This window comes from Chryseobacterium sp. Leaf405 (assembly GCF_001425355.1).
Taxonomy (GTDB): domain Bacteria; phylum Bacteroidota; class Bacteroidia; order Flavobacteriales; family Weeksellaceae; genus Chryseobacterium.
Window position 1 is genome coordinate 57,672 of record NZ_LMQN01000003.1, and the last position, 53,386, is coordinate 111,057.

54 protein-coding genes and 1 riboswitch (1 of these 55 running past the window's edge) are annotated in these 53,386 nt (G+C 33.9%); of the genes, 23 read left to right on the top strand and 31 right to left on the bottom strand.

What is annotated here, in order from left to right; genetic code table 11:
- Both ASG22_RS03530 and ASG22_RS03535 read right to left on the bottom strand, forming a co-directional pair.
- A protein-coding gene (locus tag ASG22_RS03530; RefSeq protein ID WP_055980686.1) for a TetR/AcrR family transcriptional regulator crosses the window boundary here: on the bottom strand, positions 1–320 show its 5' portion. It extends 307 nt beyond the left edge of the window; only the first 320 of its 627 coding nucleotides appear in the window; it begins with the start codon at positions 318–320; its stop codon lies off the left edge, out of view.
- 264 nt (positions 321–584) lie between these two features.
- Positions 585–1,703 carry an ATP-binding protein gene (locus ASG22_RS03535; RefSeq protein ID WP_055980689.1) on the bottom strand — a complete coding sequence of 373 codons (1,119 nt, stop codon included), beginning with the start codon at positions 1,701–1,703 and terminating at the stop codon, positions 585–587.
- Positions 1,704–1,957: 254 nt separating this feature from the next.
- Between ASG22_RS03535 and ASG22_RS03540 the strand changes: the two genes are divergently transcribed.
- The 3 genes from ASG22_RS03540 to ASG22_RS03550 are packed head-to-tail and all read left to right on the top strand — an operon-like array spanning position 1,958 to position 4,917.
- Complete coding sequence (locus ASG22_RS03540; protein ID WP_055980694.1) at positions 1,958–3,274, top strand: hypothetical protein; 1,317 nt, start codon at positions 1,958–1,960, stop codon at positions 3,272–3,274.
- Between the two features lies 1 nt (position 3,275).
- Positions 3,276–3,869, top strand: a complete 594-nt coding sequence (locus tag ASG22_RS03545) for an LPS export ABC transporter periplasmic protein LptC (protein WP_055980697.1) — start codon at positions 3,276–3,278, stop codon at positions 3,867–3,869.
- Between the two features lie 4 nt (positions 3,870–3,873).
- Positions 3,874–4,917, top strand: coding sequence for an anhydro-N-acetylmuramic acid kinase (locus tag ASG22_RS03550; RefSeq protein ID WP_055980834.1), 1,044 nt, complete (start codon positions 3,874–3,876; stop codon positions 4,915–4,917).
- 29 nt (positions 4,918–4,946) lie between these two features.
- Here the strand turns inward: ASG22_RS03550 and ASG22_RS03555 are convergent, their stop codons facing one another.
- Complete coding sequence (locus ASG22_RS03555) at positions 4,947–5,336, bottom strand: hypothetical protein (RefSeq protein ID WP_055980700.1); 390 nt, start codon at positions 5,334–5,336, stop codon at positions 4,947–4,949.
- 36 nt (positions 5,337–5,372) lie between these two features.
- Here ASG22_RS03555 and ASG22_RS03560 point away from each other — a divergent pair, with 36 nt between their 5' ends.
- The gene (locus ASG22_RS03560; protein ID WP_055980703.1) at positions 5,373–5,987 is read left to right on the top strand and encodes an NUDIX hydrolase; all 615 of its coding nucleotides are present in this window, start codon (positions 5,373–5,375) and stop codon (positions 5,985–5,987) included.
- On the opposite strand, the gene murF is transcribed toward ASG22_RS03560, so the two are convergent.
- Both murF and gldJ read right to left on the bottom strand, forming a co-directional pair.
- Positions 5,980–7,251 (bottom strand): UDP-N-acetylmuramoyl-tripeptide--D-alanyl-D-alanine ligase, encoded by a 1,272-nt coding sequence (gene murF, locus ASG22_RS03565; protein ID WP_055980706.1) that lies wholly within the window; start codon positions 7,249–7,251, stop codon positions 5,980–5,982. The two genes, ASG22_RS03560 and murF, sit on opposite strands and share 8 nt — an antisense overlap.
- Before the next feature lie 63 nt (positions 7,252–7,314).
- Positions 7,315–8,916, bottom strand: a complete 1,602-nt coding sequence (gene gldJ / locus ASG22_RS03570) for a gliding motility lipoprotein GldJ (RefSeq protein WP_055980837.1) — start codon at positions 8,914–8,916, stop codon at positions 7,315–7,317.
- Between the two features lie 163 nt (positions 8,917–9,079).
- Between gldJ and porU the strand changes: the two genes are divergently transcribed.
- From porU to ASG22_RS03585, 3 genes are all read left to right on the top strand, one after another.
- Positions 9,080–12,973 (top strand): type IX secretion system sortase PorU, encoded by a 3,894-nt coding sequence (porU, locus tag ASG22_RS03575; protein ID WP_055980709.1) that lies wholly within the window; start codon positions 9,080–9,082, stop codon positions 12,971–12,973.
- Between the two features lie 60 nt (positions 12,974–13,033).
- Positions 13,034–14,197, top strand: coding sequence for a type IX secretion system outer membrane channel protein PorV (porV, locus tag ASG22_RS03580; protein WP_055980712.1), 1,164 nt, complete (start codon positions 13,034–13,036; stop codon positions 14,195–14,197).
- A 354-nt stretch (positions 14,198–14,551) separates the two neighbouring features.
- A complete protein-coding gene (locus tag ASG22_RS03585) occupies positions 14,552–16,834 on the top strand; it encodes an FUSC family protein (RefSeq protein ID WP_055980715.1) in 2,283 nt (760 codons plus the stop codon).
- On the opposite strand, the gene ASG22_RS03590 is transcribed toward ASG22_RS03585, so the two are convergent.
- The 4 genes from ASG22_RS03590 to ASG22_RS03605 form a co-directional block, all read right to left on the bottom strand.
- The gene (locus tag ASG22_RS03590) at positions 16,815–17,429 is read right to left on the bottom strand and encodes a 4'-phosphopantetheinyl transferase superfamily protein (RefSeq protein WP_055980718.1); all 615 of its coding nucleotides are present in this window, start codon (positions 17,427–17,429) and stop codon (positions 16,815–16,817) included. The genes ASG22_RS03585 and ASG22_RS03590 overlap by 20 nt on opposite strands.
- A gap of 174 nt (positions 17,430–17,603) precedes the next feature.
- Entirely contained in the window at positions 17,604–18,659 is a 1,056-nt protein-coding gene (locus tag ASG22_RS03595; protein WP_055980721.1) for an agmatine/peptidylarginine deiminase, read from the bottom strand.
- Entirely contained in the window at positions 18,659–19,534 is an 876-nt protein-coding gene (locus ASG22_RS03600) for a carbon-nitrogen hydrolase (protein WP_055980724.1), read from the bottom strand. Before ASG22_RS03600 ends, ASG22_RS03595 begins: the two co-directional genes overlap by 1 nt.
- Before the next feature lie 184 nt (positions 19,535–19,718).
- Entirely contained in the window at positions 19,719–20,243 is a 525-nt protein-coding gene (locus ASG22_RS03605; RefSeq protein ID WP_055980726.1) for a HugZ family protein, read from the bottom strand.
- A gap of 164 nt (positions 20,244–20,407) precedes the next feature.
- On the opposite strand from ASG22_RS03605, the gene ahcY reads away from it, so the two are divergent.
- Both ahcY and yiaA read left to right on the top strand, forming a co-directional pair.
- Complete coding sequence (ahcY, locus tag ASG22_RS03610) at positions 20,408–21,724, top strand: adenosylhomocysteinase (RefSeq protein WP_055980729.1); 1,317 nt, start codon at positions 20,408–20,410, stop codon at positions 21,722–21,724.
- A 160-nt stretch (positions 21,725–21,884) separates the two neighbouring features.
- Complete coding sequence (gene yiaA, locus ASG22_RS03615; protein ID WP_055980732.1) at positions 21,885–22,277, top strand: inner membrane protein YiaA; 393 nt, start codon at positions 21,885–21,887, stop codon at positions 22,275–22,277.
- Between the two features lie 100 nt (positions 22,278–22,377).
- On the opposite strand, the gene purE is transcribed toward yiaA, so the two are convergent.
- A complete protein-coding gene (gene purE, locus ASG22_RS03620) occupies positions 22,378–22,881 on the bottom strand; it encodes a 5-(carboxyamino)imidazole ribonucleotide mutase (RefSeq protein WP_055980735.1) in 504 nt (167 codons plus the stop codon).
- Between the two features lie 149 nt (positions 22,882–23,030).
- On the opposite strand from purE, the gene ASG22_RS03625 reads away from it, so the two are divergent.
- Positions 23,031–23,936 (top strand): DMT family transporter, encoded by a 906-nt coding sequence (locus ASG22_RS03625; RefSeq protein ID WP_055980737.1) that lies wholly within the window; start codon positions 23,031–23,033, stop codon positions 23,934–23,936.
- A 195-nt stretch (positions 23,937–24,131) separates the two neighbouring features.
- Here ASG22_RS03625 and ASG22_RS03630 read toward each other — a convergent pair whose 3' ends face one another.
- Together ASG22_RS03630 and ASG22_RS03635 are read right to left on the bottom strand one after the other, a co-directional pair.
- Positions 24,132–25,244: a 5-(carboxyamino)imidazole ribonucleotide synthase gene (locus ASG22_RS03630; RefSeq protein WP_055980739.1), complete on the bottom strand. Its 1,113-nt coding sequence runs from the start codon at positions 25,242–25,244 to the stop codon at positions 24,132–24,134.
- A gap of 32 nt (positions 25,245–25,276) precedes the next feature.
- On the bottom strand, positions 25,277–25,828 hold the full coding sequence (locus tag ASG22_RS03635; RefSeq protein ID WP_055980742.1) for a DUF1543 domain-containing protein: 552 nt from the start codon (positions 25,826–25,828) through the stop codon (positions 25,277–25,279).
- Positions 25,829–25,913: 85 nt separating this feature from the next.
- On the opposite strand from ASG22_RS03635, the gene ASG22_RS03640 reads away from it, so the two are divergent.
- The gene (locus tag ASG22_RS03640; protein ID WP_055980744.1) at positions 25,914–26,744 is read left to right on the top strand and encodes a sulfite exporter TauE/SafE family protein; all 831 of its coding nucleotides are present in this window, start codon (positions 25,914–25,916) and stop codon (positions 26,742–26,744) included.
- Complete coding sequence (locus ASG22_RS03645; RefSeq protein WP_055980747.1) at positions 26,741–27,124, top strand: DUF1634 domain-containing protein; 384 nt, start codon at positions 26,741–26,743, stop codon at positions 27,122–27,124. The genes ASG22_RS03640 and ASG22_RS03645 overlap by 4 nt, the downstream gene beginning before the upstream one ends.
- Positions 27,125–27,135: 11 nt before the next feature.
- Here ASG22_RS03645 and bla read toward each other — a convergent pair whose 3' ends face one another.
- The 4 genes from bla to ASG22_RS03665 are packed head-to-tail and all read right to left on the bottom strand — an operon-like array spanning position 27,136 to position 29,772.
- Complete coding sequence (gene bla, locus ASG22_RS03650) at positions 27,136–27,996, bottom strand: subclass B3 metallo-beta-lactamase (protein ID WP_055980750.1); 861 nt, start codon at positions 27,994–27,996, stop codon at positions 27,136–27,138.
- Positions 27,997–28,016: 20 nt separating this feature from the next.
- Positions 28,017–28,394: a VOC family protein gene (locus tag ASG22_RS03655; protein ID WP_055980753.1), complete on the bottom strand. Its 378-nt coding sequence runs from the start codon at positions 28,392–28,394 to the stop codon at positions 28,017–28,019.
- Positions 28,395–28,396: 2 nt separating this feature from the next.
- Positions 28,397–29,329, bottom strand: coding sequence for a hypothetical protein (locus ASG22_RS03660; RefSeq protein ID WP_055980756.1), 933 nt, complete (start codon positions 29,327–29,329; stop codon positions 28,397–28,399).
- Positions 29,329–29,772 carry a nuclear transport factor 2 family protein gene (locus tag ASG22_RS03665; RefSeq protein WP_055980758.1) on the bottom strand — a complete coding sequence of 148 codons (444 nt, stop codon included), beginning with the start codon at positions 29,770–29,772 and terminating at the stop codon, positions 29,329–29,331. Before ASG22_RS03665 ends, ASG22_RS03660 begins: the two co-directional genes overlap by 1 nt.
- 340 nt (positions 29,773–30,112) lie before the next feature.
- On the opposite strand from ASG22_RS03665, the gene ASG22_RS03670 reads away from it, so the two are divergent.
- Positions 30,113–30,994 (top strand): endonuclease/exonuclease/phosphatase family protein, encoded by an 882-nt coding sequence (locus tag ASG22_RS03670; RefSeq protein ID WP_238586848.1) that lies wholly within the window; start codon positions 30,113–30,115, stop codon positions 30,992–30,994.
- 96 nt (positions 30,995–31,090) lie between these two features.
- Here the strand turns inward: ASG22_RS03670 and ASG22_RS03675 are convergent, their stop codons facing one another.
- The 11 genes from ASG22_RS03675 to ASG22_RS03725 all read right to left on the bottom strand — a co-directional run bounded on the left by ASG22_RS03675 (position 31,091) and on the right by ASG22_RS03725 (position 41,179).
- Positions 31,091–32,149, bottom strand: coding sequence for a diphosphomevalonate/mevalonate 3,5-bisphosphate decarboxylase family protein (locus tag ASG22_RS03675; RefSeq protein ID WP_055980765.1), 1,059 nt, complete (start codon positions 32,147–32,149; stop codon positions 31,091–31,093).
- A 48-nt stretch (positions 32,150–32,197) separates the two neighbouring features.
- Positions 32,198–33,967: an AMP-dependent synthetase/ligase gene (locus ASG22_RS03680; RefSeq protein ID WP_055980768.1), complete on the bottom strand. Its 1,770-nt coding sequence runs from the start codon at positions 33,965–33,967 to the stop codon at positions 32,198–32,200.
- Positions 33,964–34,977, bottom strand: a complete 1,014-nt coding sequence (locus ASG22_RS03685) for an NAD-dependent epimerase/dehydratase family protein (protein WP_055980772.1) — start codon at positions 34,975–34,977, stop codon at positions 33,964–33,966. Before ASG22_RS03685 ends, ASG22_RS03680 begins: the two co-directional genes overlap by 4 nt.
- Before the next feature lie 230 nt (positions 34,978–35,207).
- The gene (locus tag ASG22_RS03690) at positions 35,208–36,212 is read right to left on the bottom strand and encodes an MvdD family ATP-grasp ribosomal peptide maturase (RefSeq protein ID WP_055980774.1); all 1,005 of its coding nucleotides are present in this window, start codon (positions 36,210–36,212) and stop codon (positions 35,208–35,210) included.
- Entirely contained in the window at positions 36,205–37,161 is a 957-nt protein-coding gene (locus ASG22_RS03695) for an MvdC/MvdD family ATP grasp protein (RefSeq protein ID WP_055980777.1), read from the bottom strand. The genes ASG22_RS03690 and ASG22_RS03695 overlap by 8 nt, the downstream gene beginning before the upstream one ends.
- Before the next feature lie 84 nt (positions 37,162–37,245).
- Positions 37,246–37,467, bottom strand: a complete 222-nt coding sequence (locus ASG22_RS03700) for a microviridin/marinostatin family tricyclic proteinase inhibitor (protein ID WP_055980780.1) — start codon at positions 37,465–37,467, stop codon at positions 37,246–37,248.
- Between the two features lie 27 nt (positions 37,468–37,494).
- Positions 37,495–37,767, bottom strand: a complete 273-nt coding sequence (locus ASG22_RS03705) for a microviridin/marinostatin family tricyclic proteinase inhibitor (protein WP_055980784.1) — start codon at positions 37,765–37,767, stop codon at positions 37,495–37,497.
- Positions 37,768–37,805: 38 nt separating this feature from the next.
- Positions 37,806–38,036: a microviridin/marinostatin family tricyclic proteinase inhibitor gene (locus tag ASG22_RS03710; RefSeq protein ID WP_055980787.1), complete on the bottom strand. Its 231-nt coding sequence runs from the start codon at positions 38,034–38,036 to the stop codon at positions 37,806–37,808.
- Between the two features lie 114 nt (positions 38,037–38,150).
- Positions 38,151–38,930, bottom strand: a complete 780-nt coding sequence (locus tag ASG22_RS03715) for an alpha/beta fold hydrolase (protein ID WP_055980789.1) — start codon at positions 38,928–38,930, stop codon at positions 38,151–38,153.
- A 108-nt stretch (positions 38,931–39,038) separates the two neighbouring features.
- Complete coding sequence (locus tag ASG22_RS03720; protein WP_055980792.1) at positions 39,039–39,758, bottom strand: pyridoxine 5'-phosphate synthase; 720 nt, start codon at positions 39,756–39,758, stop codon at positions 39,039–39,041.
- A gap of 152 nt (positions 39,759–39,910) precedes the next feature.
- Positions 39,911–41,179 carry a mechanosensitive ion channel family protein gene (locus tag ASG22_RS03725; RefSeq protein ID WP_055980840.1) on the bottom strand — a complete coding sequence of 423 codons (1,269 nt, stop codon included), beginning with the start codon at positions 41,177–41,179 and terminating at the stop codon, positions 39,911–39,913.
- Positions 41,180–41,451: 272 nt separating this feature from the next.
- Here ASG22_RS03725 and ASG22_RS03730 point away from each other — a divergent pair, with 272 nt between their 5' ends.
- The 3 genes from ASG22_RS03730 (at position 41,452) to ASG22_RS03740 (ending at position 43,711) form a co-directional block, all read left to right on the top strand.
- Positions 41,452–42,636 (top strand): carboxypeptidase regulatory-like domain-containing protein, encoded by a 1,185-nt coding sequence (locus ASG22_RS03730; RefSeq protein WP_055980794.1) that lies wholly within the window; start codon positions 41,452–41,454, stop codon positions 42,634–42,636.
- Positions 42,637–42,715: 79 nt separating this feature from the next.
- Positions 42,716–43,207 (top strand): DUF456 domain-containing protein, encoded by a 492-nt coding sequence (locus ASG22_RS03735; RefSeq protein WP_055980842.1) that lies wholly within the window; start codon positions 42,716–42,718, stop codon positions 43,205–43,207.
- Positions 43,208–43,216: 9 nt separating this feature from the next.
- Positions 43,217–43,711 (top strand): hypothetical protein, encoded by a 495-nt coding sequence (locus tag ASG22_RS03740; protein ID WP_238586849.1) that lies wholly within the window; start codon positions 43,217–43,219, stop codon positions 43,709–43,711.
- On the opposite strand, the gene ASG22_RS03745 is transcribed toward ASG22_RS03740, so the two are convergent.
- Entirely contained in the window at positions 43,698–44,339 is a 642-nt protein-coding gene (locus ASG22_RS03745) for a uracil-DNA glycosylase (RefSeq protein WP_055980800.1), read from the bottom strand. The two genes, ASG22_RS03740 and ASG22_RS03745, sit on opposite strands and share 14 nt — an antisense overlap.
- 455 nt (positions 44,340–44,794) lie before the next feature.
- Here ASG22_RS03745 and ASG22_RS03750 point away from each other — a divergent pair, with 455 nt between their 5' ends.
- The 3 genes from ASG22_RS03750 to ASG22_RS03760 all read left to right on the top strand — a co-directional run bounded on the left by ASG22_RS03750 (position 44,795) and on the right by ASG22_RS03760 (position 47,284).
- On the top strand, positions 44,795–45,331 hold the full coding sequence (locus ASG22_RS03750; RefSeq protein ID WP_055980802.1) for a YceI family protein: 537 nt from the start codon (positions 44,795–44,797) through the stop codon (positions 45,329–45,331).
- A gap of 31 nt (positions 45,332–45,362) precedes the next feature.
- Positions 45,363–46,634, top strand: coding sequence for a hypothetical protein (locus tag ASG22_RS03755; protein ID WP_055980805.1), 1,272 nt, complete (start codon positions 45,363–45,365; stop codon positions 46,632–46,634).
- A gap of 149 nt (positions 46,635–46,783) precedes the next feature.
- The gene (locus ASG22_RS03760; protein ID WP_055980808.1) at positions 46,784–47,284 is read left to right on the top strand and encodes a YceI family protein; all 501 of its coding nucleotides are present in this window, start codon (positions 46,784–46,786) and stop codon (positions 47,282–47,284) included.
- A gap of 110 nt (positions 47,285–47,394) precedes the next feature.
- Here ASG22_RS03760 and ASG22_RS03765 read toward each other — a convergent pair whose 3' ends face one another.
- Genes ASG22_RS03765 through ASG22_RS03775 form a run of 3 tightly spaced genes read right to left on the bottom strand, consistent with a single transcriptional unit; the run spans position 47,395 to position 48,876 of the window.
- Positions 47,395–48,027: a hypothetical protein gene (locus tag ASG22_RS03765; protein ID WP_055980809.1), complete on the bottom strand. Its 633-nt coding sequence runs from the start codon at positions 48,025–48,027 to the stop codon at positions 47,395–47,397.
- Between the two features lie 30 nt (positions 48,028–48,057).
- Positions 48,058–48,360, bottom strand: coding sequence for a hypothetical protein (locus tag ASG22_RS03770; protein WP_055980812.1), 303 nt, complete (start codon positions 48,358–48,360; stop codon positions 48,058–48,060).
- 21 nt (positions 48,361–48,381) lie between these two features.
- Complete coding sequence (locus tag ASG22_RS03775) at positions 48,382–48,876, bottom strand: GNAT family N-acetyltransferase (RefSeq protein WP_055980815.1); 495 nt, start codon at positions 48,874–48,876, stop codon at positions 48,382–48,384.
- Between the two features lie 98 nt (positions 48,877–48,974).
- On the opposite strand from ASG22_RS03775, the gene ASG22_RS03780 reads away from it, so the two are divergent.
- The 4 genes from ASG22_RS03780 (at position 48,975) to ASG22_RS03800 (ending at position 53,309) form a co-directional block, all read left to right on the top strand.
- Entirely contained in the window at positions 48,975–51,122 is a 2,148-nt protein-coding gene (locus ASG22_RS03780) for an endonuclease MutS2 (protein ID WP_055980817.1), read from the top strand.
- A gap of 8 nt (positions 51,123–51,130) precedes the next feature.
- Positions 51,131–51,619 (top strand): YcxB family protein, encoded by a 489-nt coding sequence (locus ASG22_RS03785; RefSeq protein WP_055980821.1) that lies wholly within the window; start codon positions 51,131–51,133, stop codon positions 51,617–51,619.
- A 138-nt stretch (positions 51,620–51,757) separates the two neighbouring features.
- Entirely contained in the window at positions 51,758–52,558 is an 801-nt protein-coding gene (locus tag ASG22_RS03790) for a hypothetical protein (protein WP_055980824.1), read from the top strand.
- A 65-nt stretch (positions 52,559–52,623) separates the two neighbouring features.
- Positions 52,624–52,813, top strand: a riboswitch (cobalamin riboswitch).
- Between the two features lie 112 nt (positions 52,814–52,925).
- Positions 52,926–53,309, top strand: coding sequence for an acyl-CoA thioesterase (locus tag ASG22_RS03800; protein ID WP_055980831.1), 384 nt, complete (start codon positions 52,926–52,928; stop codon positions 53,307–53,309).
- Positions 53,310–53,386 lie beyond the last annotated feature (77 nt).

The window sequence follows — 53,386 nt, forward strand, 5'->3', positions numbered from 1 at the left end:
AGCTGTTCTCTCTGCATGATTCTGTAAAAACACTTATGATTTCTTACTTTACCTGCAAATTCATCTACAATTCTTTCAATTTTTTCCCATTCATTAATATCCGTTCTTTCTACAACATCTTTTGAAAAAAACTGTCCTGCATTCATTCTGTACTCTACCAACTTCTCGTACAATTTTTCCTTTGATCCGAAGTAGTAAGAGATCATAGAAATATTCACATTTGCAGCTTTGGCAATCTCCCGGGTGGAAGTTCCCTCGAATCCTTTTTCAGCGAAAAGAATTTCGGCGGCAAACAATATATTTTCTTCTTTTGAAATCATTTTTGTATTATCATTTTTTCAAGGGGCAAATTTACATCAGATTTTTGACAAATCAAACGATTGATTGATTTTTAATTAAATTTTAATTTATTTTTAATATTGACCTATGTAAACCTCTGATTATATACGAGCTAAAGATGATATAAGTTTTAAATACGTATAGAAAATTCAGACCAAAATAATGCTGAAATTGATTTTTTTCAGATATTTTCTTTCCAGATGTTTGTTAAAAACAGAAAACTCCGACAGATGTCGAAGTTTTATTTATGAATTCTTGTGAATATATCTCGATAATTTTATTCCTAAATCTGTCCAGACTATTTTAGGATTTCCGTTTCTGGTAAGATGCAGATCTGCTGTGCTTATTTCCTCCAGAATACTTTCAATATTGGCACCACTGATGAATTTTGAAAAACCAATCCAATTAAAGCCGTTGGCATCAATTTTTTTATACACTAAACTCTCCGACTGATAATTCTGAAGCAAAGCCAATCTGAAAATTTCTGAACAGTAATTTAAAAAGTTCTTTTGCTTTTCTCTGTTCCAGCCGGCAATTTCCCTTGCCCAAAGAATAATATTTTTCAAAAAAGCTGGTTTCTTTTTCACCATAAAAGCATCACGAACCCATTGTATAAAAAAGGTTTCAAACTCATCGCTTTTATTTCCGGACTGTAACAATTTAATCGCAATATTTAAATCTCCCTGAGCCTGATGGATAACCTCTCCTATTTTGTCATTGGAAATATTGAAATTTGTCTTAAGGTAAATTTCTAAATCTTCGTCAATAATTCTCGGAACTTCCACGATTTGTGTTCTGGAAAGAATTGTAGGAAGCATATCCTCTGCAGATTCTGCCGTCAGCAGGATAATTGTTTTGGCAGGTGGTTCTTCCAGAAATTTCAGAAATTTATTGGATGCAGAGATATTCATTTTATCGGCTCTCCAAACAATAAGAATCTTGGTTCCACCCTCGAAACTTTTCAATGAAAATTTTTGATTCTGATCGTCTATTTCGTCTGCAGAAATAAATAACTGCTTGTTTTCAGATTCTAAGAATGCCGTCCAATCATCATAACTTGAATAAGGAGATTTAATGATCATTTCACGGAACTCTTCAAATTTATTTTTGCTTAATGAGTTTCTGTTATCCGTAAAAACCGGAAAGCTGAAATGTAAATCTAAGTGATTCAAATGCTCAACTTTTGAAGCCGCATGTGCATTTTCTCCCTGAAGAACTTCTTTTGCATACGCTAAAACCATCGGCAAGGTTCCATAACCTTCTTTTCCTACGAAAAGTTGGGCATGGCTTACTCTGTTTTCGGCGATACTTTCTTTTAGAAGTTTTTTCAGGTTTTCCTGTCCGGCGATGTTCTCCCAATTCATGTTTCAAAGATATGAAAATTGTAAATTGATAGAATGTGAATTTTACTTTGTAAATGAATTTCGCTCTGTAAGTGAATGATAAATTTCAACATTATAGTTTAATTATGATAGTAAAATTCACCAGTAAAGCGAATTGTCAGTTTATCTTTCACTATAATTATCGCTATTCATCGTCCTTAACAAACTTTAACCTCATATAATTTTTACAATTCATTAATATTTAAGATATTTGCGCATTATTTTAAAAATAAAGAATGAAAAAAATCTTTGTACTATCATTCATATCAGTTGGATATTTCTTAAATGCGCAAAACCTGAGTAACTCACCTTACGCAACTTACGGAATTGGAGATGTAAAATATGATAATACGATTGAAACTGCCTCTATGGGAGGTATATCAACTGCATTCATTAGTGATTTCACTAGTAATTTTAATTTTGCAAACCCAGCAAATAACGCAAATTTCGAGCTTACAAGTATAAAGCTGGAAGCTACCAACGAAAACAATTATTTCAAAACTGATTATAATAATACGAAGGCTACAAAACATTCTACGTATTTATCTAATATTTCATTGGCTTTTCCTTTGTCTCAAAAGCTGAAAATGGGACTTTCTTATCAACCTTATAGTTCAAAAAGTTATGATATCCTAAGCCCGATAACGACTACTACAGAAGGAACTGTAACCACTATAGGAGCCAACAGATTTAAAGGAAGCGGAACTTTGAATACCGCTCAGATTGCTTTAGGATATAAAGTAAACGATAAATTTGCAGTGGGAGTAAGAGCTAATTATTATTTTGGAAACCTTTACGATCTTAATGAATTAGCATATGCTGATGCAGAATTGATTAACGGTTATGAAACAAAGAATAATATCAAAAACTTCAACTTTACATTAGGAGCGAGCTATCAAAATTTAAATACAAGTACTGACAGAAAATTTACATTGGGAGCTACGACTACTTTTGGAAACACAAGTAAAATGAGCGCTGATTATAGAAACACTACTTATTTCTATGACGCCACAGGAACTGTAAAAAATAATGAGACAGTAATAGAAGAAAAAAATACAAGCACTAAAAATCTTCTCCCTTTACAAGCATCCATTGGTGCGGGATACGGAGAAGAAAACAAATGGTTTGTATCTTTGCAGGGAGATTATAAAAAAGGAGAATCTATTAATAATTTTGGAACGACAATAGATCTACAGGATACGTACAGAATTTCTGCCGGAGGTTGGTATCTACCTAATTACAACAATTTCAGAAGCTATTTTTCAAGAATCGTTTACAGATATGGTGCTTTCTATGAGAGAGGAAATCTTTCTATCAACGATGCTGGTAAGCTTGATCCAAACGGAACAAGTATTAACAAAGTCGGTATTTCTGCCGGTGTTCTTCTTCCATTCAAAACCAGCAGTATCACAAGAATGAGCGGTCTTGAGTTGGGTATAGAATTAGGAAAAAGAGGAACCACCAAAAATAATCTGATCAATCAAAACTACGTTAACGTAAGAGTTGGTTTCAATTTTGCTGATAAATGGTTCAGAAAGACTTTATATAACTAAAATGAAGTTGTTCAAAAACATATCATATAAAAAAAATATAGCATACCTTTTTAGTTGTGCTATATTTTTTATAATAACATCCTGTGAAGAGGATCTTACCAAATCGAAAGGTAATGAGAATAAAAATTTCCCTTCTGAGGTAATTAAAAATGCAAATATTATTCAAAGAGATTCGGGATTTATAACATTGAAAGCGAAAGCTCCACTTATTGAAAAATATCAATTAATTGACAGTCCATATACCGTTGCTAAAAAAGGAATTGATATTCAGTTTTTTGATAAGAAAAATCCAAAAGTTCCCGGAACGATTAAAGCAGATTATGCCAGAATTTTTGAATATAAAAAGTTCTACGAAGCAAAAGGTAATGTGAAAATTACAACCAATGAAGGTCAAAAATTTGCCATGCAAAGCGTTTATTGGGATCAGAGAAAAAACCGCATCTACACTCACGACACGGTTTACGTAACAACAGAAGATGGTTCTACACTAATCGGAACCCACGGAATGACGGCTAAAGATGATTTCTCAGAATACGTTTTTTATCAAAATTCGGGAGACTTCAGCACCAGCAAATTATCAGAATCTAAAAAATAAATCTATGATTTTCCAGGCTATTGGCTTAATGTCCGGAACGAGTTTAGATGGCTTGGATATTTGCTTTGTCAAGTTTGAAAAAACAACATCTTGGAATTTTGAAATTGTAAAAGCTGAAACAGTTCCCTATCCTTCATATTGGGAAGATCAACTCAAAAATTCTATCCATTTTTCTGCTGAAAAACTATTGGAACTCAATTCAGAATATGGCTTTTATTTAGGGGAAACGGTTAAAAATTTTATTCAAAAACATCAGCTTGAAGATATAGATTTAATTGCTTCTCATGGTCATACCGTATTTCATCAGCCTCATAAAAAATTCACTCTGCAAATTGGCGACGGAAGAGCCATTAAAATAGAAACAGGCTTACCTGTAATTTATGATTTCCGAAGTCAGGATGTTTTAATGGGCGGAAACGGTGCTCCCCTTGTCCCAATCGGTGACGAATTATTATTTTTTCAATATGATGCCTGTCTCAATTTAGGTGGATTTTCCAACATATCCTTAAAAGTTAACAATCAAAGAATAGCTTTCGATATTGCTCCAGTCAATATTGTCTTGAATCTTTTTGCTCAAAAATTCAACAAAAATTTTGATGAAAATGGTGATTTAGCACGAAAAGGGACAATTAATAAAGATTTGTTGGCAAAATTAAATTCATTAGAATTTTACAATCAATCTTATCCAAAATCATTAGGAATTGAATGGTGCAATGAAAATATTTTTCCGTTATTTGAAAGTATTGAAGCAATAGATATTCTGGCAACCTTTACTGAACATATTGCTCAGCAGATTTCAAACGTTTTTAATGAATATCAACTAAAAAATGTTCTTTTTACGGGTGGTGGAACTTTTAACCACTATTTAATTGAAAAAATTAAGTCTAAAACCAACACCGAAATTATCATTCCTGAAAAACAGATCATTGAATATAAAGAAGCTTTAATCTTCGCATTGATGGGTATTTTAAGATTGAATAATGAAATAAACATACTTTCATCTTCAACGGGAAGTTCGCAGGATCACAGTTCGGGAATTATCGCATAAAAAAACCTCCATTTCTGAAGGTTCCTATTTTATTTATAAGCTTCGATCTTATCTGTCAAAGTATTGATAAAATTCTGCAGTGGTTTTTCCACCATCATTTTGATAAACGGATTAAATTTTCCTTCAAACAACATCTGAACTTCTGTCTGATTTTCATTAAGAGGATTCAAAGTTGCAGTGAGAGAAAAGTCTAAACTTGAACTTGCAGACTTCAAAACTGCCTTTTGATCATTCACTTCATCAATTTTCAAAGCAATTTCAGGCATTCCCTGAAGACCAAATTTGAAGCCATCTTCTCTTGTTTCAAACTTCTGAAGCCCGTCCGGCATAAAATCTTTATAATTTTCAGGAGATTTTAGTACTTCAACCAACTCTTTAGATGATTTATTGACAATAATTTTTCGTCCTTCTAAATTCATTTCTTTATTTTTGTATTTAATTCTTAATTATTACAAATGTATAAAGTTTTTGTCAACGAAAAAAAATTATTGCTGTCTGCACAATCAGAAAATCTGGAAAAGACGCTTGAATACGAAAACTTCACAAGCCTGGAGATCGCTTTGGATCTTTTAGAGAATACATCTGTAAAGGAATTGAACGTTTTCGGTGAAAATATTGACGAAATCTGGTCTGAATTCCAAAAGCTTTTTAGAATTGTTGAAGCTGCTGGAGGACTTGTTAATAATCCTGACGGCGAAATTCTTTTCATTAAAAGATTAGGAAAATGGGATCTTCCGAAGGGGAAAATGGAGAAAGGTGAATCCCGCGAGGAATCTGCTGTGAGAGAAATTGAAGAAGAAACCGGACTAAAAGATGTTGAATTGATACAATTTATCAATACTACTTATCATATTTATGTCGAAAGAAATGGTAAAAAAATCTTGAAGTGTACGCATTGGTTTGAGATGAATTTCGATGGTGAAGACACTTCAAAACCACAGATTGAAGAAGGAATTACTGAAGTTGCCTGGAAAAATGCCGATCAAATTGAGCATGAAGTTTTTCCAAGCACTTTCAAGAATATCAAACTGATTGTAAAAGAATTCAGAAGTACACAAAGCCCTAAATAAAATCTAAGGATTTTTCTAACGCAATTCCTCTTGAACCTTTTAATAAAATATTTTCCGACTGGATTTTGTTCAGTTTTAGATATTCTATTAATTCGGCCGTACTTTCAAAAGCTTTTTGAGAGGAATTTACAGTTTTAAAGTTTTTCCCGACGGTAATAATTTCGTTAAAACCCAGTTCTAGAGCCAGCTTCAGAATATTTTCGTGCTCTTGTTCGCTTTCTTCACCAAGTTCAAGCATATCACCAATAATGATTGTTTTTGATCCTTCAAAAGTTATAAAATTAAGCAAAGAAGCATTCATGGAACTTGGATTTGCGTTGTAAGTATCCAAAACTAAAGTTCTCCCTTCTTTTTTCACTACCTGAGAACGCATATTTGTCGGAACATAATTTTCAATAGCGTGTTTTATCTTTTTAAAATCAATTCCGAAATGAAGTCCTAAACTCGCAGCAGCGCAAAGATTGGTGAAATTATACTCTCCGGTAAGTTTTGAAACAGCTTTTGTACTTCCATACATCAAACCAACAAAAAGCTCTTCCGAAAATAATTCAAACTGATAATCTGAAATTTCTTTTCCGAAGGTAATTTTTGGCGTATAATTTTCAGTTTTTTCAACCTGAATAGGATCATTTTCATTCACAACAATTGTCTGCTGATGATTTTTAAGATAATCATACAACTCAGATTTACCTTTAATTACACCTTCAAATCCTCCAAAACCTTCCAAATGTGCCTTACCGAAATTGGTAATATAACCAAAATCAGGCTGACAAATAGAACATAGAAGTTCGATTTCCTTTTGATGATTGGCACCCATTTCAATAACAGCTATTTCATGTTTCGGTTTAATGGAAAGGATTGTTAAAGGAACTCCTATATGATTATTCAAATTTCCGAGCGTATACTGAACAGTGAATCTCTCTGAAAGAACCGCATGAATAATTTCTTTCGTAGTCGTTTTACCATTGCTTCCTGTAAGTCCAATAACAGGAATATTCAACTGCTTCCTATGATGAACCGCCAATTCCTGTAAAAATTCCAGTGTTGAACAAGCATAGAATATATTTTTAGCTTTATTTTCAAAATCCTGCTGTTCAACAATTACTGCTAAAGCACCTTTTTCGATAGCCTGATCAGCAAAGGTCGCTGCATTGAAATTTTCACCGGAAAAAGCAAAGAAAATATCATTCTTACCAATTCTTCTGCTATCGATAGTTACGTGTTCAGACTGTAAAAATAAAGGATAAAACTGTTCTATATTCATAGTTCAAAAATAAAAAAACCTTCCATAATTATGGAAGGTTTTTGAAAATTATTTTGATAAATATTATCTTCTCGTTCTACTCTTATCGTTTACACTAGCATCCTGAGCAACACGGAATCCAATCCATCCGTAAGCTCTATCCTGGCTCTTGTATCTTCTCTGACCTGGGTCTAACCAATAAGCTGTATCTTGCCAAGAACCACCTTTAATTACTCTAATATCATTAGAAATTCCTGATGTTCTTTCTTTTTTATCTTTCTGTAATACTACTTTTCCGCCAGCATCTACAATAAATCTCGCTTGAGGAGCATTGTACATATTGAATCCTGTAGCAGAGTCTGAAGCAGTTCTATAATCTAAAGATGATTGTTTATCACCATCTCTGTAGTTTCTATAGTCAGCAATAGTTTCTCTTTCAAACTGACCCGGTAAAGTTTTGTAAACTAATCTACCATCAGCTAAAGTATCATACTTAATATTGCTCTCGTCTACCATTTTGTAAGTTCCATCTCCGTTTCTTACGATAGCCTGAGGCATACTCCCTCTATAATAATTGAAATCACTGAAATCTTCGTCAATAATTGGTCTGTATACATCGGCAGTCCATTCTGAAACGTTACCATACATACCATATATTCCTAGGTCATTTGATGGATATTTTCTAACGTCAGAAGTTCTTGCTGAACCGTCATTTTTCCAACCTGCGATACCAGAATAGTCACCACTTCCCATTTTGAAGTTTTCCATGAACATTCCTCTATCTCTTCCTTTAGTACCTCTAAGTAATTCAATTTCAGGTTTTTTACCTTTATATTGATTGTACTCTCTATTTTTAGCCATACCAAGAGCTGCATATTCCCATTCTACTTCTGTTGGAAGTCTGAATTTTGATACCATTGCAGCGTTTGGAGCTCTGTTAGCAGCTAATAATCTTTGGTTTGTAGTTTTCAAACCAGTTTTTTGCTGCATTCTTTTCTCATTGATATATCCTTGCATTTCAGGATCATTCGATTTGAATTTATCCATGTTGAATGCAGTTCCACCTTGATTATTCGATTCGTTGATATACAAATCTTTGGCAATGATTCCGGCTTGCATTAAAGCTTTTTCGTTAGCTCTATCTGACAACCATTCGCAGTATCTATTTGCCTGAGTCCAAGAAACACCTACTACCGGATAATAATCAAATTCAGGAGAACGGAAATACGTCTCATTATAATCATTTCTGGATAGTTTGTTATCCCATAATAAGGTATCTGGCAACGCACCGTTGTAGATCTCCTTAAAACTAGGATCACTTGGAGGGAATACATACTTCAACCATGTCAGGTATTCGCGGTATTCGTAGTTAGTAATTTCTGTTTCTCCGATAAAGAATGAACTTACCTGCATTCTGCGCGGTGAGTTATTCCAATCATGCATAACATCATCTTTCACTAATCCCATAGTAAAAGTTCCACCTTCTACATATACCATTCCTGGCCAACCTTTCTGCTTTTGTTGCTTTCCTGCAAAAAACCAACCTTGTTTTTCGTTTGGTTTCCAACCTGTTTTGCTGACAAATTTTTTAGTACCGCCACCTTTGCTAGTACCTGATCCACCACAACTGGTTAATGCAAGTGTAGAACTTACTGCTATTAATGAAAACAACTTTAGTTTTTTCATAGTCGATATAAATATTTTCAAAGTACAAAGAAAAAATAAATTATTCAATAAATCAAGTAATAGTTTGATTTTTTTGAAAAACGTTAACAAATTAATTTTATTGTATCGCAATTTAATTATAAAATTTTCATTTATTTTGTAATTCAGAAATTTTAATAATAACATGAGACAAAAAATCACGATTTTATTTCTATTAAGCTTTGTATCAACACTCTGGGCTCAAAGAATAAACATCGACTGGGATGGTTCTAAAATCCGAGACTTTGGTGTTGCAAAACTAAATCTTCCAAATTTCAAAAATGAAGGACTTTCTTTCAGCCAAAATAACATATTTATAAGCAAAAAACAACAAGTTGGCGAAAACCAGTTAAAAATTTCTAATCAAGTTTGGGAAAATGTTTCTAATAAAGACTTATTTGATTTAAGTAAAGATCTTTTGTTTGACAAAGAAGTGAAGGATGTCGATTATTATTACTTAGATGGGCAGCGATATGCAAGCATCAATGTTTCTTTGTTTAAAAATGTGAAAGGAAAAGTTCAGAGATTATCTTCTTTTGAAATTGTAGAAACCAACGTTTCCAATCTTTCCGGAAATGCTTTAAAAGTAGGAACTGCAAATAATCCTTTATCTACTGGGGCTTTTTATAAAATTAAAGTTGACAAATCAGGTATTTTTAAAATTACTGCACAATTTTTAAGAGATAACGGAATTAATCCGGCTTCTGTTAACCCGAAAAACTTCAGAATCTACGGAAATGGAGGAGTTATGCTTCCGGAATTCAATCAGGATGTTAAATACAGCGCTCTTCAGGAAAATGCCATTCAGGTTGTAGGTGAAGATGACGGAACATGGAATGACAATGATTATGCGCTTTTTTATGCTCAGGGTCCTGATGGTTATAATCTTTATAATAAATCAAATGGTAACGGTTATAAAAGAAGAGAAACCCGATTTTCTTCAAGTGAAAACGTGAAAAATATTTATGAAGATGTTTCCTATTATTTTATCAATTTTGATAAAGGTCCGGGAAAAAGAGTTCAGCCAGTTGATATTAACTTACCTGCCACCCCACTTATCACAAGATTCGATAATTATCAGGTGATTAATAACGATCAGAAAAACTTGATGAAAGTCGGAAGAACCTGGGTAGAAGATGCTCCTTTTGTAACCGACAAAACGGTGAGTTTTACTACAGCTTCTGCAATACAGCCCGGAGATGTCATAAGATATACAGCGCAGGCGATAGGATTCAGGTCTCAAAAAAACACTCTTTCTATCGATATAAATAATCAGAGTCCTACTGTAACAATAGTTCCACAACCTGACCTATCTGCTTCCTACGAATTTTTTCCTATAAAATATGCCGGTACTACTACAGGTTTAACAGGAACGCAACTTACATTTAATCTGAAACCGAATATTACCGCAAACCCTAACGGAACTTTCTATCCTGATTATTTTGAGGTTCAGTATAAAGATAACCTTACTTTTAATGGAACTCAAATCAATTTCAGAGATTATTCTTTGGTTAGTGGGAGTAATACAACTTATGGTTTCAGCTTATCAAATGCAGGATCGGCAGAACAAATCTGGGATGTTACTGATATTACCAATGCTAACAGAAGGGTAAATAAAGCATCAGGAAATACCACATTTAACTTCGCTTATACAGCATCTGATCAGAATTTTAATAACGAATTCGTAGCTTTCAGAAATGATGCGGCTTTCAGTCCTCAGTTTGTGGGGAGAATTGGTAATCAGAATCTTTCAGCATTATCCAATGTAGATTATCTCATTATTACAGTTCCTGAAATGATGGCACAGGCTCAAAGATTGGCTAATTATCATCAGACAAAAAACAATTACAATGTACAGATTATCGATACCGATAAAATTTACAATGAATTTGGCAGCGGAAGCAGAGATCTTACCGCAATCAGAGATTTTGTCACAAAACTTAATACTCCGCTAGGAACATTGAAATATGTATTTATTTTAGGAGATGCTTCTTACGATTATAAGAATAGAATATCTAATAATTCCAACATCGTTTCAAGCTATAATAGTGAAAATTCTAATGATGTTATTGCATCCTACGTTACAGACGATTATATCGTAATGACAAAACCACAAACGGTTGAGCATATTGATTCTAATCTTCCCGATTTGCCGGTGGGGCGTATTCCTGCCGCAACTGTAACAGAAGCCGGCAATATGATCGATAAAACATTAGCTTATAACAACAGTTTATCAGGACAATCTTCTCCTTTCGGAGAATGGAGAATGAAACTTGATTTTGTTGTGGATGATGATAATGATACGGGACCTATTTTTCATGATGTAATGAACAGTACCCTATCTTCGGTATTTGAATCAGGAACAGATCTTAAAGAATATAATGTAAGAAAACTATATCTGGATGCTTTCCCGAGACAAAGTACATCTGGCGGATTCAGATATCCTCAGGTAAATCAGGCAATTTTCAACGATGTAGGAAACAGCCTTTATCTTTTCTATTTCGGACATGGAGGTATTAACGGATGGGCGCAGGAAAGAGTTTTTACTTTAGATGAAATTAACAATCTTAATAATTTTTCTAACGTATACAGCAGATTCCCTTTTGTATCTACCATTACATGTGAATTTACACTTTGGGACGAACCGGCTACAGCTTCCGCCGGAGAACAATTAATGAAATTAAAACAAGGAGGTCCGGCTACGATGATTACTTCCAGCCGTGCTATTGCGGTAGATTACGGAATCGACTTTACTAATCTTTTTACTCAGAATATTTTTAAATTAACAAGTGACGATTTTGAAACATTGGGATATGCACACCTTAATGCAAAAAAACAATATGGCGGACAAAACAACCATTTAAAAGTAAACTATCTTGGTGATCCAGCTATGAAATTAAGTAGACCTAAGAGATTATTGGTTATCGATAATATTGAAACGCCGGTTCCGGGATTAATCAGAGGATTAGATTTTGTAAAGGTTAAAGGGCATATCAACAATCCTAACGGATCTGTAAACACATCTTTTAACGGAAAAGTTATCATTAATATTTTCGATAAAAGATTAAATAAAACAACTTTAAATAACAGTGGAGCACTATCTCCAGTTCTTCAATATACAGAAGAAGGAAGTGCGATCGTGAAAGCTGCAGGGATAGCAGTAAATGGTGTGTTTACCGCAGAATTCTATGTTCCTAAAGATATTAACTATGCCATTGGTACAGGAAGAATCTTAGCTTACGCCGATAACAAAGCAAGTGATGTTTTCAACAACCAGCCAGTACAGGTAGGAGATATTAATCCCAATGGAATTAATGATAACGAACCACCAAAAGTGAAGTTATATATGAATAACACCAACTTTGCAGAAGGGGGTATTACAGACCAAAACCCAATGTTGCTGGCTTGTGTAACAGATGATACGGGAATTAATTCTACAGGTTCTGGTATCGGTCACGATATTACAGTATATTTGGACGGACAAATTATCAACACCGTTGTATTGAATGATTTTTATTCACCGGGTGAAGGAAACGGATGTGTCAGCCCGAGTTTAGCAGATTACCAAAAAGGAAATGTAACCTACCCTTTCAGAAATCTTGCCGTAGGACAACATCAATTAACATTTAAAGTTTGGGACATCAACAATAATTCCACAACTTCTACGTTGAATTTTGAAGTTAAGGATGAAGCCGATCAACATTTGATCATTAACAGACCATTGAACTGGCCAAATCCGTTTACCAATAAAACATACGTTCAGTTTGAGCATAACTGTGATGATATTCTTGATGTAAATGTCCAGATTTATACAATTACAGGAAAATTGGTAAGAACTTTATCACAGCCAGTCGTTGCAGAACCTTTCCTACAGGGCTTTAGAACGCCACGTCAGGCAATAGAATGGGACGGAAGAGATGATTTTGGTGCCACAGTAGCAAAAGGTACGTATATTTTTAAGATATTTGCAAAAAGTCAGAATCAAGAAAAATGCAAAGGAAGTGCTACAGCTGTAGAAAAAATGGTACTTTTGAAATAAATTAAAATAATTATAGTTAATAATATTAATAAAAAACTGATAATATATAAAAGACAACATATGAATTTAACAACTAAACTGCTTTTAGGAATTGGGTTAGGTGCTGGTTTTTTAGGCTATTCTCAAGATTTAAGTCTAGTAAGACCTGTATTAACAGGAGCTCCGTTTTTAAGAATTGCCCCTGATGCAAGAGCCGGAGGTATGGGAGACCAAGGGGTTGTAACCTCTCCTGATGCATTTTCTCAGTTCTGGAATGCTGCAAAATATCCTTTTAGCAGAACCAGTTCTTCCGTAGGGATAAACTATACACCGTACATGGGTAAACTTACCAATGATGTGTTTTTGCTGTATGGAGCATTCCATAAATTCTTAGGGCAGGAAGAAAGATCTACCATCTCTGCAAGTATCTATTACTTCAATATGGGTGAAGTAGACTTAACTTCTTTGGTTGGTAACGACGTTGTTTCAAACGGTACTTCCAAACCAAACGAATTCTCTATTGATGTTGCTTATGGTCTTAAACTTTCAGATTCATACTCAATGGCAGTTACGGGTAGATTTATCCGTTCAGATTTAGCCGGAGGATTCAACACTGACACTACCCTTAAACCGGCAAACTCTTTCGCAGTAGACGTTTCAGGATACTATACATCTCCTAAATTTTCAAGTTTCGGAAATATGGATGGTAAACTGAATGCAGGTTTCACTATTCAGAACTTAGGTCCGAAATTAGACTATACAGGAAACGAAGAATCAAGATCTTATCTTCCTACCATGGCAAGATTGGGTATTGGTTATGATACGTATCTAGATGACATGAACAAACTTGGAATCAGCTTTGAAGGTTCTAAAATCTTAGTTCCTGGTTCAGAATTTACAGGTAGATATGACAGCAGCAGAAATCCTATTTATGAAATTCCAAACGTAGGACCTATCGCTGGTATCGGAAAATCTTTCAAAAACAAAAACTCAGTTATGATGAGTGGTGCTTTGGAATATTCTTATGACAATGCATTTGCTGTAAGAGGAGGATATTTCCACGAAAGTGAAGAGCAGGGAGCAAGACAGTTTGCAACTGCTGGTATCGGATTAAAGTACCGTTCTTTCGGTCTTGATATTTCTTACCTTATCAATATGTCTAAAATTAATACTGCTTTGGATAACACGCTTCGTTTCGGTCTTACATGGAACATTGGTGAAGAAACTTCAAACGTAGATTATTAAGAAATACAACATACAAGTTTAAAAAGTCTCATATTTTATGGGACTTTTTTATTTGAAGCAATTTTGGCAATATTGATTTTTTTTAAGAGCAATTCCAGCTTTTCGCACTCGCTATTTTTATTTTCAGGCTGTGGCGGCTTCGCCACCACAGCCTGAAAATAAAAATGAGTTCAAACAAATGCTTCAATCTGGGCTAGGAATTTTGTGTTTCCTATCAACATTTCGAAGAACCATAACCCCTTTATCGTTCCGTTATCCATTAGAAAATCAACCTAAAAAAAATATTTCAGAAAAATTCACAATTCATCTGCATAGCAAAACTCACAATTCATATTTAACTCTTATTTTTGTAGTATGAACTATTCTGCGGAACTCAAAAAATTTGTCACCAGCCAATATGTATACTCTGCCATCAGAATTACATTGGCAACCGTTCTGCCATGCCTCGTTCTCGCCCATTTCGGGATCTTAAAAGAATATTTCCTTTTTCCTCTCGGAACCAGCTTTGTTGCCCTCACCGATCAGCCAGGACCATTTATCCGCAGAAGAAATGCCTTAACATTCGCCATTATTTGCTTTGTTTTTGTCGCCCTTATTGCAAGTTTGGTAATGCATATTAAAATTTTGGTTCTCTCAGAAATTATTGTCTTCGGAATATTTTTTTCGTTGATCGGAGTTTACGGACAAAGATTAGCCGCCGTTGGTTCTTTATCATTAGTAGTTCTTGCCATCTTTATCGACGGACATTTAACCGGAGCCAATATTTTTAAAAGCTTATTAATTTTCGCTTCGGGCTGTGCCTGGTTCTTATTGATATTTTTAATTGTAACGACCATTCAGCCTTATAAATTGGCAAGTCAGATGATTGGAGAAAATTATCTTCAGTTAGCAGAATTTTTAAAAATTAAAGCCAATTATTATCAGAAAAATCCTGATTTCAATAAACTAACCACACAGGTTATCGCCAAACAGATTGAAATAAAAAACCTTCAGGAAGAAACCAGAGAAACCGTTTTCAAAACAAGGGTTATCGTAAATGAATCGACGACAACAAGCCGTTTGTTGATGTTGATGTTACTGAATTCAATGGATCTTCATGAGAAACTGATGACTTCAGAAAGCGATTACGAAAAACTTCAGAAAAGTTTCGACGACAGCATGATCTTGGTAAACATCCATGATTATCTGAATTTATTGGCAGAAGAAATTACCAACATCGGAATCTCGCTTCAAATCGGAACAAGGGCAAAACCTATGTTTAATCTGGATGCTGAGCTAAAAAATCTTAATCATCACTATTTTGAACTGAGAAATAAAGAACTGACTCCGGACAGTCTTGAAGACTTTATGGTTCTTCGTCAGATCCTGATGCGCATCAACGAGATTACAAAAGAAATCAACGAAATCTATAAAGTCTTTTCACAAAATATAAAACTCGCAAAAAGTCTTTCTACAGGTTTAGATTTAAAAAAATTCATGCCCAATGAAGAAAAGCTTAATATTAAAGTTTTAAAAAACAATATCTCACTTTCCTCTTCACATTTTCGTCATGCGTTGAGAATTACAATTGCTTTATTATTAGGGTATTCATTTTCGTTATTTCAATTATTGGGAATTGGTCATACGTATTGGATTTTAATTACAATAGTTGCCATTTTAAAACCAGCCTACTCTATCACCAAAAAAAGAAATCTGCTACGTCTCTACGGAACAATTGCCGGAGCCGTTATTGCGTATGGAATACTGCATTTTATTCATATCAACCAACTTTTATTCAGTATTCTTTTGCTAAGCATGATTATGTGTTTCAGCTTTTTGAAAGGACGGTATTTCTGGGCAGTTTTGTTTATGACGATCTACGTTTTCCTGAGTTTTAATTTTTTGAGTCCGGGAAATGTCGACATTATTTTCAGAGACAGAATTGTGGATACCATTATTGCCGGAATTATTACCTCGATTGTCGCTTACATCGTATTGCCGGTTTGGGAGCATACTCAGAATTTAGAATTAATGAAAAAATCTGCGGAATGCAATTTAATTTATTTCCAAAGCGTGATTTCTAAGTTCATCGGAGAAGACTTTGATATTGAAGATTATAAAGTGAAGCGAAAAAACGCTATCATTTCATTGGCAAACCTTTCGGATAATTTTCAGAGAATGATTTCTGAACCGAAAAATCAACAGAAAAAACTGGAAGTGGTACATCAGTTTGTTGCAACTTCACATTTAATTACTGCTTACACTGCTTCTCTTTCGCAATATGTGAAAGATGATGAAAAATTTCCTGAAATTGATGCTGAAGGCTGGAGCAAAAAAATAGAATCTGAAATGCAGCAGATTTCAAATTTGTTGAATGGCGACAAAATCAGTGAAGCTTTAAAAATGGAAAGCCGTATCGAACCGGAAGATTCTTCACTAGAAGATTTAATTTTAAAACGAAAAACAGAACTTACCGAAACTGAATCTTTCGACAGAAGAGATCCTGATAAAATCTCACATTTAACAGAGCTGAAAAATGTACATGATATTCTTGAACTGATTTATGACGTGGCAAAAGAACAGCGAAAAGTAATTGAAAAGTATAAAAGCGAGTCTGCCGACACAGAAATAAGTAAACCTATTCCTCAACAATCGTAAAACAATATTCGTCGAAAAACTCTACTCTGGCTTTAAATTCATCGGAAATCTGTTCGTCGTGAACTCTGCATTTAATATCGTGAATATGTTTTAATTCAAAAGGTTTTACTTCGTAATGTTTTTTCAGTGACCAGTGTTTAGAATGATGAATTTTGTACATACTTTCCTTTACGCTCCAGATGATTGTAAAATAAGTAACTTCATTATCAAAAGGAATAAAACCACGCTCGTTTTCATACGTGAATTTATCGATTACCCTTAAAATTTTTGGATTAAATTTTTCAAGATCAATCCCGATTTTATTTTTAGAAATAGCAATCGCTGCAAATGGAAAAGAATGGGTGATGGATATTTCGGCATCTTTCGGCGACAGAAAAGGTTCCCTTTCCTTATATAAAATTTTCGAATTCGGTTTTAAGCCTTTTAATAACTTACGAACCATCAAAACCTCCAATAATTTCTTTGGATGATAATCCTTTACTTTCTCTGCGTTTTCAGGTTCCAACAATTTCTGAATATCCAAATCTTCAGTTTCATCGTACTTCCACACGAGAATTGTTGCGTTATCATCAGAAAAATCACGGTAAAGAGGCATTGAATAATTTTATGTCGTAAAAATAATAAAAATTAGAACAATGTAAAGATTTCTGTATCCGCAATAATCCACAAGATTGATTACATTGGTTAAAATTCTACCAAATAAAAATTCCATTATAACAAAAACGGTCATTCTTATTATAATGGAATTTATTTTTTGAAGAAAATTATTTTAAACCAAAGGTTCCTGCTGGCTTAAGCAATGAAAGCTTCCCAATCCCCAAATAATATCCGTAGAATCTATTCCTACAACTTTTCTTTCAGGGAAACATTTCTGGATAATTTCCAAAGCAACCTCATCTTTATCGCATCTGTAAGTTGGCACGATGACCGATTTATTAGCAATATAAAAGTTAGCGTAAGAAGCCGGCAAGCGTTGATCTTCCCAAATTACAGGATCCGGCATAGGAAGTTCTATGATATTTAACGAACTTCCATCCAATAAACGCATTTCCTTTAGCTGCTTCAAATTGGTTTGAAGAATTTCATAATTGTCATCTTCTACATTATCTTCTACCACAGTAAGAACTGTATTTTCATTCACAAATCGAATGGTATCGTCTACATGCCCGTCGGTATCGTCGCCAATGATACCGTCTTCTACCCAAAGAATCTGTTCCACACAATAGAAATCTTTCAGATATTGCTCTACCTCTTCTTGTGACAAATGCGGATTTCTGTTTTTATTAAGCAAACAAGATTTAGATGTAAGAATCGTTCCTTTTCCATTAAACTCTACAGATCCGCCTTCCATAATAATTCCGGGATAAATCACTGGAATATCAAATTCTTTCCCAATTTTTGTAGGAATAACATCGTCCAATTCAAACGGAGGATATTTTCCGCCCCATGCATTAAATCCCCAATCTAAAATAATTTTCTGAGGTTCTTCTCCATTTTTATTCACTAAGAAAGCCGGTCCGTGATCTCTACACCATGCATCATTAGTTTCATTAAAATAAAACTCTACATTTTCTAAATTTGCGCCAGCCTGCATAATACAATCCATTGCAAATTTTCTCATTTCTTCATCTTTTACATTGATTCTCACAAATTCATCCTGAGAAAGAATTTTTATAAATTCTGAATAATAAGGATATATTTCCTGCAGTTTATCCGGCCAGGATTCTTCTTTATGCGGCCATGAAAGCCAGGTTGCTTCATGTTCTTCCCATTCTGCCGGAAAACGGTATCCTAATTCTTTAGGTGTTTTAGTATTATCTATCATTAATCTTCATCAATAAAACGTTTCGTAATCGGCGAATAAGTTTCAATTCTTCTGTCACGAAGGAAAGGCCAGTGCTTTCTCATGTAATCTGTTTGTGATAAATCCACTTCCGTTACAGCAACCTCTTCCTGATCATGAGATGCTAAATACAATAATTTCCCCTGAGCATTGGTTACAAAACTTCCGCCCCAGAATTTCATGGCACCATCTTGCTCAAACCCTACTCTGTTTACAGAAACTACAGGAAGTCCGTTTGCTACAGAATGAGAACGTTGGATCGTTTGCCATGCATTGTATTGATCCTGATTTGTTTCCTCATCCTGAGCGGTATCCCAACCAATTGCGGTAGGATAAAACATAATATCAGCTCCCATTAAAGCTGTAATTCTTGAAGCTTCCGGATACCATTGATCCCAGCAAATCAGAACTCCAACTTTCCCGAATTTTGTAGGGAAAATTTTATATCCTAAATCTCCCGGTGTGAAATAAAATTTTTCATAAAAAGCAGGATCATCCGGAATGTGCATTTTACGATATTTCCCTAAATAAGTTCCGTCTGCATCAATCACAGCGGTAGTATTATGATATAATCCCTGAGCTCTTTTTTCGAAAAGCGAAGCAATAATTACTACGCCCAATTCTCTGGCAACAGGAGAAAGTGCATCTGTTGATGGGCCAGGAATTGCTTCCGCCAAATCAAAGTTATTATAATCTTCTACATCACAAAAATAAAGTGACGTGAATAGTTCCTGTAAACAAACAATTTGTGCGCCTTTTGCAGCAGCTTCTTTTATTTTTTCGATGGCTTTGTTCAAATTTTCCTGCTTGTCTGCAACACAAGACATCTGAACGGTACCTATTTTTACTTTTGACATGTTCTGAATTTTTATAGTACAAAAATAATATTTTTAAAATAGATCGTGAAGGAGTTTTGATCGAAAATATATCTGATAGATTAATTAAATAGAAACTTATTATTAGCTTATTTTTAACACATGAAAAAGCCTCACAGATTTTAAAAATCTGTGAGGCTTCCATGTACATTAATATATGTATTTCTTATTTAGTTTGGTGATTGATATCGTTTCTGTGCTCCATAATCTCAAGATTTTCGTCCACAAAATATGCACTTCCGAATCCATTTACGTAAGAACCTTTCGTTGGGTGAAGCCCGATCAAGATGAAATCTTTCATTTCAGCGATAACGTCTACTACTTTTCCGTGAGTTTCTTTTAATAATGATACCACAGTATTCCACGTTTCAGAATCTCTTTCAACCTGAGAAGTTGAAGCCTCGATTGTTAATCTTTCACGAGCATAAATTTGTTTTGTAGCAGACTCATCTTCGATGAACATAACAGAAGTTTTTCTACCGTCAGCAAGATTTTTAGTATGTTTTGCCATGAAAGACACCAAAATATAAAACGTATTGTCGACCTGTACAAATGGCGCATAACTAGAATTAGGCGTGCCTTCTGCGTCTACCGTTGCCAAAATAATACTTTTTGTTCTTCCAATTAGCTCTTTCACTTTAGGAGTAAGAGGTTTTGCCTGTCTTTGAGATTCTTCTTGTGTATGATTCATAATAAAAGATTTATTTCTGCAAAAATACACTATTTAGAACTAGAATAAATAATTTTATGGTATGTATAATCTCATATTATGGATTTTAGTACCGTTTTTTTATCTAAATTATTAATCGTAATTTTGCATCTTATTATAATTTGAATTAAATATATTCATAACATATGAGTACTACAACACAATATGTTCCTTATAAAGTTAAGGACATTTCCCTAGCAGAATGGGGAAGAAAAGAAATTACCCTTGCAGAAGCAGAAATGCCAGGTTTGATGTCGATCCGTGAAGAATACGGACCGTCTCAGCCGCTTAAAGGAGCAAGAATCGCAGGATGTCTTCACATGACGATCCAGACGGCTGTTCTTATCGAGACTTTGGTTGCTCTTGGAGCTCAAGTTACTTGGTCTTCTTGCAACATTTTCTCTACTCAAGATCACGCTGCTGCTGCTATTGCTGCTGCAGGAATCCCTGTTTATGCCTGGAAAGGTCTTAATGAAGAAGATTTCGACTGGTGTATCGAGCAGACTTTATTCTTCGGTGAAGACAGAAAACCATTGAATATGATCTTGGATGATGGTGGAGATTTAACAAATATGGTTTTTGATAAATATCCTGAATTTACAAAAGATATCAAAGGGCTTTCTGAAGAAACAACAACTGGTGTTCACAGATTGTACGAAAGAATGAAGAACGGAACCTTGGTAATGCCTGCCATCAATGTAAATGATTCAGTTACTAAATCTAAATTCGACAACAAATACGGATGTAAAGAATCTGCAGTAGATGCTGTAAGAAGAGCTACAGACGTAATGCTTGCTGGAAAAAGAGTGGTAGTTTGCGGATACGGAGACGTTGGTAAAGGTACTGCTGCTTCTTTCAGAGGAGCTGGCTCTATCGTAACAGTTACTGAAATTGATCCAATCTGTGCTTTACAAGCTGCAATGGACGGTTTTGAGGTGAAAAGATTAGATACTGTAGTTGATAACGCAGATATCGTAATCACGACTACGGGTAACTTCAATATCGTAAGAAAAGAACATTTCTTAAAATTAAAAGATAAAGCGATCGTTTGTAACATCGGTCACTTCGATAACGAAATCGATATGGCTTGGTTGAACGAAAACTACGGTCACACAAAAACTGAAGTTAAGCCACAAGTTGATATTTATACTTTAGAAGAAGGTAAAGAAGTAATCATCCTTGCAGAAGGTAGATTGGTAAACCTTGGTTGTGCTACAGGTCACCCATCTTTCGTAATGTCTAACTCTTTCTCTAACCAGACTTTGGCTCAAATCGAACTTTGGAACAATTCTGAAGCTTACGGAAACGAAGTTTATATGTTGCCTAAACATTTGGATGAAAAAGTTGCTGCTCTTCACCTTAAAAAATTAAGCGTTGAGCTAGAAGTTCTTTCTACTGAACAAGCTGAATATATCGGTGTTGATGTAAAAGGACCATTCAAGCCTGAGTATTATAGATATTAAGATTTTAATCTTTAATAATATTGAAACTCTCCAAAATTTGGAGAGTTTTTTGTTTCTGGACTAAAAATTTTCTTTATATATCTTAATTCACCGTATTTTCCCTATGTTTGGATTAATAAATAATTAATATATTTGAAATATATAATTAAAACATAATTGAATGAAAAAACAAAATGTATCAAACGCATTCGTTGCGGCATCTTGGATTGCGCTAGGGGCAGGAATGATCGGATATATTGTCGGATTGGTAAGAGCAGAAATGCTGCTTAATGAAAAAGGATATTATTTCACCATCCTATTATACGGATTATTTGCTGTGGTTTCTTTACAGAAAGCCGTTCGTGACCGATTAGAAAACATCAAAGTAACCGATATTTACTATGGAATCTGTTGGTTTGCTACCCTATCTTCTATTATTTTATTAGCTATAGGACTCTTTAATGCGACCATTTTGCCAAGTGAAAAAGGATTTTATGCTTTTGCATTCTTATTGGCACTTTTCGGAGCCATCGCTGTTCAAAAAAATACTCGAGACAATATGCTTCAGGAATAATAAAAATAAAAACGCCTTACTTTTTGTGAGGCGTTTTTGTAAGATGAGTAATAAATTTTTAAATCCTATACTAAATTACCAATTCAGTATTCAAGTTATTTTATTTATCATATTGGTTCGGATGATTCGCTTTAATATCATCCACGGTTCCTAATACTTTATCCTTTAAGGCATCCTGATATTTCTGAAGATTTTCAGCAACCAAAGGATCTGAAACTGCTACAATTTTAGCAGCCAAAATACCTGCATTCAAAGCACCGTTTAATGCCATTGTAGCAACCGGAATTCCGCCCGGCATCTGAAGAATTGACAGTACAGAATCCCAACCATCGATAGAATTACTAGACAAAATCGGAACTCCGATCACAGGCAATGTCGTGCAGCTTGCTACCATTCCCGGAAGATGCGCTGCTCCTCCTGCTCCGGCAACAATTACTTTTAACCCTCTTTCTTTTGCTGTTTTTGCATAATCAAACATTCTTTCCGGTGTTCTGTGTGCAGAAACCACCGTCAGTTCATACGGAATGTCCAACGATTTCAAAAAATTTGCTGCCTGTTCCATGATTGGTAAGTCGCTTTGACTTCCCATAATAATTCCTACCATTCTTCAATTTTTATTAGATGTTCAAAGATAAAGAATTAATAATGTTCATGCAAAAAGGCGTAAAAGTTGTTCTGTACCTTCGGAAGTTTTTAAACAATACCTTTGAATTTATTTTAAATTAATATTTTTGCCAATTACACGCCACAACTTTGAAAAATTATAAACTTACACTCGCCATATGTACTGTTGCTATCGTATGGGGAACAACATTTTTGTCCATCCGTGTTGCCGTTGAAACTATTCCTCCATGGTTTGTAGCGGGAATCCGTCAGTTTTTAGCAGCTATTATTATGCTGTTGATTTTACTGTCTCGAAAACAATTCAGATGGATCGGCTGGAAAAATCTGAAATATCAGTTAATTTTCTCAACATTAATGTTGATTATCGCCAACGGAATGACCACTGTTGCAGAAGAAAACGTGACCAGCAGCTTAACATCATTAATAAGTGCCTGCTCACCTATTGTTGTTTTTTTGGGAAGTTTAGCTTTGGGTCTGCAAAAGTTCAGCTTTCGGTCACTTGCCGGGGTTCTTATGTGTTTTAGCGGAATCATTCTCATTTTCTGGGACGGAATCAATGATCTGGAAAATCCGGATTATGCTTTGGGAATTTTCTTTCTTTTTATCGCCATTTTGGGCTGGGCTTCAGGAACGATTTTCACTAAAAAATTGAATATTCAAAGCCAGAATATTTCTCTGAACCTATTTTATCAATTTGCTTTTGCGGGAATTGTTCAGATTATTTTTGCTTTCATATTTTCAGAAGATTATAATTTTGAAAACTGGAGCTTGAAGAGTATTTCTGCTATGCTTTATTTATCCGTTTTTGGTTCTGTAGCTGCATTTTTTGCTTTTCATTATGCACTTACTAAAGTTTCTCCGGTTCAGGTTTCAATTTTGGCATATATCAATACGATTATTTCCATATTTTTAAGCTGGCTGATCTTAGGTGAACAGATTTCCACCAAATTTATCTTTGCCGCAGTGTTGATTATATTTGGAGTATTTGTGATTAATTATAATAGAGAGATGTTTAAAAAGCAGAGAATTGAGTGATTAATAAGAATTTTTGTAAAATAAGTTTAATTCTATTTTGTTGCACCATGTTTGGTATGTAAATATAAAATTGGATCATCATCTAAATGTAGTTTAATCTGAATAAGAACTAATAAACAAGTCTTTTCATAACAAATTATATTAGCAAAAAAGACTGCCCTCTCAAGCAGTCTTTTTCAATATAATAACATTCAATTACTCTGCAATCACTCGCACCATTGCCTTTACCATTACCAGCTTCTCCATGAGTTCCTCTCTGGAATCCGCCAAAACATTAATGTGTCCCATTTTTCTTCCCGGCTTGGTTTCTGTTTTTCCGTAGAGGTGAATGTAGGTTTCCGGTAATCTTAAGACTTCTTCCATTCCTTCGTAAATTACTTTTCCCGAGAAACCTTCTGCTCCTACCAAATTCAACATTCCACTGTAGATGATAGCATCTGTATCTGCCAAAGGTAAATTTTTCACCACACGATACATTTGTTCGAACTGAGAATTAGCATTTCCTTCCTGACTTTGATGCCCTGAATTGTGCAATCTCGGAGCCGTTTCATTTACCCAAACTTTTCCTTCTTTATCTAAAAATAATTCTATAGCAAAAAGTCCCGGTGAGTTGATGGCATTTAAGAATTTTTCGGTTATTGAGTTAACCTGTTCTTCAATATTTTCTTCCAGAAAAACCGGACAGATATTAAAATCCAACAAATTAAGTTTCGGATCTGCAACCATCTCAGTGACAGGAAAAATTTTCGTTTCTCCACTCTCATTTCTTGCAACAATGATAGAAAGCTCTTTATCAATATCAACTAATTTTTCAATGACAGAATCCTCCGTCCAAAGATTTCTCATGTCTTCAGCAGTTCGAATCACCTGAACCCCTTTTCCGTCATATCCCCCTGTATTCAGCTTCTGTACGAAAGGAAAAGGCATCTTGATTTCATCAGAACTTCCGTCCATCACTTCAAATTCAGGGCTTGGAATATCGTGAGCTTTATAAAATTCTTTCTGAAGTATTTTTTGTTGAATAGTTTTAATGATTTTAGAATTCGGAACGACTTTTATTCCTTGATTTTCCAATTCAGCCAAAGCATCTGCATTTACATGCTCGATCTCAATCGTAACCACATCCTTATCTTTACCGAAATTCAACACCGTTTCATAATCATTAAAACTTCCCTGTTTAAAGTAAGAAATATTGTGGCAAGGCGCATCAGAAGCCGGATCTAATGTATAAAATTCATCATCATATTTCAATGCTTCCTGAATCAGCATTCTTCCGAGCTGTCCTCCTCCTAAAATTCCTATTTTCATTTTTACTTTTATTTTTTCTATTAGATTTACTTTTATTGAACCTTATCAATTTTTAAATAACCGAGACTTACAAAATTTTCCTGATTTTCTGCCTCTGATTTTACCAATGAAATCGAATATTTACGCTTTATCTCCGAAGGTAAAATTTCCTTTACCGGAAAAATATCATCGATATCTACTCCTAATTTTTCATCTATATGACTGGTTGCCCCTTTAAAACCCATTTTTTTATAAAATTCTGTAGATTTTGCTTTCTTTACAGCATCGCCCATAGAATTTCCAACAACCAAATGTTGCTCATGGAACTCTTCAAAAAACCCCTTTTTGTAGCCTCCGAGATTAATGAAATAAAGCTGTTCTTCAGAAGTATTTTCTCCTCTTTCTACGATTTGTACCTCATATCCGTCTACAAATTTCACCTCCTGATAACAATCGATATGAATTTTTCCCTGCGCTTCTTTCCAGAACATTTTCATATCTTCTACAAGATCTTTCAGTGTTTCTGCAATTCCAAAGAATACATCATGCTGCTCAATATTTCTTCCGGGCGGTGTTGCTCCCAGAATTACATAAAATAATTTCATCTAAAATTTTGTTTATGCAAAAATACATCAAATTTATCTTTTTTAAACGTTTGGCAGAATAACGCAATAGTTTTATATTTGTAGCATGTCAGAAATCATTATTCTCTTCCTAGGAGCAATTTCGGCAGGACTTTTGGGTTCACTGACCGGTTTAGGAGGAGGAGTTATTATCATTCCTTTATTGACGCTGGGTTTCGGCGTTCCCATGCATTACGCCATCGGCGCATCATTGATCTCCGTGATCGGAACTTCTTCCGGTGCAGCAGTTGCTTTTGTGAAAGAAGGTTTCACGAATATGAGGATCGGTATGTTTCTGGAAATTGCCACAACATCAGGAGCTATTGTTGGTGCTCTGGTTTCAGGAGCTTTAAATCCTAACACCATAGGAATTATTTTTGCCAGTATTCTTCTTTTAACGGTTATTTTAAACTTAAAAGGAAAGCCTGATCATCAGGAATCCATCATAAAAGGAAGTCTTGAAGATAAGCTAAAACTTCACGGCACTTTCCCTGATAAAGGCGTTGTAAAAAGCTATTCTGCAAGAAATACAGTTCCTGGATTTTTCATGATGATGTTTGCAGGAGCCATGTCGGGATTATTGGGAATCGGTTCTGGTGCTTTGAAGGTTTTGGCGATGGATAATATGATGAGACTTCCTTTCAAGGTTTCTACAACAACCAGTAATTTCATGATTGGAGTAACGGCAGTAGCAAGTTCACTTATTTATTTCCAAAGAGGAGAAATTATTCCTGTTATTGTTGCACCGGTTTTAGTAGGTGTCGTGGTTGGAAGTTTCATCGGATCTAAGACTTTAATGGTTTCGAAGACCAAAAAATTAAAGACATTTTTTGCCATTGTTATTACCATTCTTTCGATTTATATGATGTATAACGGTATTAGAAGCAACTTCTCATGAGAAAGGATTTTACAGATGCTGACCTTAACCGTTCTGTCGGAAATCTTCTTCGATTGGGCGTTATCTTATCAGTTATTACTTCGTTGGTGGGTTTTATCAAACTTTTCACGGAAGGTTTTAAAATGCCTAAAAAATACAAACTTCTTGACATGGGAACTTCTTCCGAGAAAGTTTGGGGACATTTTTGGGATACGCTTTGCAAAGGCGAAGGAATGGCAATCATCCAACTGGGAATTCTACTGTTAATTTTTACGCCTTTAATGAGAATTATTTTCGCTTTAATAGGGTATTTAAAAGAAAAAGACTACGTGTATGTAGTCATTTCTTCAATTGTTTTGGCAATTATGGCAGTGAGTTTCTTTACCGGATACGCTCACTAATTGATCTAATTTTATTCTTTTAATTTATCAAGATATTCTTTTTCCAGAGAATCAATTTCGTCTATATATTCTTTTTTATTCCTGAAAACTTCAGGATTATAAGAATCTTTTGGCTGATGCTTTTTGTGCAGATCAAACTGACTCGCATGGGAAGCCACCCAAATATCAAAATTCAGTTTTTTCATTTCTCTTAATGTATATTCATAATCTTTCTGAATCGTAGGATAAGATGTAACTTCAGAAAATTTCTTATCAATAATAATGGTGGGCATATTGGCAATTAAGACCTTGTATTTCCTCGTGCTGTCTTTGGTTTCAAATAAATAACTACAAGAACCTTTCGTATGTCCCGGATGATGAAGCATCGTTAATTTGGTATCTCCAAGAGTGATTAAATCTTTATCTTTTAAAATATAATCTGGGTTGATCGGTGCAAACGTAACACCATATTTCCCCATTTCGTAATCAGATTTTCCACCGCTCTTTAGCACATCAGCATCAGCCTGATCGACATATAATTTTGCTCCGGTCTCCTTTTTTATAGCCGCCATTGCTCCCAAATGATCATAATGTGCCTGCGTAAGCAATAATATTTTAGTATCCTTGTAATTAAAACCAAGCTTCTTTATATTATTTTTGATTATCGGAAGCGAATCTGCCAATCCTGTATTGATGAGAATATTACCTTTGTTTGTCACTATTAAATAGGAAGCCAGGTCATATGTTCCCACATAATACAAATTTCCGGCAACCCTGAAAGGTTCATAGGGCTGCGACCATTTTGCGGGATGATCTTTAGGCTCATTGACAGTTTGAGCGTGAAATTGCGAGTTCGCCAAAGCTAAAATCAAAAAAGCTATATATTTTTTCATTTTTAAAAGTTAATTTATTTTCACATTTCATAAAATTCTAACGGCAACTGATCAGGATCTTGGGTAAAGAAAAATTCTTTTCCTGTGAATTCATCAATTCTTATTTCTTCGCAGTTTACCCCTTTTTGAATTAATTCTTCACGTTTTTCATTAATATTTTCCACTGAAAAAGCCAAATGCCTTAAACCGCAAGATTCAGGTCTGGATGGTCTTGGCGGTGGATCGGGGAAGGAAAACAATTCGATGACGTAATGATCTCCGATGGCAAGATCAAGTTTATAAGATTGTCTTTCTTCACGATACACTTCACGGATAATATTTAGCCCCAACATTTCTGTATAAAATTTCTTAGAAACTTGGTAATCTGAGCAAATGATTGCTATATGATGGATTTTCATTTTTAAAAATGTTTAAATTTACTGGTAATAATACTCTGATAGATTTCTTTAAGCCTTTCTCCTACTTTATCATTGTCAAGATTTTTATCAATTTCTGCGCTATGAACAACGATCTGGCTGAACTTTTTAGGACTCATTTTCATCAGTGCAGGTTTTATAGAAAAACTAAGATTTTTGATCGTTCTATCTCCTATTTTAATTTCTTGAATTTTATAGTCTGAACTTCTTTCAATTTCTTTTAATAAAACATCTTTCAAATCTGCATTGTCTATTTTAAAAATATCACCTCCCTTTTCCAAAGCTGTCTGGTCAAGTTTTCCCATGCTCGAAACTTCGTACCTTGCAGATTCCAAAATGAACGCCGTATCTTTCACCAAGACAAGATTCTGATCCTGAATTTCTTTCAATAACTCCTCTTTTGTTTTTTTAATTTCAAATTGAACATCTCTGAAAGTCAATGCTCCGGTTTCGGGAGAATAAGTATAAGTCCTCGTTTGTGATGTAGACATTAAAACCAATATTGTGGGTAATAAAACCGCAAAAGCATTGATTTTTTTTAAACTAAATTGTTCTAAAATCCTGATATTTTTAATCAACAAATAAGGAATCGGTAATAGAGATAAAACCAGTAAATCTGAGTAATCTACAACTCTGTGAATTGAGATTGGAGAAACGATATTATATAGCTTAATAAAATTCTCAGAAAAAGATGATTTCCAGAAAATGAAAAACAATCCGGCTATAAAAACAGAATTATGTTTAAATTTAGGAAATAAATAAGTCAAAAGCATCGGAAACAAAATAATTCCGACAACATCAGATAATTTTCCCGTAAACCAGCTTGTATACTGGAATTTAAAAATATGATCATTCAAAAATAAAATGATCACACAGATTAAAAAAACATAATTTAAAATTAAATTTTTATTTCTCATTATTTGATTTCTTTGCAGTTTTCCTTTCTTCTTGTATCAATTAAATATTGAATTTTCCATTCACCATTTTGCTTTATCAACTGAAAACTGTTCGCTCCACAATGAGAAAATTTCCCTTTAAAATAAAAAGAATATGGCGTAAAAACACTTGCTAAATTTCCGTCAATATGAATGGCATCAATAGTAATTCTTTCATCCAAATCGTCTTTTGACATTTTTGAAATGGAAGTAATAAATTCTTTAATATCTTCATTTTTCACCCCGTCCTTAGTGATCGTTTGGAGAATTGCCGTATCTGAAAAAGCCGTTTTCAATAATTCAGGATCAACATTTTTCATGGCAATAAATAAATTACGGATTGGCTTCTCCACCTCCGTATTTTGAGTTTGTTGTCCGAAACAAAGACCTCCCAACAATAAGGCAACAGCGAATATTTTGTTCATAAAATTCGTTTTATCATGTGATTAAATAAAAATAAGAAAATTAAACTTTTAATTCAATATTAATTAACAAAGTTTACCTATCAATTCGTTTGAAAAGTTATAAAATTGAATTAAATTTATCCGTTTATTTTTATCGTATATGTGGATATTTTACCTGGTCCTGACTGTATTATTTTTAATTTTAACCATACTTCCAAAAATTCAGCATTCTCACTGGGTTTTTCGTGTTCCTGAATTTGGTAAAATACAGCTTACATATTTTATCTTTTTTACTTTTATTTTTGGATTTTTTATTGATTCTTCAGAGAATTTCTGGTATTATCAGAGTCTTTTGTTGATAATGTTTGTACATCACGGTTTTACGCTGGTAAAATATACTCCGCTTTACCGTGTTAAAAAATATACACAACAATACCAATCTTCGGAAAGACTGCATTTTATTTCTGCCAATGTCTATCAGTTTAATAAAGAATATGACCGTTTTATCCAGTTAATTGAAAAATATCAACCTGAAATGTTCCTTACCATGGAGAGCAACGGTGATTGGGAAAAAGCAATACGACCTTTGGAAAAAGATTATCCGTATCAACATAAAGTGACGCTGGAAAATACCTACGGAATGCATTTTTATTCCAAAATCGAAATAAAAGAATCTAAAACACATTATTTTGTGGCTGACGATATTCCGAGTATTGAAGCTCATTTGAAAACAAAAGACGGGTTTTCATTTGTTTTTTTTGGTGTTCATCCACCACCGCCAAGTCCAACGGAAGAAGAAACATCCAAAGAGAGAGACGGTGATTTATTGAGTACTGCAAAACGCATCCTAGAAATTAAAAAACCAATCATCGTTGTTGGCGATTTTAATAATGTTGCGTGGTCAAAATCTTCTATTTTATTCAGGAAAACAAGTCACTTAATTGATCCAAGGATTGGACATTCTTTTGTTTCAACCTTTCATGCAAAATACCGTTTGTTAAGATTCCCGATCGATTTGATGTTTCACAGTGAAGATATTTTCATTCAGAATTTAAAGACGCTTGAAAATTTTGGTTCAGATCACCTTCCTGTTTATTGTGAATTTTTTATCGATCATGAAAATGAAGAACAGGAAGAACGCATTGATCATGCGACACAAGAAGAAAAAGCTGAAGCCGAAGAAATGATTGAAGAAGGAAAAGAAGAGGATGGAAATCGGGATGCTGTGGTGACTGAGGATTAATGCATTTTGATCTCATTAATAAATTTTGACTAAAAGGCATTCTATTATAAAAAAAGCGGGCTAAAGCCCGCTCCTATTGATATGTAAATTCACAAATTAAAACCTCATCACATCCTTCACTACCCCATTATTTTGGGTATGCTGTAATAATTCGGTTTCAATAAAAGATTTAATTTTTTCTTCAGAACCATCATTTGGAAATAAAAGATGAACATTTGCTCCTGCATCCAACGTAAAGAATAAAGGCAGATTGGTCTCTTTTCTAAAATCCCAAACCTTATTGATAACTTCCAATGTTCCGGTTTTCATTAAAATAAATGCAGGATCGCTGATCATCATCATGGCGTGAAGCGTTAATGCCTCGTGTTCCACTAATTTAATAAAACCCTGTAAATCCCCATTAGCTAAAATTTCTTTCATCGGATCAAAATTTTCTCTCGCCTCCTGAAATCTTCTGTCTGCATAAGGATTGGTATTCATTAAACCATGACCAACAGTAGAAGAAACACTTTTTTGACCTTCGTGAATCAATAAAACCCAGTCGTTAAAATCCTTGAAAATATCGTGAATTTCATCATTTGGATATTGCACGGCAAAAAAATCTGAACTTCCTCTCACCTGAGATTCGCCCCATACAACCAAACCATTGTATAAACTTCGGCAAGCACTTCCGCTTCCTAATCTTGCCAAGAAAGATGCTTTCCTTAATGATTCTTCTTCAGAAATTTCTCCGGAAAAAGTTGCATCTAAATGTACAAGACATTTTGCTATTGCGCCAAAACCCGAAGCTGAACTCGCAATTCCTGAACTGTGAGGAAATGTATTTTCGGTTCTGATAATATATTTTCCGTTCAGAATCCAAGGAAGATACTGTTCGATATTTCTGAAATATTTTTCAATTTTTTCGGCGAATTTCACTTCTTCCTTATCTGCTAAAAATGTCTGCACAGAAAATGGTTCATCAGCAAAAAATTCCATTGTAGTATTGGTTTTACAATGGTTTAAAGTATAACTGATACTCGGATTTGCCGGAATCTGATTGTCATATTTCCCCCAATATTTAATCAGGGCGATATTAGACGGACAGCTTTCTGAAACCGTTTGGTTACTTATTGTAAATTCGTTATTTCCTAAAAATTCCTGTGTTGTTGCCATAGTTTTAGTTTAAAAATGATAAACTTTAATTTTTCCAACTTAAAAGTTTTAATACATCTTCTCAATAAGATCCGCATATTTTTTAAGAACCACATTTCTTTTCACCTTCAATGTCGGAGTAATTTCTCCTGAATTAATATCAAAATCTGAAGACATCAAAGTAAATTTTTTCACCTTTTCAAAATCCGACAAATGACTTTGTAATTCTTTAATTTTATCCTTATAAAAATCGTTTACTTTTTCATTTTTAACGATTTCTTCCCAATTGGTAAACTGAATATTATTTTTCTTGATAAATTCTTCCAAAAACTCAAAATTAGGAACTATTAACGCCGAAACAAACTGTTTTCCCTCAGCAATTAATACAATCTGGTTAATGAAATTATTATTTGTTAAAATATTTTCAATCTGTTGCGGAGCAATATATTTTCCGTTAGAGGTTTTCATTAAATCCTTGATTCGGTCTGTAATAATCAGATTTCCTTTTTCATCAAATTTTCCGGCATCACCGGTTTTAAACCAGCCATCTTCCGTGAAAACTTTTTGTGTTTCTTCAGGTCTGTTGTAATATCCTTTCATGATTCCGTCTCCTTTTGCCTGAATTTCATCATTTTCACCGATACGAATTTCAACGCTTGGTAAAGGAAGACCGCAAGTTCCATGTTCAAAATTCTTCAAAGGAAAGGCTGTCAAAGTTGCCGTAGTTTCCGTCAGACCGTAACCAACAGTGATATGAAGCCCCATTGCTTCAAACAATTGCGTAACATCCGGCGAAACTGAGGCGCCACCACAAGGCATAAACCAAAGTCTTCCGCCCATTTTTTCTTTCACTTTATTGAAAACCAATGCATCGGCAACCGAATGTTTCACCATCAATCCAAAAGGAACTGACTGTTCTTTTCTTTTTAATTCTGCAACCTGTTTTCCAATTTCTATTGCCCAATCGAAGATTTTTTTCTTGAATGATGAACCTTCTTTGGCTTTTTCCAAAACTCCGGCGTACACTTTCTGGAAAAATCTCGGAACAGCACACATCATCGTCGGTTTCACTTCTTCTAGTGTTTTAGCGATATTTTTAGGATCTTCAAGGAAATACACTCTTGCACCACCATACAGACAAAGCAAACTCCAGCTTCTTTCGAAAACATGAGTTAAAGGTAAAAATGCCAGTGAAAGTTCTTCTTCAAAATTTTTAAACTTAAAAAATTCAAAGTGAGCATCGAAAGCCTTGATAAAATTTCCGTGTGTTAACATCACTCCTTTTGGCGTTCCTGTCGTTCCGGAAGTATAAATTAAGGTAGCAATATCATCAAATTCTTTTTTGCAAAACTCAAGTTCTGCAGATGATTTTGCAATGAAATCCTCTAAGTAAAAACTGCTGAATTCTTTTTTGATCCAAACTGCTTTTTTAGAAACAATAATCGTTTCAAGATTATTTTCTTCATTTTTCAAAATTTCCAAAGAAGCATCATACTGAGCCTGATCTCCGACCAAAATAATTTTTGCCCCGGAATCCTTGATGATATATTCTGCCTGTTCAGCATTATTAGTCGAATAAATCGGAACTGTAATAGCACCGATTGAAAGCGCCGCCAAATCAAAAATCATCCATTCGGAAGAGTTTTCCGAATAAATTGCGACTTTATCATTTTCCTGAATTCCAGCATCTTTCAGCGCATTTGCCGTTTTGGAAATGATTTCACTAAATTTTTGCCAGCTTAATTCTTTCCATCCTGCATCTTTCTTTTTAAATCCAATTGCAGATTTTAAAGCATGTTTTTCTACATTTTTTTTGATAATTGCCTCTGCAAGATTCATTTCTTCAACTTTTTATCGTTAATATAATTATTCAAATGAAAATCAATACTTTCTGAAACAGAAATAAACTGATAATCTAATTTGTCTTTAATTTTCTGGTTGGAAATTACGTTGAGCGTAGAAATAGACTCAATGTTTGTTTTTGTAATCATTCTTAATTTGGGAATTAACCATCCGAACAAAATATTTGCCCATCTTCCTAAGTTTAATTGAAATTTGGATAGGATTTTAGCTTCTTTCAACCCTAATTTTGATCTGATCTGCCTTCCTAATTCTGCGTACCCTTTATTTTCAGCAACAATAATAAAACGTTCTCCGAAAATATTTTCTTCCATTAGTTCGATAGAAATTTTCGCTACATCTCGTACATCAACGTAACTTGTTCCGCCCGAAAATGTGAATCCATTCTTTTCAAAAGTAGGAAAAATATCTCCGCTGCTGTTTCCCCAGTTTCCACTTCCGATAATCATCCCCGGATTTACGATTGTTACATTTAAACCTTCTGCAGAAGCTCTCCACGCTTCCATTTCTGAAAGATGTTTTGATAATGAATAGGCAGAATGTTCCAGTTTTGGATTAAAATCAGATTCTTCATCTAATTCTCCTTTTTCGTTAAAATTATCAAGTACAGCGATCGAACTTACGTGAAGAAATTTTTTAACTTCAGAACCTTCACAAGAATACAACAGATTTTCTGTTCCTTTTATATTTGTGCGATACATTTCCTTTTCATCGTGAGGATGAAAACTCACTTTTGCAGCACAGTGATATACTTCTTCAACATCTTTCAAAATATCCTGAATAGCATTAACATCATTGAAATCTACATCAACCCATTCAATTTTATTAAAAAAATCGTCGGGATTCTCCGTATAAAATTTATAGGAATGCCTTACTTCGTTTAAATTGCTTGTCGGTCTCTTTGCTGCACGAACCGTTTTTCCCTTTTTCAGAAGTTCTAAAACGATTATTCTGCCCAAAATTCCGGTTGCTCCCGTTACAAAAACCATCAATTATACTTACTTGATTGCTGACTAAATTATGATAATATTCTACGTTATGCAAATTTGCGATTTTTAAAGGAGAATTCAATTTTTAAAATGATAAAACCTTAAAAGTCGCAAAAGTTTTTATTTATAAAGTTATTTTAAATTTTGGCTAATGCCTTTGTGTTAACTATTAAAAAGAAAACGGGCTAAAGCCCGTTTCTATTGACATAAATTTCGTTTTAATTCAAATTTTAAACTAAAACCATATTATTTCTTCTTGGCGCTTTGTCGCACAAAATATCTGCAATACTTTTTGAAATTTGGTTTTCTTCCGTCAGATTATCTAACCAGAAAAACTCTCCTGCTGCATTGATTTCGATAAAATAATATTCATCTTCAGGAGAAACGATAATGTCGATTGCCCCATAATCTACGTGATACACATCTAAAAGTTCTAATAATTTAGCTTCTACATCTGTCGGAAGTTCCGTCGGAATCCATTTGTCGATAAGATTTACACCGTCTTTTCTCCAATCGATTTTTGCAGCTTCTGATTGTTGAGAATCGATCTCGAACGCATACACATCACGACCAACAATCGTTACACGAAGTTCTTTTTTCTTTTCGATTTTCTTTTGAAACTGCATAGGACAATACAAAAGTGTGTCTAATTCTTCCAATTTATCTTCATCGATAACGTTTGTGAAAACCACACTTTCTACTCCATCCTCGTAGATTGCAAAACCTGTCTGCATTTTCGCAATTACATTTTGATGTTTCAGAATGAATTTTTTTGCTTCTTCAGGATTATTAGTCACACAGGTTTCAGGAATTTTCAGTCCTATTTTATCTGCTATTTTCAGCTGTTCCTCTTTACTGTCTAACCTTCTGTAAACACCTGGTTTCCCTAAAGAATATACATCTACAGACTCTAAAAACCCAAAAAGTGTATTGCGGATTTCACCCATCGCAGCGCCGTAGAACTTAGGATCCATTTCTTCTTTCAAACCATTACCGATATTGTAAGCTCTTCTGTACCAAACGGCAGCAATATCATCCAAGCGATGTTTTTTTTCTGGAGTTTCAAGAATTGTCATCCATGCTCCATCCTGAAAACTTGTGGTCAGTTTATTTTTAAGTGGGTAATCATCTACGTCGAAACGGATAACTTCGCAATTATTTTTATCGATATATTCAGTTACTTTTTCGATTGAAAAATTATCTCCTGTATGTGTAATTATTAAAATTTTATTCATTGGTTTTCATTCTTTTTATAAGATTATCTGCAATTCTTTCTGCAATAGGGAAATTTAATCCCTTTTGTAGCATTCCCCATTCTCCCTGTGGATTTACTTCCAGAAAATAATAATTTCCGTCTGTACTTTTTATCATATCGATAGCGCCGATATAAAGCCCCATTTCTTTCATCATAAAAGTCAAACTGACCTTAATATTTTCAGGTAAATTATATTCCGACCAGAAATAATTTCCCTGAGCGATTCGCCAATCGGCATTTTCACTATTGTTAATTTTTCCGGTAAAAAATTCACCATCAAGATAAACGATTCTCAATTCATATTCTTTTTCAATATAAGGCTGAAAAATCATCGGGCAATATTCAATATCAGCAATATTTTCCAAAGAATTTTCTTCAATAATATTTGTGGAAAGAAAATTTTCCCCTCCCATTGATTTTGCAATAACACCATGAAGTTTTGCCACCATTTTTCCGTTGCAGTATTCATGAAAAAATTGAATAATTTTCTCTGAATCATTGGAAAAAATAGTTTTAGGAATTGTTATATGATGCTTTTTTGCAATTTTCAACTGAAACATTTTATTTCCGTCGACTTGATTTTCATTTTCCAGGGGATTAATCCAAGGAACATCTTTTAAAACAGTGAAAAGATTATATCTAATGCTTGAATATTCCTTCAAAAAAATCTTTGTATAGTTTTCATCCAAATCTTCGGGAATTGAAATTCCCCATGCTTTTCTGTGCCAGACCGCTTTTATATCTTTTGAATTAATTGTGATTCCAAATTCATCTGTCAACTCAAAAAAATCTTCATTAATACTGATTTTCTGAAGATGATTCAACCGGTCAGAATTCAATCTGAAATACGGAATATTTTTAGCTTTTAAATATTCAAAAAAAATATCAATATTATAAAAATCCTGAGAATGCGTGATGCAGAGAATCATTTTTTACTAATTTTTATTAAAAAAGGAAACTTAGAGTGTAAGTTTCCTTTCTGTTGTGTTGTTATTATTGATAACAATTTATTCTTATACAACCGGAGCATCATCGTCTCCATCAGACGGATACTTCATAGTCTGCATCATATCCAATGTAGGTTTTGTAACAGTATCAAGAAGTGGTTTTGTAACACTATCCTGTGTTGCAAGAGTTACATCACCTGCTCCTCCTTTCACCTTTTCAGGATCCTGAAGTTGCTTTTCTAAAAATGATGCGAAAAATGGTTTCTTTTTTGAATTGTTGTTTTTCATAATTTTTTATTAATTTGATTTGATCTATTAAGGTAAAATATGCGGATCTAGACCCGGATTTCCAGGATCAAACCCACCTTCATCACTATCAGACGGATACTTCAATGTTACCGGAGTATCAGCAGCAGGTGTTGTAACATTGTCCAAAGTTTTCAAAGTAACAACATCACCAGTTGGCGAAGTAACAACATCTTTAAGAGATGTAGAAAGACCTCCTCCCTGAATTTTTTCGGGATCCTGGATTTGCTTTTCTAATAATGATGCGAAAAATGGCTTCTTTTTTGAATCGTTGTTTTTCATGATAATTATAATTTGAGTTATTAGAATTTGGTTATTTTTTAAACTTCACTTCCACCTTCATCACTGTCTGAAGGATATTTCATCGTTACATTATCACTTCCGGGCTTAGTAACAGTATCCAAAATTTTAGAAGTTACGTCGTCTTTAAGCACAGACGTCACATTATCCACCGTCACAGAAGTTACTGCACCTCCTTTAATTTTTTCAGGATCTTCAATTTGCTTTTCCAGAAATGATGCGAAGAAAGGTTTTTTAGATTTTTTTTCCATGATATTAATTCTTATATGATTTAGAATCACTAAAGTATTAAAAAAAAATCACACAGAGAAGAATAAATTTATTTTTTTTCAAAAACCCAACAAAACACTCTATTAATTACCAAATTAATTCAGATTCAGAAACTGTTTTACGACATCTGCAAAATCGACAGGATTTTCCGCCTGTACCCAATGTCCCGCATTTTTTATGATTACAATTTTAGCTTTTGGGAATTGTTGTTTAATTCCAAATTCGTCTTGTGGAAGAATATAATTAGATTTTGATCCGGCAATAAATAATGTTTCGCCTTCAAAAACTCCAAATTTTATAGCATTGGAAACAAATTGGTTATATTTTTCAGATAACGTTTTCAAATTAAACCTCCAGCCTAATCTTTTATTGTCGTCCCAATATAAATTTTTAGTCAGAAACTGAATGGTAGACTTTTCTGGAATATACTGCGCAAGAACAGCTTCTACTTCATTTCTTGAATGTGCCGTATCAAAATCTACACTTTCCAACGCTTTAATAATACCTTGATGATGTGGAGGATAAGCTTTCGGAGTAATATCTACAACAACTAATTTATCAACTTTTTCAGGATATTTGATAGCAAACTGCATTACAGCTTTTCCACCTAAAGAATGTCCTAAAATGTGAGCTTTTTCAATCCCGTAATGATCCATATAATTGGCAATGTCATCCGCCAGATCGTCATGAGACATATTTTCTGAGTGAAAACTTCTGCCGTGATTTCTAAGATCAATTAAGTGAGTTGGTAAAAATTCACCAAGATCTTTACCGAAACTTCCCCAGTTGTCAAGCATTCCAAACAAACCGTGAAATACCAAAAGCGGCGTCGACGAAAGGTTTTCGCCAAATATTTTTGAATTTAAAATTTCCATTTCTTAAATATTAGATGTGAGATTTCAGATGTTAGATTAAAGATTACAAGATTGATCGTTACATTTTTCAGTCTAATATCTGAAATCTATTATCTGTTGTCTATAAATTTACCATTTTGCCAGTCTCTTCAAATATGCCTGAACTGTATTTTCCAATCCCATATACAAGGCTTCAGAAATCAAAGCATGACCAATGGAAACTTCCAGTAAATTTGGAATATTATCGGCAAAATATTTTAAATTTTCTAAACTTAAATCGTGACCGGCATTTACTCCCAACCGAAATTCGGCAGCAATAACTGCAGTGTCATAGTAAGGTTTTAATGCTAATTCTTTATTTGATGTATAATTTTTAGCGTAGGCTTCAGTATAAAGTTCAATTCTATCCGCTCCACTTTTTGCAGCGTATTCTACTAACTCTGGATTAGGATCAAGAAAAACAGACGTTCGGATGCTTGCATTTTTGAATTCAGCGATAATTTCTGTTAAAAAGTCAAGATGTTTTTTCGTGTCCCAGCCTGCGTTTGAGGTAATAGCATCGTCTGCATCAGGAACCAAAGTCACCTGTTCCGGTTTTACTTCCAAAACCATATCGATAAAATCACTGTGAGGATTTCCTTCAATATTGAATTCCGTAGTCACCAGCGGTTTGAGGTCATAAACATCTTTTCTTGTGATATGTCTTTCATCGGGTCTTGGGTGAATCGTAATTCCCTGTCCGCCAAACTCCTGAATTTTAATTGCAGCCTCTGTCACACTAGGCGTTTCGCCTCCTCTTGCATTTCTTATCGTTGCAATTTTATTAATGTTTACACTTAATTTTGTCATTTTTAATTTAGATATTAGAAGTTAGATATTAGAATTTAGTTTACATGACACAGTAAAATTTTCTATTTAAATCTAATTTCTTATTATATTATTATTTAAAAAGATTTGAATTAAAACTAATTTCTAGCTTCTAAATTCTAACTTCTATTTTATCATACTTTGACACTTATCTGCATCACTTGTAACTCAAATTCTTTGGATGCTACCAATAAATGATCGAAAATATCTGCCTGAATCTGCTCAAAATGTTCCCATTTAGAATCATTGGCAAAACAATAAATTTCCAATGGTAAACCTTGCGGTGTAATGTCTAACTGGCGAACCATCATTGCTCCATTTTGATCTACATCAGGATCATTTTCAAGGTATTTTTGAGCATAATATCTGAAAACACCGATATTGGTCAATTGTTTTCCGTTTACGATTTTATCTTTATGCTTGATATTTTCTTTTTCCTTACTTAATTCAATGCTTTTACCTTCTAAATATTCGGAAATAAGATTGATTTCCTTTAAACGATCAATATCATCTTCCGATAAAAATTTAAAAGAATTGATATTAAAATAAATTGATTTTTTAATTCTCCTTGTATTGGATTCCGACATTACCTGAAGATTTTTAATCTCGGTTGTCAGCAAATCATACGTCGGAATTGAAGAAACAGTTTTATCGAAATTGGTAATTTTAGTGGTCAAAAGACTAATGTCTGCGATATTTCCTTCAATGCTGTATTTCGGAATACTGATCCAGTCACCAACTTTTAAACTTTTTGATGTGGAAACATGAATCCCAGTGATAAAACCTAAAATCGTATCTCTGAAAACCAAAACCAAAACCGCCGTGATGGCTCCTAGACTTCCGACAATTGTAGAACCTTTTATCCCAAAAATAACACAGATCCCAACCACTGAAAAAATGAAAATCCCCAAAATTTTCACAGTTTCGGAAATCGCATTCAGCGCCATAATGTTATAAAAATCCTGTTTTATGGTGAAATAATTCCTAAAAGCCGTAAGCCCACGATATAACATTCCTGCAAGAATTAAGACAAACCCCAAATTAATTGACCTTATAATAAATGTATTAGTCAAGGGTAAAGCATTAACAGGAAATATCGAAGGCTGAATGCTCGCAACAATTCCCAAAGAAAAAAGATGTGCTACAGAATTGGTAACATTCGACTGATAAATTGATTTTATGATCGGGTATTTTGATTCATTCCTAAAAAATCGAAAAACAAAATTGATGATTAATTTAAATACAAAATCTGCCAGCAGAAACAAGCCAACAAGAAGTGCAAGCTTTACAATCATGTGAAAAAACCAATCTAAACCAGTCGGTGAGATCTTGCTTATGTAGATATAAAGCTGCTCGCTAAGCTCCTGAATAAAGTTTTTGGTTTCTTGTAACTGGTCTTTCATTACAGCAAATTTAGGAAAATTAAAGATGATTTTTATTAATACTTCCGCATCAATTTTCATCCCAAAATTATTTCTCTTTCATCATCTAATGAAAATTCAAAAAAATTATTTTAATAATATCAAATCCGCTCAAACCATGATCAACAAATAAAAATTTCACTAACAATATCAAAAATTAATAAATTATATTAAAAAAAATAACAGTTTTATAATTTTATATTTAATTAATTATTAAATTTGGTAAAAACTAAACAAATCAAAATCAATTACATATGAGAAAACACTACTTCTTTATTTTACTGTGTGTATTTACACTTTTAACCAATTGTTCCGGAGGAGACGATTCCGCAATAATTACAGAAAATACACCGACAGCTTTAAAAACCGGAAAACTTACCGGAAAAGTGATGTCACAAAACGGAACCAAACCCATTGGAGGCGCCTCAGTTTTTACTTTTGATGACAAGTATAAAATCTATTACACTACTTCGGATGCGGATGGCAATTTCACACTGGAAGCTCCGGCAGGAAATCGTACCATTCATATTCAAACGGGTAATGGTAGTAATTTCCGTACAGAAATTTCTACAACTGTAAAAGATAATGAAACATTAAATCTTAACACGAATCAAACGAAATTGGATCAGGTTGCCAAAATTGCTTATGTAAAGGGAACTTATGATAAAATTGAAGATATTATTCAGATTTTAGGTTATACGGCTACGGAAATCACAAATAGTGATCTTGCCAATCTTACAACAATTGCACAATATGATATTATTTTTCTGAATTGTGGTTCAAGGAACAGTTATTCATCAAACCCGACGCTTTACTCTGTAATTGACACGAATTTAGCAACTTTCGTAGCTAATGGAGGAAGTATTTATGCTTCAGACTGGGACGTTGCTTATTTAGTCGGAGGAACAACCAATACCAATAACTGTTCTCTTGCAGGTGGATTTATTCCTGATACCAAATTATGTTCTAAAAATATCGGAAACACAGGTATGGTGGGAGCCACAGTAAATAATGCAGGGCTTTCGACAGCATTAGGATTCAATACACTTGCTATTGATTATGATCTTGGAACATGGCAAAAAATAATTAATTATGACCCAACCTATTGGGAAGTTTTAGTAAAAGAAACATCAACAAATGATGCTTTGATGATCAGAACCAATCATTTTACAGCAACGGGACTTCCTACAACACCGATTGGAAATGCTCCTACTACAACATTTGTAACGGTTTGTATTACGCTACCGGGAAATATTCAGATCAGCATCTCCGTTCCTCAGGCAGCGGTTCCTTATCTAGTGGCATTGGGAGCAACCGTTGGACCTTGTTCGGGATCTTCTAATAGCGGGTATATCTATTACACTACTTTCCATAATCACGCTTCAGGAAATATTGGAAATGCCGGCGTGATTCTACAATATGTCATCTTAAACCTTTAATAAAAACTTCAACTTAAACATGGAAGTGGCTTTTTACGAAGCCACTTTTTTTATATCTTGCATAGATAAATTACAAAAAATGGATACAGCACTAATCAATATACTTTGCCTTATTTTATTATTTCTCGGAATTCTGGGAACTTTTCTTCCTATTCTGCCGGGATTATTATTAAGCATCTGCGGATTGTTAATTTACAAATATGGTACTGATGCAGATCTGCCGATGATTTATGTTTGGGCTTTTGTCATTTTGACGATAATTTCGGTGGTTTTAAGTTATGTTATTCCTGCCAAAACCAATCAGAAATACGGAGGCACAAGATGGGGAAGCATAGGATCTGTAGTCGGGATGATTATCGGAATGTTTTTACCGATTCCTTTAGGTTTTTTGGTCGGAATGTTTGTTGGTGTTTTTGTAGGAGAACTTCTTCACGACAGTAAAGACATGAACAAAGCTCTAAAATCCACAAAAGGAGCTTTTATTGGTTTTATTTACGGAACAGGCTTCAGTCTTGTGGTAGGTGTGGCAATGTTTTTGGTAGTAATTTTGAATATGCTTAATATTATTTAAATACAAATTATGTTTAAAACTATTATTTTAAGTTTTGGATTACTTTCATTAATGAACTGTAACGCTCAGAAAGAGCCGAAAACCTCAACAAAAGCAAATGTGGAAAAGACAGGAGACGCAAAGATTACCAACCATAAAGGTGACATTATCTACTTCACAGAAGGAGAAAACAAGTTTTTTAAAGAAGCCGGAATGAATCTGACGTTCAAAGGAATTTCTGAAGACAGCCGTTGCCCAAAAGATGTCAATTGTATGTGGGCAGGCGTTGCTGTTGCCCAGATTGAAGTAATGGGATTGGCGACAAGACCAATGACCATAAATCTTGCAAGCACAGATAACAAATCACGAAATTACAGTACGACTTCAGAGTTCAACGGATATACTATTTCATTAGCGGATGTTGCTCCGTATCCTGAAGCCGCTGAAGGCACAAAAGCGCTTAAAGGGAAATATAAGATCGGAATTATCATTAAAAAAGCAGGAGAAAATCCTACCACGAAATAGGTTTTTTCCCCTTTGAAATCAGATACTCATTAATTTTTGAAAAAGGTTTGCTGCCATAAAAACCTCTGTAAACAGAAAAAGGTGACGGATGCGCAGATTTTAAAATAAAATGTTTCGCCGGATTAATTAATTCGGCTTTTTTCTGTGCAAAAGCTCCCCAAAGAACGAAAACTACATTTTCTTTCTTGTCTGAAATTTCTTTAATGATAAAATCGGTAAACTTTTCCCACCCCAAATCTTTATGAGAATTTGGGGAATGGGCACGAACCGTTAAGGTAGCATTCAACAGCAAAACGCCCTGTTTTCCCCAGTCGTCCAGCTCTTTTGAAGTTCTTATCACTCCAACATCATCTTTTAGTTCGGTGAAGATATTTTTCAAAGAAGGCGGTGCTGTTACCTGTTCTGAAACAGAAAAACACAAACCATTTGCCTGATAATCATTATGATAAGGATCCTGTCCTATAATCACCACTTCAACATCATCGAAAGGTGTAATTTCCAGTGCTCTGAAAATCTGATTTTTTGGAGGGAAAACTTTTGTTGTTTTATATTCCTGCTTTACTTTCTCCCAAAGGGTTGTAAAATATTCTGTACTTTTTATCGGGGCTAAAATTTCTGTCCAGGTCATAGAATTGGTAAATATTTTTAATTACTGCAAAAATCGTTCTTCTTGTATTATAATATTTAACATAAGACTAATTTTTATAATTCAAATATACTAAAACGTAAAATTAGAATTATTGCTAATACCTATTATAGAAATAGTTATTAATAATATACACATTAGGAAACGTTTAACCAAAAACAAATCAGTGATATTCGTCACAAATCTTAGCTCTTAAATTTTCATGATTTATTTTTTTGAACATTTTTTTAATTGAAAAAGAACAAAAAACTAACAATTGTTAGGTAAATCAATAAAATTGATAATTCCAGAACAATTATATTAAATATAACAAAATACAACAACACACAAAGACTTATATCATATTCAAAAATTACCAAAATATTAACAACATCCATACCTTTACTACAGCAAAAAAGATAAACTTTTAATAAAATAGTCAATAAAAATTTAAGAATATGAAAAATTTAAGAATTTTCTTGAATGCAACAATCGTATGCGGAACATTATTATTTTCTCAATTTTATAATGCACAAAAAATCACTCAGAAAACAACAACCATTATAGTAACAGGAACCTCTCCATTGCACGATTGGGAAATGAATGGTTCAGCAGCTACTTTCTCAGGAATGGTAACTGGAAATACAATTTCTAATGCAACATTCACAATGCCGGTAACTAATCTGAAAAGTAAAAAAGGGAAATCTATGGATAATAAGGCTTACGAAGCTTTAAAATCTGCACAAAATCCTAATATCTATTTCACAGCGCCGTCTGTAAGTATCGGAAAAGGCAATATTTCAGGGAAACTAACCATCGCAGGAGCTTCTAAAAATGTCACTTTCCCGATCAACGTAAGTAAAAGAGAAAATACTTATACGATTTATGGAACTGAAGTATTGAAATTATCCGATTTCGGAATGAGCAGACCTGGATTCATGGGCATAAAAACAGGAGATGAAATCACTGTAAAAGTGAATATCGTGGCAGAATAACTAATAAATCAACCTTTAAAAATCAACTATTATGAAATCAAACTATATAAAAATCGGAGTATTGGGAACAATGATGCTGGCAGGTTTTGCAAACGCTCAACAGTTCCCTTTAGACAACCTGAAACCCAGAGATCAGCGAGGAATCAATATCTTTGAAAATCCTAAAGATTCTGCAACAACGTTTGAAAAATTAAAAGTAAGAATCGGGGGTGCTTTTGCTTTACAGTTTCAGGGAATCAAACATGAAAGCGGTGCAGACCAAACCGTAGCGGCAACACAGCTTTATGATATAGGGAATAATTTCAATTTAGCCACAGCCAATTTAGATGTTGATGTTGCTTTGTACGACGGAATTAATTTACACTTAAGAACCTTTCTTTCTTCCCGTCACCACAATGAAACGTATGTAAAAGGCGGTTATATCCAGATTGATAAATTAGATTTCATTAAAAAAGATTTTTTAAGCGATTTCATGAAACATGCGACCATTAAATTCGGTCACGATGAAATTAATTATGGTGATGTGCATTTCAGAAGAAGCGACAACGCCTACACCACGCAAAATCCGTTTGTAGGAAATTATCTGATGGATGCTTATGCAACAATGGTTTTTGCCGAATTGTACTATAGAAAAGATGGTTTCATAGGAATGGGAGGTGTTACCAACGGAAGACTGAACCAAAATGCAACAGGCGGAACAAGTCCTTCTTTATATGCCAAAATTGGTTACGACAAACAACTTAATAATGATTTAAGAGTTCGTATAACGGGATCTGTATACAATGCGGCCGACACTCAGCGACTTGATTTTTATGATGGCGACCGAGCCGGATCAAGATATTATTATGTACTGGAGAATGCAGCAGCCACATCTTCTGCGAATTTCAGATCAGGACAGGTTGTACCCGATTTTAAAAACAAGGTAACTTCTTTCATGATTAATCCTTTTGTAAGATATAAAGGTGTTGAGTTTTTCGGAACTTTTGAAAATGCATCAGGAAGAAACTTCACCGAAATCGACAGAAGAACCTGGAATCAATATGCTGCAGAACTTCTCTACAGATTCGGAAACAACGATAATCTATATGTGGGAGGAAGATACAATATGGTAAAAGGTGAATTGGCAACCGGAGAAAAAGTGGATATTTCAAGATTTAATATTGGCGGCGGCTGGTTTATGACTAAAAACATTCTTGCCAAAGCAGAATACGTTAATCAGAAATACGACGGATATCCAAGTTCAAGCATTTTGTATGACGGAAAATTCCACGGATTTGTTTTGGAAGCTGCTATTTCTTTCTAAACTAAAAAGCTACATCAACCCATCGGGGAAATTATTGAAAACTGATTTCTCCGATAACAAAACCTGAGTCATGAAAATTTTGCAAACTGTCCTTCTGATTCTGTTCGGAATTTACATTACANGATTTCTCCGATAACAAAACCTGAGTCATGAAAATTTTGCAAACTGTCCTTCTGATTCTGTTCGGAATTTACATTACAGCACAGGAAAACTACGTTCAAATCAATGGAAATACGAATATCAACAGTTTTAAATGTACCAATAATACATTCAAAACATCAACAGGAACTTATACTCTAAACGAAAAACAGCTCCCCAATATCGCTTTGAAAGTTGAAGATTTCGACTGCCGGAACAAAATAATGACTTCAGATTTTCAGAAAACACTTTCCGCAGAAGAATATCCTTACATGACTATAAAGTTTATTTCTATGGATAAAGCCAAAACCGTTTACAATGCACAGATTGAAGTAAAAATGATGAACAGAAGCAAAACGTACAACATCACTTTCTGTTCAGAAAACGGAAAACTTACCGGAAAAAGAATCGTAAAATTCAGTGATTTCAATATCAAACCTCCAAAGAAAATGGGCGGAATGATTGTTGTAAAAGATGAACTTAATCTTGTTTTTGCATTGGCAGCACATTAATTAAATAACGAAAACCTATATTCCATTTTTAGATCAAGCATACTTGCTTAGAAATTGAGAAGAGCCTGAATTATTTTTCAGGCTTTTTGATCATTTATATCAAAAAAAACTCATTCATAATAATAAGCAATAAGCTTATAATATTCATTTAAATAATTTTCTTCTATATTTCTTGAATCATCATTTGGATTCTCATCAATAATTTCGACTTTTTTTCCTTTATAAAAAACTATTTTATGTCCGGAGGATTCTAAATCGATAAAAGTCACAATTGAATCTGAAACTATCGAAAATTCATGAAGCCAATTCCTTACAGAAAGTGAAGAATCAAGCATAATACTCATTGTTGTTGTTACGGCACTAAAACTTAATTCATAAACATCATGATCTTTATGTTTAATAATACTGGCATCAAAAGATCCAATTGAAATTTTACCATTTCCTAAATAAATGTTTTGGAAATATTCTTTAAAATCACTTACCGGATCTTGACAATAAGGATTATAAATTGATGTGAAAATTTCAGGATCAACATCAAAAACCAATGAAGTTGAAAAATTTAACTTATTTATATCATGAATTATTTTCTCCTTAAAATAGTCACCTGAAACATCAATATAATTTTCATTTTCCAGTTTTAAGATAGCTTTACTAATTCCATTAGAATTCTTATTAAGCCAACTTAATGAATCTGATAATTTCTCTTTTTTAACAAAAGTGATGATAGAATAATCTAAACCCATCGCAAAAATTTTAGTCTGAATAAATTTAAACTATTGTATTGCTTTCAATTTCAAATAACGATTTTTTCCAAATGTGATGTAATACAATCCTAATAACGGACTGGTTCCATTCAGATTATATCTCAAGGTTTCATCATTCTCTATTTTAAAATCAATTATATTAGAACGACACCAGTCGATTTTTGCTGTAAGTTGATGTTCTCCCGGTTGCACTTCAAATTCTTTTGATTCCCCGTGTTTTAGTTCTCCTATTTTTGTTTTTCCAAGATAAATCTCGATCGATCTTAATAAATTAGAAAACTCCGATGAACGGTTGATGATTATTTTCGTCATTTTAATTAAATTATATTTTCTTCAGGCTAAAAACAAGATTATCAGGAAAACCTTCATCTTCCCTTCCCTCTTCAGAATAAAATCATGTTTTAAAAGAAGACCTTTTGAGTTTTCATTAAACTTATTGGTCATTGCAACAATTTCATGTAAATGTAATTCATTAAAACCATAATCTAAAACTGCTTTCAAAGCCTCAGACATAATTCCTTTTCTGTGATGATCGGGTAATAATTCATAACCGACTTCCGCAACACTCCTATCTTCAGAAAATTTCCAGAGACAGATTGTACCAATAAGATTTGGCTGATCTTTTAAAGAAATTCCCCAGTAAAATGTTTGATTGTTTTGAGTTCTTTCTTTTATGGTTAAAATAAACTGAAGCGCATCATAATTATTTTTCGGCGAATTTCTCTGCACAAATTGATTGATAACCTCGTTGCTTCGGATTTTCAGAATATCTTCAACGTAACTTTCGTTGATTTCTTTTAACTGTAGTCTTTCGGTTTCCAGTTTCATATCTCAAATGTAAGAATTCCTGATTAATAGATATTTTCAAATTCTCAAATTAACTCATTTTCAAATTAAAATTCACATTTTCTCACTAAATTTGCAATGTGTATATAAATAAAGAAGATTTAAACGAATTAGAGTTTCCGCAATTGCTCGCGGAAATTGCTCCATTTGCATATTCTCCGAAAACAAGAGACAGGATTCTTGAACTTCGTCCGATGGAAATTGACGAGGCAGAGATTTCATTGAAAAAAACATCGGAATATCTGTCGAGTTTCGAAAGTTCAAATGCAGTTCCGTTTGATGAATACGAAGATATTGAAAGTGAGCTAAAATTCATGCTGATCGAAAATTACCGATTAGAAAACAGCGCTTTCATCAAAATAAAAACTCTTACCGAACAAATAGGAAAGCTTCAAAAGTTTTTTCCAACGATGCCTGAAACTTTTCCAACTTTAATACAGGATGTTTCGGTGCTGGAATTCAAAAAAGAAATTATTGATAAAGTTGATAAGGTTTTCAACCGTTTTGGCGAAGTAAAAAGTGAAGCTTCCCCGATTTTAAAAACATTGAGAGCAGAAATTCAACATGCTAAAAAAGCGATAACCGAGAATTTCAACCGTGTTTTATTCAACTACGGGCAAAGCGATTTTCTGGATGATATTCGTGAAAGCATTATTGAAGACCAAAGAGTTTTAGCCGTAAAATCAGCTTATAAAAAAAGAGTTCCGGGAAGAGTATTGGGACTTTCAAAAACAGGTTCGATTACATATATTCAGCCGGATAGCGTGGTTAAACATTACTTCAAACTTAGAGAAGATCAGGAAGAAGAAAAAAAGGAAATCGATAAAATTCTGAGAAAATTAACGGCAGATCTTGCAGAATTTCAACCTCAGCTTTGGAAATATCAAGGTTATATTTTTGATCTTGACCTTACTCGGGCGAAAGCGAAATTTTCAGAATTAATTAATGGTGTTTTACCAAAAATCAATCGCCACAGAACGTTACGATTAAGAGAAGCTTTCCATCCTTTGTTATTTTTAAGAAATAAAGCGGAAAACAAAACCATTTTTTCACAGACCCTCAGTTTAACGGATCATAACAGAATTATCTGTATTTCGGGACCGAATGCAGGAGGAAAATCGATCACGTTGAAAACTGTCGGATTGCTTCAACTGATGATTCAGAGCGGAATTCTGGTTCCGACTCATCCAAAATCTGAAATGTTTTTCTTTGATAAAATAATGACCGATATTGGTGATAATCAATCTATTGAAAATCATCTTTCTACCTATTCATCAAGATTAAAGAAAATGGGTGGAATCATTCGTGAAGCCGATGCCAATACCCTTTTATTGATTGACGAATTCGGTACAGGTTCAGATCCTGAGTTGGGTGGCGCTTTGGCAGAAAGTTTTCTTGAGTTTTTCTATGATAAAAAGAGTTTTGCAATCATTACCACTCACTATACCAACATCAAGCTGGTCATTGAGGAACTACCGAACGCACAAAATGCTGCAATGCTGTTTAATGAAGAAACGCTGGAACCGATGTACAAACTTGAAGTCGGGCAGGCTGGCAGTTCATTTACGTTTGAAGTTGCGGAGAAAAATAAAATTCCGAGATTTATTATTCATTCTGCGAAGAAAAAAGTAGAACACGATATTGTAAATTTAGATAAAACAATCGTTAAACTTCAACAGGAAAAATACGAAGTTGAAAAATTGAAAACCGATCTTGCCGAAAGAAAAGAATCTGTAGAAGACAAACGTGATAATCTGCAAAAACTGAACGAGCAGCTTCAGCAGAAACTTTTCAATTTCCAGAAATTATATGAAGATGAACACCGTAAACTTCAATTCGGAACTAAGATTGAAGGATTTATCGACAGTTATGTAAAAGGAAAATCGAGGAAAGATGTGGTGAAAGATTTTGTGAAGATTCTGGAACAGGAAAAATTCAGGAAAATCGGAGCTGATAAGGATGAAACGAAGCGTCTGCAAGTCGTGAAAAGAAAAATCACGCAACAGCTGAAGAAGGAAGATGTCATTGAAAAAATATCGGAAACCAACGAAAAACTGGAAGAAAAACGCATCACCGACCGTGCCATGTGGATGAAAGTCGGGCAGCGTGTCCGTATTACAGGAAGTACGAGTGTGGGAACGATTGAAAAGATTTCCAGAAAAAAAGTAATCGTGAATTACGGAACATTCAAAACGACAATCGATGCAGATGAACTGGAAAGAATTTAATGTAAATCATGACTATAGAGACGCAAATTACATTTAAGGATTTTTTGATTTTTCATCTAAAAAGTTCACTAATAAGATTTATTGTTTATCCTATAATTATATCCGTTTTCATTTCTATCAATTTTTATAATGCAGAAAATGGCGGCGGAGGATTTTTAAGAATTGTATCAATTTGTGTATTCGTTTTCTTCATCTTCATGATTTCACAAACGTATTTCAGTTTGAAAAATGTTTTCTATTCAAATAATCAAATTCAGGAATCGATTATGTATACTTTTACCAATGAAGTCATACAAATGAAAGGTGAAACATTTGAAGAGGATTTTAGTTGGAATTCGGTTTATAAAATCAAAGAAAACCAAGATTGGTTTCTGATTTATCAAAGTGCCCAAACAATGAATATGGTTTCGAAAAAAGATTTCACAAAAGATCAGATTTTGGAGCTTAGAAATATGATTAAAAAAAATCACGTAAAGTCTAGATTAAGAAACGATTAATTTCATTTTGAAAATCATAAAAAGAGTGTTCAAATTGAGCACTCTTTTAAATTAATTCAAGATTTAAAAGAATTACAACGTTACAATTACCTTTCAAAAAATATTTAATGTATATATTTGAACTGTCAAAAAATTTTCATGATGATTTCCGTAAATAAAGCATTTTATCTATTAGTTTTCAGTCTTTTTTCTTTAGGTTTTGCCAACGCTCAGGATAAAGTTCCTTTTGGTGTGGTAAAGGCTGAGGAAGGTTATGCAATGGTTCGCGTTCACAAAGATGATTACCGAAAAATCATTGATAAGATCCGTATGAAAACCGGAGATGTCTTTATTTATGTAAAACCGGCTCCCGGCGAAACAGAATGGATCTGGATAAAATATCCTGAAAAAGAAGACACCGAAAAACCTTTCGTAAGGTACGACAGCATTACTAAAGAAGGAATGGTGAATAAAAACCGTGTTGTTTTTGTTGATAAATTGCCACAATTTACGCCTTCAAAATCTAAAAACGGGAAATCATTGATTTTCACTGATGATACCAACCCAAAAATTCCGGGTAACCAAAGAACGAAAGTAATTATTGATGTTTATCCTTCCTACGCTCATATCAAAAAACAGGAAAAAGATGCAGACGGAAATATCACTAAGATTGACAAAGTAAAATCTTGGGGAGTCGGAAAAGAAATTCCTGAAGGAATGACGGAAATTAAATCGGTACGTGTACAACAACCCGGAAGAGGTTCTGTTTTTGTGAGAGATGCCATCAAAAATATGTTTCAGCCAACCATGGATTTTAAAAATGTTGGGGTAACTGCCATCGACAATGACCATATTTTCCTCTACATGACTAATGGATCTGGTGAAAACCGCTATACAACCATCTGGACCATCAAACAAGGGAGAGCAGAAAGTCAGATCATTTATAAAAATCCTGAATAATTCGTCAATAATCATTATTTTTGCACCCGAAAAGCAAGAGCTTATTGTTTAAAGCAATTAGATTTATTGTTTTTTGAGAAATTGGTTTTGCTTAACAGCAGATTAAAAGGGAATCGTGTGAAAATCACGGACTGTCGCGCAACTGTAAGTAACGGAAGTCTTTATTAGTGAATCCACTGTTTTGTCTTTAGATGAAATGGGAAGGAAATGAAGATGTTACAAGTCAGGAGACCTGCCTTTTTCTTTCAACAAAAAACTTTCGCGATTTGAAGTTTATTGAGCCAATAGTTTTTCAGGAATTTTCATGTTCCTGGGATATTTTGTTTGTTTCAATAGTCTTTCATTTCGTTTTAATTAATAATGAAATATGACTACAGAAGAAAGAATTGAAGCGTCGGAAACCAGAATTTTCAAAGCAGTTTTCCCCAATACAACCAATCATTACGATACACTTTTCGGAGGTACAGCGATGCAGCTGATGGATGAAGTGGCTTTTATTGCAGCAACAAGATTTGCAAGAAAACGTGTCGTAACGGTAAGCAGCGATAAAATTGATTTTAAAAGATCTATTCCTGCCGGAACAATTGTTGAATTAATCGGTAAAGTATCTCACGTTGGAAATACAAGTATGAAAGTAAGCGTGGAAATCTATACTGAACAAATGTATTCTTACGAAAGAGAAAAAGCGATTGTGGGTGATTTTACTTTTGTGGCAATTGATGAATTTAAGAAACCAGTATCAATACTATAATAATAACTCCGGCGACCTTCGGTCTTCTGTTCAGCTTTGTGCTGCTCGTATAATTCTGAAATCTCACTTAATAATTC

What these genes read in the sequence shown, in the direction of transcription:
- ASG22_RS03535 (WP_055980689.1), bottom strand. Translation starts at nt 1,703, where the DNA reads ATGAATTGGGAGAACATCGCCGGACAGGAAAACCTGAAAAAACTTCTA.
- ASG22_RS03540 (WP_055980694.1), top strand. Translation starts at nt 1,958, where the DNA reads ATGAAAAAAATCTTTGTACTATCATTCATATCAGTTGGATATTTCTTA.
- ASG22_RS03545 (WP_055980697.1), top strand. Translation starts at nt 3,276, where the DNA reads ATGAAGTTGTTCAAAAACATATCATATAAAAAAAATATAGCATACCTT.
- ASG22_RS03550 (WP_055980834.1), top strand. Translation starts at nt 3,874, where the DNA reads ATGATTTTCCAGGCTATTGGCTTAATGTCCGGAACGAGTTTAGATGGC.
- ASG22_RS03555 (WP_055980700.1), bottom strand. Translation starts at nt 5,336, where the DNA reads ATGAATTTAGAAGGACGAAAAATTATTGTCAATAAATCATCTAAAGAG.
- ASG22_RS03560 (WP_055980703.1), top strand. Translation starts at nt 5,373, where the DNA reads ATGTATAAAGTTTTTGTCAACGAAAAAAAATTATTGCTGTCTGCACAA.
- murF (WP_055980706.1), bottom strand. Translation starts at nt 7,251, where the DNA reads ATGAATATAGAACAGTTTTATCCTTTATTTTTACAGTCTGAACACGTA.
- gldJ (WP_055980837.1), bottom strand. Translation starts at nt 8,916, where the DNA reads ATGAAAAAACTAAAGTTGTTTTCATTAATAGCAGTAAGTTCTACACTT.
- porU (WP_055980709.1), top strand. Translation starts at nt 9,080, where the DNA reads ATGAGACAAAAAATCACGATTTTATTTCTATTAAGCTTTGTATCAACA.
- porV (WP_055980712.1), top strand. Translation starts at nt 13,034, where the DNA reads ATGAATTTAACAACTAAACTGCTTTTAGGAATTGGGTTAGGTGCTGGT.
- ASG22_RS03585 (WP_055980715.1), top strand. Translation starts at nt 14,552, where the DNA reads ATGAACTATTCTGCGGAACTCAAAAAATTTGTCACCAGCCAATATGTA.
- ASG22_RS03590 (WP_055980718.1), bottom strand. Translation starts at nt 17,429, where the DNA reads ATGCCTCTTTACCGTGATTTTTCTGATGATAACGCAACAATTCTCGTG.
- ASG22_RS03595 (WP_055980721.1), bottom strand. Translation starts at nt 18,659, where the DNA reads ATGATAGATAATACTAAAACACCTAAAGAATTAGGATACCGTTTTCCG.
- ASG22_RS03600 (WP_055980724.1), bottom strand. Translation starts at nt 19,534, where the DNA reads ATGTCAAAAGTAAAAATAGGTACCGTTCAGATGTCTTGTGTTGCAGAC.
- ASG22_RS03605 (WP_055980726.1), bottom strand. Translation starts at nt 20,243, where the DNA reads ATGAATCATACACAAGAAGAATCTCAAAGACAGGCAAAACCTCTTACT.
- ahcY (WP_055980729.1), top strand. Translation starts at nt 20,408, where the DNA reads ATGAGTACTACAACACAATATGTTCCTTATAAAGTTAAGGACATTTCC.
- yiaA (WP_055980732.1), top strand. Translation starts at nt 21,885, where the DNA reads ATGAAAAAACAAAATGTATCAAACGCATTCGTTGCGGCATCTTGGATT.
- purE (WP_055980735.1), bottom strand. Translation starts at nt 22,881, where the DNA reads ATGGTAGGAATTATTATGGGAAGTCAAAGCGACTTACCAATCATGGAA.
- ASG22_RS03630 (WP_055980739.1), bottom strand. Translation starts at nt 25,244, where the DNA reads ATGAAAATAGGAATTTTAGGAGGAGGACAGCTCGGAAGAATGCTGATT.
- ASG22_RS03635 (WP_055980742.1), bottom strand. Translation starts at nt 25,828, where the DNA reads ATGAAATTATTTTATGTAATTCTGGGAGCAACACCGCCCGGAAGAAAT.
- ASG22_RS03640 (WP_055980744.1), top strand. Translation starts at nt 25,914, where the DNA reads ATGTCAGAAATCATTATTCTCTTCCTAGGAGCAATTTCGGCAGGACTT.
- ASG22_RS03645 (WP_055980747.1), top strand. Translation starts at nt 26,741, where the DNA reads ATGAGAAAGGATTTTACAGATGCTGACCTTAACCGTTCTGTCGGAAAT.
- bla (WP_055980750.1), bottom strand. Translation starts at nt 27,996, where the DNA reads ATGAAAAAATATATAGCTTTTTTGATTTTAGCTTTGGCGAACTCGCAA.
- ASG22_RS03655 (WP_055980753.1), bottom strand. Translation starts at nt 28,394, where the DNA reads ATGAAAATCCATCATATAGCAATCATTTGCTCAGATTACCAAGTTTCT.
- ASG22_RS03660 (WP_055980756.1), bottom strand. Translation starts at nt 29,329, where the DNA reads ATGAGAAATAAAAATTTAATTTTAAATTATGTTTTTTTAATCTGTGTG.
- ASG22_RS03665 (WP_055980758.1), bottom strand. Translation starts at nt 29,772, where the DNA reads ATGAACAAAATATTCGCTGTTGCCTTATTGTTGGGAGGTCTTTGTTTC.
- ASG22_RS03670 (WP_238586848.1), top strand. Translation starts at nt 30,113, where the DNA reads ATGTTTGTACATCACGGTTTTACGCTGGTAAAATATACTCCGCTTTAC.
- ASG22_RS03675 (WP_055980765.1), bottom strand. Translation starts at nt 32,149, where the DNA reads ATGGCAACAACACAGGAATTTTTAGGAAATAACGAATTTACAATAAGT.
- ASG22_RS03680 (WP_055980768.1), bottom strand. Translation starts at nt 33,967, where the DNA reads ATGAATCTTGCAGAGGCAATTATCAAAAAAAATGTAGAAAAACATGCT.
- ASG22_RS03685 (WP_055980772.1), bottom strand. Translation starts at nt 34,977, where the DNA reads ATGGTTTTTGTAACGGGAGCAACCGGAATTTTGGGCAGAATAATCGTT.
- ASG22_RS03690 (WP_055980774.1), bottom strand. Translation starts at nt 36,212, where the DNA reads ATGAATAAAATTTTAATAATTACACATACAGGAGATAATTTTTCAATC.
- ASG22_RS03695 (WP_055980777.1), bottom strand. Translation starts at nt 37,161, where the DNA reads ATGATTCTCTGCATCACGCATTCTCAGGATTTTTATAATATTGATATT.
- ASG22_RS03700 (WP_055980780.1), bottom strand. Translation starts at nt 37,467, where the DNA reads ATGAAAAACAACAATTCAAAAAAGAAACCATTTTTCGCATCATTTTTA.
- ASG22_RS03705 (WP_055980784.1), bottom strand. Translation starts at nt 37,767, where the DNA reads ATGAAAAACAACGATTCAAAAAAGAAGCCATTTTTCGCATCATTATTA.
- ASG22_RS03710 (WP_055980787.1), bottom strand. Translation starts at nt 38,036, where the DNA reads ATGGAAAAAAAATCTAAAAAACCTTTCTTCGCATCATTTCTGGAAAAG.
- ASG22_RS03715 (WP_055980789.1), bottom strand. Translation starts at nt 38,930, where the DNA reads ATGGAAATTTTAAATTCAAAAATATTTGGCGAAAACCTTTCGTCGACG.
- ASG22_RS03720 (WP_055980792.1), bottom strand. Translation starts at nt 39,758, where the DNA reads ATGACAAAATTAAGTGTAAACATTAATAAAATTGCAACGATAAGAAAT.
- ASG22_RS03725 (WP_055980840.1), bottom strand. Translation starts at nt 41,179, where the DNA reads ATGAAAGACCAGTTACAAGAAACCAAAAACTTTATTCAGGAGCTTAGC.
- ASG22_RS03730 (WP_055980794.1), top strand. Translation starts at nt 41,452, where the DNA reads ATGAGAAAACACTACTTCTTTATTTTACTGTGTGTATTTACACTTTTA.
- ASG22_RS03735 (WP_055980842.1), top strand. Translation starts at nt 42,716, where the DNA reads ATGGATACAGCACTAATCAATATACTTTGCCTTATTTTATTATTTCTC.
- ASG22_RS03740 (WP_238586849.1), top strand. Translation starts at nt 43,217, where the DNA reads ATGTTTAAAACTATTATTTTAAGTTTTGGATTACTTTCATTAATGAAC.
- ASG22_RS03745 (WP_055980800.1), bottom strand. Translation starts at nt 44,339, where the DNA reads ATGACCTGGACAGAAATTTTAGCCCCGATAAAAAGTACAGAATATTTT.
- ASG22_RS03750 (WP_055980802.1), top strand. Translation starts at nt 44,795, where the DNA reads ATGAAAAATTTAAGAATTTTCTTGAATGCAACAATCGTATGCGGAACA.
- ASG22_RS03755 (WP_055980805.1), top strand. Translation starts at nt 45,363, where the DNA reads ATGAAATCAAACTATATAAAAATCGGAGTATTGGGAACAATGATGCTG.
- ASG22_RS03760 (WP_055980808.1), top strand. Translation starts at nt 46,784, where the DNA reads ATGAAAATTTTGCAAACTGTCCTTCTGATTCTGTTCGGAATTTACATT.
- ASG22_RS03765 (WP_055980809.1), bottom strand. Translation starts at nt 48,027, where the DNA reads ATGGGTTTAGATTATTCTATCATCACTTTTGTTAAAAAAGAGAAATTA.
- ASG22_RS03770 (WP_055980812.1), bottom strand. Translation starts at nt 48,360, where the DNA reads ATGACGAAAATAATCATCAACCGTTCATCGGAGTTTTCTAATTTATTA.
- ASG22_RS03775 (WP_055980815.1), bottom strand. Translation starts at nt 48,876, where the DNA reads ATGAAACTGGAAACCGAAAGACTACAGTTAAAAGAAATCAACGAAAGT.
- ASG22_RS03785 (WP_055980821.1), top strand. Translation starts at nt 51,131, where the DNA reads ATGACTATAGAGACGCAAATTACATTTAAGGATTTTTTGATTTTTCAT.
- ASG22_RS03790 (WP_055980824.1), top strand. Translation starts at nt 51,758, where the DNA reads ATGATGATTTCCGTAAATAAAGCATTTTATCTATTAGTTTTCAGTCTT.
- ASG22_RS03800 (WP_055980831.1), top strand. Translation starts at nt 52,926, where the DNA reads ATGACTACAGAAGAAAGAATTGAAGCGTCGGAAACCAGAATTTTCAAA.